The sequence below is a fragment of the Cellulomonas sp. P5_E12 genome (genome assembly GCF_054049315.1).
Genome location: NZ_JBFUMP010000007.1, coordinates 113591 through 167500, shown reverse-complemented (window position 1 = coordinate 167500; position 53910 = coordinate 113591). Strand labels below are relative to the sequence as shown.

Below are 53910 nucleotides of genomic sequence, written 5' to 3'. Positions count from 1 at the left end.
CAGAAGGCCATCCGCGCGAGGTCGCACTCCGCGGAACCAGCCCACGCCTTGTCCCAGTCGAGCACCGCGACCAGGTGCCAGCCGTCGCCGGCTCGGCGGAACAGCAGGTTGGCGTGGTGCAGGTCGTCGTGCGTGAGCGTCGGTCGGGGGTCGGTGCGGAACAGCTCCCCGTGCTGCTGGAGGGCCTGCTGGGCGAGCTCCCTGTTGCTGCCGTCACGAATCCGGAGCGAGATCCGTGCCTGCAGCGCCTCGACGAGACCGGCATCGCCGATCAGGGCCAGCTTGGCAAGACTACCGAACCGGGGCATCGCCACGGTCTGCATCGTCACGAGCATCTGCGCGATCTCGGCCGAGGCCCTCGCCACCTCCGCGTCACGCAGCTGCGGCCGCACCTTCCTCCACTCCGTACCCTCGACCTGCTCCTGGATGACGTACTGGAGGAGGACGCCGTCGGTCGTCTCTCCCACTGCGACCACGTCGGCCACGGGAACTCCGGCTCGACGGGCGAGGTCCTGCGCTGTGGCGGTCGCCGTGTAGTCGATCCCTGGCCGCGCCTGGGTGGTCGCCAGCTTCACGACGTAGTGCGTGGCGCCCGTGGTGACGAGGAACACCGCGCGGGTCTCGCTGACGGCGATCGTCTCCACCGTGCGCACCGCGCCGAGGTGCGTCGCGACGACCTCGTGGAGGGCGCCGAGCCAGCCCGCGACGTCCATCGTCACCTGTCCCATCTGCCGCCGGGGTTCCGGTGCGCCCGCTCCTCTCACCACCCGCGACCACCGCTCCGTGCCTGCGCTCAGCCGACGACCGGCTCGGTCACCGTGTCGGCGTGACGGTGGGCCACGCGCCATTCACCGTCCTCGCGTCGGTACACCTGCGTCGCGCGCAGGGTGAACGTCCGCGGCTGACCGTCGACGGACACCGAGACATGCTCGAGCCCGGCCGTGTAGGCCATGGCGCCCACGACGTCGTGCGCCAGGACCTCGAACGCGTACGAGGTGCAGTCCGCGAAGGTGACCTCTAGTAATCGGAAGATCTCCTCCACCTCCGCCTCCCCGAAAGCGTCGCGCCACGCGCCCTGGATGCTCACCGGCTCGTTGCGGGACCAGATCGCCCGCCGCGGGTTCGCGTCGCCGCCGAGCAGGGCTCGCTCGGCGGCGAGCAGCGTCGTGGTGACCCAGGCCAAGAAGTCCTCGCGCTCGGTCATCACACCAGGATGCTCGCGATCGCCCCGGGTGGACAGGGCCTCGTCGCTACGCCGTGGCGGGTTCCGGTGACACCGGGCCGTACAGCGGCGGCTGCATCTCGGCCATCTCGAGGTCGGCCGTCGCCTGGATGAGGGCGAGCAGCTCGGTGTCGACGCCCGGCGAGAACTCCTCGTACCGCTCGACGGCGATCTCCGACGGCACGCCCTCGGGCGCCTGCTCGGTGGCGTCCAGCTCGGTGCCGTCTTTCGACGGCGACATGCCCTGGAAGATCCGTCCCGCCTCGGACGACGCCGTGAGGTCGAACGTGTACTGCTTGCTCTGCAGCCCGAGGTCGACAAGCTTCTTGACCTCGGGGAACTTCTCGGCGTTCGTCTTGGGGATCGGCAGGACCGACGCCCAGTTCACGCCGAGGGTCTCCAGGGCGCGGGCGTAGGCGTTCTCGTGCGCCTGGTCGCGCACGATGAGGTACGCGATGGTCGATCGTGCGGTCTTGTTCGCGGTCATCTCGTAGATGCGGCACTTCTGCAGCCGCCCGGTCGACTCGAGCATGAGGTTGTAGAGCAGGTCGAGCACGAGGTTGCCCGAGTTGTAGACGTAGGAGCCGCTCCACGGGTTGCCGGCGGAGTCCACGGGCAGCGCGCCCTGCGAGGCGACCAGGTAGTGGTGGATGTTGCCCTGGTCCAGCGCCGACCCCAGCGGCGTCGCCCCGCCCGCGCCGGGCTTGTCCAGCGGGTCGGACTTCTTGCCGTTGTACTGCGGCGACCCGTCGAGCAGCCTCGCGATCGTCGTCCCGATCAGCTCCACGTGGCTGATCTCCTCCGTGCCGATGCCCTGGAGCAGATCCCGGTAGGGCTTGGCCTTCGGTCCACGGAAGTTGATGCTCTGGAACAGGTACTGCATCATCGTCCGCATCTCGCCGAACTGACCCCCGAGCCCCTCCTGCAGAGCATTGGCGGCGGCCGGGTCCGGCTCGTCGGCCTCGATGTCGTTGATCAGTCGCTGCACGTGCAAGTACATGAGATCTCCTTCGTCAGCCGTCGGTGTTCGTCGTGCTGTCGGCGCCGCGCGACTCGCGCAGGGCGCGACCGAGCCGCACGTCCTCCTCCTGCTTGGCCTGCTTCTTCTCGCTCGCGCGGGTGTCGCGCGGCGGGAGCTGGATGGTCTTCTCGGCCTCGATGCCGCCCTGCAGCTGGCGCCCGCGCTCGACCTCGGCGTCGAGCTCCGCGCCGAACAGGAGCGCCAGGTTGGTGATCCAGAGCCAGAGCAGGAACACGATGACGCCGGCCAGGGAGCCGTAGGTCTTGTCGTAGCTGGAGAAGTTCGCCACGTAGAACCCGAACGCGAGCGAGGCGAGGACCCACACGACGAGCGCGACGATCGCCCCGACGCTGATCCAGCGGAACTTGGGCTGCCGCACGTTCGGGGTCGCGTAGTAGAGGACAGCGATCGCGACGACGACGAGGGCGACGATCACCGGCCACTTCACGATGTTCCACACGGTGACCGTCACGTCGCTGAGCCCGATCGAGGCGCCCACGGACCGCGCGATGCCGCCGGACAGGACCACCGCCACGACGATCGCGACCGCCAGAACCACGAGGATCACGGTGACGAGGAGCAGGACGGGGCGCAGCTTCCAGATCGGTCGGCCCTCGTCGATCTCGTAGACCCGGTTCATGCCGCGGCTGAACGCGGCGACGTAGCCGGAGGCCGACCAGAGCGCCAGCACCAGCCCGAGGATGAGCGCGAAGCCGGCGGCGGGCGCCTCCGTGAGCTGGGTCAGGATCGGCTTCACGGTGTCGTCGACGGACGAGACGCCGACGTCACCGGCGATCTTGAGGACGTCGCTGACCATCTTCTGCGGGTCGCCCACCAGGCCGAGGACCGAGATGACGGCCAGCAGGGCCGGGGCGATCGCGAGGACCGCGTAGTAGGTGAGCGCGGCGGCCAGGTCGGTGCACTGGTCGTTGCCGAACTCCCGCAGCGTCTTGCGGGCGACGTACTGCCAGGACCGCTTGGTGATGTCGTCGGGGGAGTCCGGCTTGCGCGGGTCCTCGGGCGCCGGTGCGGCGTCCTTCTCGGTGCTGCGGGTGCTGCTCGTGTCGTGGGTGGTCATCGCCTCGGCCTCCGGGGGTGTCGTCGGGGGTGCCGCGAGCGGCGGGGCACCGCGCTGTGCCCCGCCGCCGGGCTCCTAGTAGCCGGTCTGGCCGCCGTCCGCCGCGTGGGTGCCGCGGACGGTGTCGGCCGCGTCTGTCGCGTCCGAGCGCAGGTCGGCCGCGGCGGACTTGCCCTCGTCGCGCAGGGTCGCCCCGGCCTCCGTCGCCCGGTCCTTGACGGCCGTCGCGGCCTCCTGGGCCGGCTGGCGCAGGTTGTCCGCGAGCCCCTGGGCCGCGTCCTTGGCCTCCTGCACCAGGGGAGCCGCCTGCTCCTTGGCCGACTGCGCGAGTTGCTGCTCCTGGCGCGTGCTGGGGAGCAGCGACGAGAGCAGCCACCCGGCGCCGAAGGCGATCAGCCCCGCGGCAAGAGGGTTGCCGCGGGTCTTGTCCTTGGCGGCGTGCGGCAGCTGCGCGGCCGCGTCGCCGACGCTGGAGGCGGCCGACCCGGCGGTGTCGGCGCCGCCGGAGACGCCGCCCATCACACGGTCCTTGGCGTCGGAGACGGCGGTGCGCACCTTGTCCGCCTGCCGCGCCGCGACCTGGGTCGGGCTCACCTTGTCGGTCAGGGCGTCCACGTCCGAGCTGAGCTCGGCGCGGGTGCGCTCGATGTCCTCGCGGATCTGGTCGGGGTCGGTGCTCATGAGTTCTTCTCCTCGTGTCCTTGCAGAGCGTTCGGGATCTTCTTGACGGACTCGGTGGTCTGGGGCAGCCCGGCGACGCGCCGCGACTCCGCCTTGCCGCGCAGCGCCAGGACGGCGGCGACGACCGCCCAGACGGCGGCGACGATCACGGCCGACCAGGCCCACGAGTCCATGGCGTCGCCGAGCGCCCACCACAGGGCGATCGACAGGAACAGCAGGACGAAGTGCCCGGCCACCGCGGCACCCGCGAACATCGACCCGCCCTTGGCCGCCTGCTTGGCCGATTGCCGGACCTCGGCCTTGGCCAGCTCGACCTCCTGGCGCAGGAGCGTGGAGATGTCGCGCGTGACGTCGCCCAGGAGGTCTCCGACCGACTGGCGCGGGGGAGCGCCCAGCGGCTCGGTCATCGCGGGTCCCAGGCGGGAGTGCGGACCACAGGGGCTGCGTCGTCGTCCGGGAGAACGGTCTGGTCGGCGAACCGCGGCTCGTCGATCGGATCGGCGTACGCGGGCGGCGGCATCGTGGTCGACCGCGTCGGGGCGGTCGGGGTACTCGTCGGCCGGGCCGTCGGAGCGTCCTTGAGCCCGCGGGTGAGGCGTCCCAGGACGACGCCTGCGCCGGCGGCGATGACCAGGAAGGTCCCCGGCCGACGACGGGCGAAGACGCGGACCTCGTCGAGAGCCTCGTCGGGGCCGTGGTCGTCCAGCCAGCGGCCGAGCGAGGTGACCCTGTCCCCGATCTCTCGAGCGATGTCCGTGGCGAGGTTCTGCTCGACCGGTGCCGCCGCCATCTGGGTCAGCTGGCCCCCGACGGTCGTCAGGCCGCCGGCGAGCCGGCTCTGCTGGGTGCCCACCTGTCCGGAGATCTCGTCGCGCGCCTGCGACCAGAGGTCACCGAGCTGCCGGCGAGCCTCCTGCGTCACGGCGGCGGCCTCGACCTTCGCCTCGCCGAGCAGGTGCCCGCCGGCGTCGGTCGCCTTGTCCTGGAGATTGCTTGCCTGCTCCTTCGCGGTGTCCGTCGTGCTGGTCGGCTCGCTGTCGGAGCGGGGGTAGCTGCTGGTGTAGTCGTCAGTCATGATGTCGCTCGCTTCGCGTGGTCTGGCGGACGGAGACGTCGAGACCGACCTGCGACGCGCGGGCGCGACGAGGCCGAGAGGGGGTCGAAGTCGTCGCGGGCCTTCTGCCGCGCGACCGTCCGCATGGGTGATCGGGGCGCCCATGGCGCTCCCGGGGTTCCAGCTGTCCGCGGTGTGCGCGCTACGCCGCGCTGCACACCTAGTCCCATGTCCGGCGACGTGTCCTGTCCCGGGCGACGGTCTGTTGGCCGACGATCGTCGACCAGCACCACGGACGTTAAGCCCGATGTGCGGGGCCCGCCACCGGAGTCGGCTCCTACACCCGCTGCCGGAACGTGTCGTGCTCGCGCGGGGGGCTCCCGGTGACGGCCTCGACGATGACGGCAGCGACCTCGCGCAGCTTCACCTTGCGATGCCGGGACGCGCTGCGCAGGATCGTCATCGCCTCGTCGGAGGTGCAGCGGTTCTCCGCCATGACCACCCCGATGGCCTGGTCGATCACGGCCCGTGACACGAGCGCTGCGCGCAGGTCGGCGTTCATCTCGACCTGGTCCGTGCTGCGCAGGCACAGGGCGACGGTCCGCGCGATCTCGTCGGCGTACATGTCGGCGACCGCGATCGCTGCGTCGTCCCAGGCGTGCGCCTCGGTCGCGTACAGGTTGAGGGCGATGTGCACGCCTGGGCGCACGTTGCGGGGGAGCGCGGCCGCCGAGGCGTACCCGTTGGCCCGCGCCGCGGCCCGCCACTGCGGCCAGCGGGTGTCGAGCTCGATGTCCGGGACGTGCACGAGGTGACCGACGTCGATGGACGTCAGGCACGGTCCGTCGTCGGCGGCGTACTCGACCTCGTCGCACAGCGCGGCCGGCGGGTCGCTCGCCGCGACCAGCGTGGGTCGCCCGTCGCGGCGCAAGGTGATCGTGGCCGAGGTCGCCGTGCCGACGTTGCGCGCGGCGGCCCGGGCGACGCCCTCCACGAACTCCTCGACGCCGGCAGTGCCCAGCAGCAAGGTCTGGAGCTCGGTGATCGCGTGGATCCGGGCGGTCTCGTTCATGGTCGACTCCTCCTCGCGGTTGTCAGTCATGCGCCCACCACGGTCCGGGCGACGTCGGCGTCCTGGAGCCCGGCCCGCGCGGCCGCGCTGTGCAGGACCGTCCGGGCCTCGTCGATGCCGATGCGTCGTGAGTGGGCGAGGATCCCGAGCGCCTGGTCGATCACGGCGAGCTCCTCCAGGTGCGCGGGCGCGACGACGGCGTCGTCCAGCGAGCGGAAGGCGAGGTCCGCGTTCGAGATGGCCTCGTGGGCGCTGGCCCCGACGATCGTGGCGAGCTGAGCCTCGTGGCCGCGGAACGCTCGCGGGCGTGCCGCGTAGAAGTTGACGGTGCCGACGAGCGTCCCGTGGTCCAGGACGGGTAGCGACAGCGAGCTGCGGACGCCGCGGCCGGCGGCGGTGGACGCGAACTGCTGCCACCGGTCCTCGTCGAGGATGTCGTCGATCCCGACGACGACGTCCTCGCGCCCCGCCTGCAGGCACGGACCGTCGTCCAGGTACTGGGCGGAGTCCATGACGGCCGAGTCCTCGGACGTCGCCACCACCGTGAAGGTGAGGTCCTCGGCGCCCAGGCAGTAGCTGAAACCGAGACACGACGGGACCTCGGCCGCGACTCGGTCACCCGCGTCGGCCACGACGGCGACGAGGTCGGTGTCCGACGACTCGCCGAGTCGTCTCAGGACCTCGATGGTCTGCGGCAGCAGCTGCATGGCACCTCGATCGGGCTCGCCATCGGCCAGTGCGGCTGCATCACGCTGGGCGATCGACGCTACGCCGCCCGTGCCGCGGTCGCTCGCCGACTCGCGACATCGTGTGCGCCCGCCATAGTGGGGCGATGAGCAGGTCGCGGGTCGGCTGGATCGTCGTCGCAGCGTTGGTCGGCATCGCGGCCGCCCTCGTCGGCAACTGGTGGACCGTCGCTGCGATGGTCTTTCTGATTGCGGGCCAGGTCGCCAGCGAGCGACACGAACGTCGCCGTGCGTCGACGGCGGAGCCGGCCTGAGTAGCGCGGTGATCTGCGCCTGTGCAGATCACCGCGCTTCCCCGTCCTGGCCGCCGTGCGCCCCTTACACGGTCGGGCGGTGGCGCAGCCAGTGCCAGGCGAGCGCGCCGATCCACAGCTCGAACGCGATCGTGCTCAGGGCCAGCACGGGGAAGAGCCCTCCGACCGTCAGGGTCGCGCTGCCGACGAGGCTGACGGGGATCAGGGCGGCACCCGTGCGACGCAGCCAGGGCGCCGCGTTCTCGGCCCGCAGCCCGAGCACGATGGCGCCGATGAAGAACACGCGGGGCAGGACGGAGAAGGCGAGCGAGAACGGCGCGATCGCGTCCCAGCCGGCGAAGGTGCGCAGGTCCCCGCCGGCGGCGGCCGCCTCCAGCGTGACGTCGTGCAGCACGCCGGCGAGCGGCCAGATCAGGGCCAGCAGCGTGCCGGCCGCGACGGCGACGGTGGCGAGGACTCCCGTGCGGTCGGCCCGGCGCAGGCGCAGCTGCACCGCACCGAGGAAGCCGAGCAGGAGCATCCCGGAGATCATGAAGACGAAGTTGCCCACCTTGTAGGCCGTGTAGCCGTCGAGCATGTGGGCGCCGCGCTCGAGCGCCGGGCCGGTGGCTGAGCCGTTCGGGAGGACGAACAGGGCCATCGCGATCATGACGACGACCTGGCAGATGGGGAACGCGAGGCCGATCCGGGTGCTGATCCGGCCGACGTCGAGCGTGGCCCGGCGTGGCGTCACGGTGGTGGTGTCGTGGGTCAGGGTGGTCATCGGGGTGTCCTTCGGTCGGGCCCGGCTGGGCCGGTGGCGGGTCCGGCGAGTCAGCCGGCACCGCCGACGCTAGGAATCCGTGCACGGTCGCCACATCGACCCGTGGGCCGCTCCTGCGCTCAGCCCGCGACGACTCGGCGGTCAGCCCTCGGGGTGAGGCGCAGCGCCGCGGCCTGCTCGTACGCTCGCGGTTGTGGACAGCACGCTGGACCGGAGGCTCGCCAAGGCGGGCACGACGCGGTTCGACGCTGCTCTCGCGGCGGCGTTCGTCGTCACCGGGCTGGTGCAGACGATCGTCGCGCCGCTCACCGACGGTCCGCTCGGTGTCGTCTACGTCCTCGGATCGATGCTCCCGCTCGCCTGGCGGCGCACCCGGCCGGTCGAGTCGGCGCTCGTCTCGAGCGCCTTCTGGTTCATCCCGCTCGACGGCTACCCGCTGCTCGGCTTCGTCGCGGTCCTCCTGCAGTTCTTCGCGCTCGGCACGCACGGGTCGCCGCGCCGGGCGGTCGTGCTCACCACCGTGTGGGCGGTGGTCGCGTCGGTTCTCGGCACGCTGCTCGGGCCCGAACCGCCCGTGGCGGCCGTCGGCGGTGTCCTCGCCGTGGTCGCACCCGTGCTCGTCGGGCAGGTGGTCGCGCGCCTGCGGGACCAGAACGCGCGCCTCGCGCGGCTCACCGACGAGCTGCGCGACGAGCGCCGGCGGGCCGAGGAGTCGGCGGTGGGCGCGGAGCGGGCCCGGATCGCGCAGGAGCTCCACGACGTCGTCGGGCACGAGGTCACGCTCATCGCCATCCAGGCCGAGGCGGCCCACGCGGCACTGCGGCTCGACCCGTCGCGCGCCGAGGCGCCCGTCGAGGCGATCCGGACGACGGCCCACCGCACGCTCACGGAGATCCGGGGCGTGCTCGGCGTCCTGTCACCCGACGGCGACCGCCGCGACGGTGCCGAGGACGTCGCCGAGCTGTCCCGGCGGGCGGCCGACGCGGGAATCGCCCACACGCTGACCGTGCACGGGGAGCCGTGGCCCGACCAGTCACCGGCGACGGGTGCCGTGGCGCGGGTGGTCCGGGAGTGCCTGACCAACGCAGGCAGGCACGCCGCGGGGAACGCGGCCGCGATCACGGTGACGTGGACGCCCGACGAGGTCGCGGTCGAGTCCGTCAATGAGGGCGCTTCCGCGGGTGTGCCAGTCCCGGGTCGTGGGCTCACGGGGATGCGGCATCGCGCGGAGCTGCTGGGCGGCACGTTCGAGGCCGGGGTGCACGGCGGCGACTTCGTGGTGCGGATGGTCGTGCCGGCGGACGGTGCCCGGTGACCCGGGTCCTCGTCGTCGACGACCAGGACCTGGTCCGCCAGGGGCTGCGGATGATCCTCGAGCTCGCGGGAGTCGACGTCGTCGGGGAGGCGCGCGACGGCGAGGCGGCGGTGCAGGCCGCCGCGCGGCTGCGCCCGGACGTGGTGCTCATGGACCTGCGGATGCCGGGCACGGACGGCGTCGAGGCGACCCGGCGGATCATCGCCGACGGTGACGCGCGCGTCATCGCGCTGACCACGTTCGACGTCGACCAGAACGTGGTCGACGCGCTGCGCGCCGGGGCCGTCGGCTTCCTGCTCAAGGACGTGACGTCGGACGGGCTCGTCGACGCCGTGCGCCGCGCGGACGCGGGAGAGCCGGTCGTCGCGCCGGCAGTCCTGGCGCGGATGATGGACCACTTCGCGGCCCGTCCGCCCGTTCCCGCACGCCGGCCGCCGGGCCTCGCCGAGCTCAGTGACAGAGAGCGGGAGGTCCTCGCCCTCATCGGCGCGGGCCGGTCCAACACCGAGATCGCGCACGAGCTGTTCATCAGCATGCCGACCGTCAAGACGCACGTGCGCCACGTCTTTGCCAAGCTCGAGCTGCGCGACCGCGCCCAGGCGGTGGTCGTCGCCCGCGACGCGGGCCTGACCGCGCCGGAGTAGAACTCGAAACGGCCTCTGACCTGCGATTTGACACTAGGCGAGCCGGTTCGTCGCCCGCTAGCCTCAGCCATCGACCTTCACCGGCCCATGATCCTGGGCAGACGCGCAGAGCTCGACGAGCTGAGCCTCGTCCTCGGCTCTGCGCGCAATGGGCGCGGTGGCGCGCTGCACGTCCGCGGAGAAGCGGGCATCGGCAAGACGACCCTCCTCGATGCGGCCACCGACGGGCCGACGGGCATCCGGGTCGTGCGGGTCGACGGCTACGAGGCCGAGGTCGCGATGCCGTACGCGGCGCTGCAGCGGATCGGGTCCAGCGTCCGGGAGCACCTGCCGCAGATCCCGGAACGGCAGGCCGCCGCGCTGCGGATCKCGGCCGGTCTCGACGTGGGACCGCCGCCCGACCGCTTCCTCGTCGGACTCGGGATGCTCTCGTTGCTCGCGGCGGCGGGGGAGACCGAGCCGCTGGTTGTCGCGGTCGACGACGCGCACCTGCTCGACGCCGAGTCGCTCGAGGTGCTCGCGTTCGTCGGTCGACGCCTCACCGCGGAGTCGGTGGCGGTGCTGCTGGCGGCGCGTCCGGACGAGCGCACCGAGACGGTGCTGGCCGGCGTTCGACGGCTCGAGCTCGGCGGGCTGGACGCTCCCTCGTCGGTGCACCTGCTCACCATCTCGGCGGTCGAGCCGATCGATCCGCTCCTCGCGCGGCAGATCGCCGACGAGTCCGTCGGCAACCCGCTCGCACTCATCGACCTGGGCCGCGAGTTCACCGCCCAGGAGCTGACCCGCTCGGCGGTCGCACCAGAGCCGGTGCCGGTCGGGAGGCGCCTGGAGGCGCACTACCTGCGTGAGGTCGACGCGCTCCCGGAGATGACGCGACGCTGGTTGCGGGTCGCGGCGGCGGAGTCCAGCGGCGACGCGCTCCTCATCGACAAGGCGGCCGCCCGTCTTGGCCTGGAAGGGGACGCCGCCGACGACGCCCAGGGGCTCGCCTCCGTCCGGGACACCGTCGTGTTCCGCCATCCGCTGGTCCGGTCGGCGGTCTACGCCGGCATGTCCGCGACCGAGCGCCGACGCGTGCACGCGGCTCTGCGCGACGTTTCCGACGAGCAGGGGCGACCCGACCTCGCGGTGTGGCACGCCGCGGCGGCGACCGTCGGGCCCGACGAGTCGGTCGCCACGCGGATGGAGCGTGTCGCCGACACCGCCGGTGGGCGCGGGGGGCTCGCGTCCCGGGCACGGTTGCTGGCTCGTGCCGCCGAGCTGACGACCGTGGGTCCGACGCGGGACGGGCGTCTGCTCGCGGCGGCCGAGGCGGCAGCGGGTGCCGGAGCCGCCCGGCTGGCGATCGATATGCTCGACCGGATCGACTCGGCGCAACTCGACCCAGTCGGTCGGGGCCGCGCGATCTCCTTGCGGGCGCTCCTGGCGACGTTCGTCGCGGATCCCGCCGGGCTCACGGCGGGAGCGGCGTCGCTGCTCCGTGCGGCCGACCTGTTCCGGGGCGTCGTGCCCGAGCTCGAGCAGAAGACGCTGGTGCGGGCGTTCGAGCTGACGCTCGCGGCCGAGTGGGCGATGGAGGGCGTCACGCTGCCGGAGCTCGGGCGGCGGCTGCAGCAGGGTGCCGACGACAGTCCGCTCGGTGTCGTGCTGCGGGCGCTCGGCGCGCACATCCTGCGTCCCTACGACGGGGCAGTTCCGGCGATGCGGGAGGCTGTCGCCGTCATCCGTGCGGCACCCGACAGTGAGCTGGTCGACCTGGGCGTCGTCGCGATCGCCCTCACGATGGCCCTCTGGGACGAGGCAGCCTGCGTCGAGGTGCTCGAGCGGACGGTCCGGGTGGCGCGCGACGCCGGCTCGCTCCGCGTGCTCGACACCAGCCTCTGGCTGTTGAGCATCGCCGAGCTGGTGCGGGGGGAAGCCATCGCGTCGGGCCGCTACGTCGACCAGGTGCGGGACCTGCGCAGGGCGATCGGGTACGACGCCGAGCAGGTGGTCAACGCGTCGTACCTCGCGTGGAGCGGCGCTCCGAAGTCGCAGATCGAGGCGATCGCCGGCGCGATCCGCACGAGCGGGTTCGGCGGCGCGTGGACCGTCGCCATGACCGGTCTGAGCATCCGCGAGATCGCCGAGGGCCACTACCGCGACGCGTTCGAGCGGCTGAAGCCGATGGTGGGTGCGCCGTTCCTGCAGGTCACCTACCAGCAGCTGCCGGAGTACGTCGAAGCGGGGGTTCGCAGTGGCCACCCCGACGCCGTGCGGTCCGCGGTCGATCGGCTCGCCGAGTTCGCCGAGGTCAGCGACACCCCGTGGGTGCGCGGGGTCTTCGAGCGCAGCGCGGCGCTGCTCGCACCCGACGACGAGGCCGAGGAGCGCTACGCGCGCGCGATCGAGCACCTCCAGCGGTCCACCGCCCGCGGCGACCTGGGGCGGGCGCACCTCGTCTACGGCGAGTGGCTGCGGCGCATGAAGCGTCGGCGGGACGCGCGCGAGCAGCTGCGGCTCGCCCTCGACGTGTTCGAGGGCGTCGGGGCGCCCGCCTTCGCCGACCGGGCTCGTCGCGAGCTCGAGGCCACGGGGGAGCACGTCGTTCGACAGTCGCCCGGCGACGTCGAGGTGCTCACGCCGCAGGAGGCGGCGATCGCACGTCTCGCTGCCGCGGGCCAGACCAACGCCGAGATCGGCGCGGCCCTGTTCATCAGCGTCAACACGGTCGACTACCACCTGCGCAAGGTGTTCCGGAAGCTGGAGATCGGCTCGCGCCGGCAGCTGGCAGAGCGGTTCGCCACGAACTGAACCGGTCACGACCACGTGCACCACGTGGTTCGAGAACAGTGCATTCCGGACAGCATCGAGACACCCGAGCGGGAGGTGCCCGATGCCCTACGTCATCGCCGAGGACGGCGCGCAGATCTTCTACAAGGACTGGGGAACCGACGGGTCGCCGGTCATCCTCAGCCACGGCTGGCCGCTCAACGCGGACGCCTGGGACGCCGCGGCCCTCTTCCTCGCGGAGCACGGCCACCGCGTCATCGCCCACGACCGGCGCGGGCACGGCCGGTCCAGCCAGACCTGGCACGGCAACGAGATGGACACCTACGCCGACGACCTGGCGTGCCTCATCACCCACCTGGACCTCACCGACGTGACGCTCGTCGGTCACTCGACGGGCGGCGGCGAGGCCGTGCACTACATCGGCCGGCACGGCACCGCCCGCGTGGCGGGGCTGGTGCTGGTCTCCGCGGTACCCCCGCTCATGCTGGGTGGCGACGACAACCCTGGGGGACTGCCGATCCAGGTCTTCGACGGGATCCGCGCAGGTGAGGCCGCGGATCGCTCGCAGCTCTACCGCGACCTGGCCGACGGGCCGTTCTTCGGCAACAACCGCAACAACGACATCTCGCAGGGCGTCCGCGACGCCTTCTGGCTGCAGAGCATGGCGAGCGGCCATCGCGCCGCGTATGAGTGCATCGCCGCGTTCTCGGCCACTGACTTCCGGCCCGACCTGGCCAAGGTCGACGTGCCGACCCTCGTGATCCACGGCTCCGACGACCAGATCGTGCCGTTCGAGGTGGGCGGCAAGCGATCCGCCGACGCCATCGCCGGCGCGACCCTGACGGTCTACGAGGACGGGGCGCACGGCCTGCCGGACACCGAGCGCGAGCGGCTGCACGCCGATCTCCTCGCGTTCATCGACTCCCTGACCGCCTGACTGCCACCCACGGAAAGGACCCCGACCATGACCGCCCCCGACACCGTCGTGCTCGTGCACGGACTCTGGATGACCCCGCGCAGCTGGCGCGGCTGGAAGGAACGCTTCGAGGCCAAGGGCTTCACGGTCCTCGTGCCGGGATACCCCGGCTTCGAGATCGAGGTCGAGGCCCTCCGCGAGAACCCCGACCTCATCGCGAAGCTCACGGTTCCCGAGACCGTCGGGCACCTCGCCGCACAGATCGAGGCGCTGCCCGAGCCGCCGATCATCATGGGCCACTCCTTCGGCGGCACGCTGACGCAGCTCCTGCTCGCGCGCGGGCTCGGTGCGGCCGGAGTCGTCGTCGACTCCGCGCCCACCGAGGGCGTCCACGTCAGCCCGGTGTCCCAGGTCAGGTCGTTGTTCCCGGCCCTGAAGAACCCCGCGAACTTCCACCGGGCCGTCGGGTTCACGCCCGAGGAGTTCCACTACGCGTTCGCCAACACGATCTCGCGCGAGGACTCCGACGCCGCGTGGCAGGAGTTCGCGATCCCCGCACCGGGCAACTGGGTGTGGGCTTACGGCCTCATCGCGAACTTCAAACCCGGCAGGCAGGAGACCTGGGTGGACTATGACGCCGACCGCGCGCCGCTGCTGTTCATCGGCGGCGAGAAGGACCACATCATGCCGCCGTCCGTGAACAGGTCGAACGCCAAGCACTACGCCAAGTCGCCTGCCCTCACCGAGTACCACGAGTTCCCGGGTCGGTCCCACTGGATCTGCGCCGAACCGGGGTGGGAAGAGGTCGCCGACTACGCCCTCGAGTGGGCCCTCGTGCATGCCCGATCCGTCTCCGTCCCGTCGGCCTGAAAGGAACGATCGTGACCACCATGAAGCGCAAGGGCCTGGCCGCACTCGCCGTCGCCGCGGCATTCTCGCTCGTCGCACTGGGAGGCGCGGCCATTCCGGCGGCGGCGACGACCACGACGCAGGCCCACCACGCTGCGTCGACGACCGCGAAGCCGACCGTCGTCCTGGTGCACGGAGCATTCGCCGACTCCAGCGGATGGAACCTCGTCGCCACCGGCCTTCAGGCGCAGGGCTACCCGGTCCTCGCCTTCTCCAACCCGCTGCGCGGCGTCCAGTACGACGCCGAGTACCTCCGACAGTTCCTCGCCACCGTCCCGGGCCCGATCGTGCTCGTCGGCCACTCGTACGGCGGCGCGGTCATCACCAATGCCGCGACCGGCAACCCGAACGTGAAGTCCCTCGTCTACGTCGCCGCCTACGCGCTGGACGACGGCGAGTCCGTCCAGGCCGCGAACGCGCTCGGGGGAGGCCACACCGAGGTGACCGACCACCTCGTCGTCCGTCCGTTCCCGGGAGCCTCCCCGGGTGACGCCGATGCGTACATCGACCCGGCTTTCTTTCCGCAGCTGTTCGCCGGCGACCTGCCCAAGGTCGTCGCACGGAACATGGCGGGGTCTCAGCGGCCGGGGTCGTTCGCCTCGCTCGTCACACCGTCGGGACCGCCCGCGTGGCGGACGATCCCGAGCCGGTACCTCGTCGCCACGCAGGACCGGATCATCCCGCCCGAGGCCGAGCGGATGATGGCGGCGCGCGCGGGTGCGAAGACCGTGGAGATCAACAGCTCGCACGTGCCGATGATCAGCCATCCCCTCGCGGTGCTCGCGCTCATCAAGGAGGCCGCGAAGTAGGACGCGGTGAAAGTGCAGGTCAGGGGCGCCCTGGGAACACCCCGGGGGGCCCCTCCCGCGCGACGCGGAGGCGGAACTCGGTGCCGTCGGGATCGGCCAGCTCGACCGCGCCCTCCTCGAGAGTGCCTAGTCGGGCGGCGCCGAGCGACGTGAGCCGGTCGACCTCCCCACCGAGGTCGCCGCCGACGAGGGCGAGATCGAACCGCTGGCGGCTCCTGACGTGCGCCGGCGGCACGGGTTCACCGCCCCACGAGACCTTCGTGCCGCCGCGCGGCGACTGGACCGCGGTCTCCTCGTGCTCGTCCCACACCAGGGGCCAGCCCAGGGCGTCGGCCCAGAAGAGGCCGACGTCCCGGGTGCCGTCGCAGGTGAGCTCGCCGAGGAAGCCGCAGCCGGCGAGGAAGGAGTTCCCGGGCTCGATCACGCAGAGCTCGTTGCGCTCGGGATCGGCCAGCACCACGTGACCCTCGTTCGGGCGTTGTCCCACGTCGAGGTGGCTGGCACCGAGCCGGAGCAGGGCGTCGACCGTCTCCCGCTGGTCGTCGGGGCTGGCGCTGGTGAGGTGCAGGTGCATCCGGTTCCGACCGACCTTCGCCTCCCGGCTCGGGACGAACCGCAGGCCGAGCTGCGTCGCGGAGCCGGGCACCAGGGCTTCCCGGACGTCGCCGACCGCGTCGCGTCCGAGCGCTGCGGCCCAGAAGTCGGCCAGGCGCGCGGGATCGAGGGCGTCGACGGTGAGGGCGGTCAGTCGGCAAGGCACCCTCGAACGCTAGGCGCGCTCGCGCACCCCGGGCACGTCCATTTCCCATGACGGTGTCGGATCGGTGTGGTGCCGTTCGTTGTGCTGGTGAAAGGTGGTCGTCGGGACCACCCGGGAGCTGAGGAGCATCCGATGACGAAGGTCGTCGCCATCATGTCCATGTCGCTTGACGGCTTCGTCGCCGACCCCGACGACGGGGTAGCCGAGGTGTTCGACTGGTACACCTCGGGGGACGTCGAGATCCGCACCGGTGGGTCGGAGCCCATGAGGTTCACGGTGTCCGAGCCGAGCGCCGCACACATCCGCGGTCTCACCTCGGGACTGGGCGCCGTGCTCACCGGTCGACGCACGTTCGAGGTCGCCCAGGGCTGGGGCGGGAACCACGCGTGGGGGCCGGCGTTCGTCCTCACCCACGACGTCCCCGCCGGGTGGCCGCGGCCCGACTCGACCGTCCACTTCGTCACCGACGGGCTCGAGAGCGCCGTGCGCCAGGCGAAGGACGCCGCCGCCGGGAAGAACGTCGGGGTCCACGGCGCCGACACCATCCAGCAGCTGCTGAACGCCGGTCTGATCGACGAGATCTCCGTCGACATCGCCGCGCTGCTCCTCGGTTCCGGGGTTCGGCTCTTCGACCACCTGGCGGGCACGCCGGCCACGCTGGGCAGCCCGACGGTGATCCAGGGAGTGGGCGTGACGCACCTGCGTTATCCCGTCCGTGCGGCCGACGCGCGTCGAGGGCGCACCGCGCCCTACTCGGGGGTGGGCTCGAGCGCCTTCTGACCGCTGGAGGTCCACTGGATCAGCAGGATGGTCGCGTCGTCCTGGAGGACGCCGTTCTGGTGCTCCAGGATCCGACGCCCCACCCGGCGGACGATCTCGGGGAGGGGGACGCCGTCGGCGGCCTCACGCTCGACGAAGTCCACGAGCCGGTCGAGCCCGAAGAACCGGCGGTCCGCGTCACGAGCCTCCGTGATCCCGTCGGTGTACAGGACGAGGACGTCATCGGGTTCGAGCCATTCCTCGGCGACGTCGGCGGCCACCCTGTCGAGACCCAGCAGGGCGCGGCGCCCGGAGTCCAGGGTCTTGACCACGTGACCTCGCCGCAGCAGCAGGGGCGGTGGGTGGCCGGCTGCGACGTAGCGCAGCTCGCCCGTGTCGAGCTCGAGCGTGCCCAGGACGCCGGTCGCATACGTCTGACCGGCGAACTCGTCGCCGATCGCCCGGTGGACGGCCTCGGTCTGCTCGAACAGCCCGTGACCCTGGCGACGCGAGTTGCGGTAGGCGGCGAGCGCCGTCGCGGCGGCGAGGCCCGAGTGCAGGTCGTGACCGGTGGCGTCGAAGATCGCGAACTGCGCCCGGGTGTCGGACAGTGCGTAGTCGAACACGTCACCGCCGACCTCGGACGCGGGCTCCAGGCGACCGCTGACCACGACCTTGTCGGTTCCCGACGTCAGCGGCGGGAGCAGCTGCCAGATGAGCTCGGCGGAGACCGTCCTCGGTGTCTGACGACGCACCGCGTCGATGGCGTCTCCGTAGTCGTCGAGGATCGAGACGAGGTGCCCGAGGAGGTGCGCGAACGACCACAGGTCGTGCAGGAGCTCGTCGTCGGCGAGCAGGTCCGGGTCCGTCACCGTGACTCGCAGGACCCCGAGGCGCTCGACCCCGTCGACGATCGGCATCCAGATCAGCGGCACGCCGTCGACCACGGCGGTCTGCACGGTGAGCAGGCGGTGCGCGCGCCCCGCGAGGGTGGAGTCGACGGCCAGCAGGGCGGGCCGAGCCCGAGCGGCGCCCACCATCGGGACGAGCACCGTGTCGCTGTAGTCCGCGAGGAAGATCACGGCGTTCGCGTCGAGGTGGGAGATCGCCGCGTCGACCGCGTCGGGAAGCTGGTCGGGCGGCACGAGGTGCGTGCGCTGCAGCAAGGACACCAGAGCGTCGACGATCGAGCCCCCTCGTGGATCGTCCGGCCCCGCGGTCATCTCGCTTCCACCCAGATCGTCGACGACGTCCCGCCTGTCCTCACCCTAGCCAGCGGCAGCCGGCGACGAATCTCGGCGACTTCCCGTCGTGGTCGAGCGCGGGAGCAGCCACGAACGGCAGGCTGGAGCCATGGATACGGAAGCACTCGCCGCCGAGACGTTGCCCAAGGATGTCGAGCGGGCCCTCGCGGGCCGGTGACGTCGAGCTGACGATGGAGGCCTCCCAGGTTCCCCGTGCCGTGGCAGCGGCCACGTCAGTCGCCGCATCGTTCGGTCTGACGGTCGACGACGCGATCGTGCTCCACGACTCGAACAAGCTCACCCTGCGACTGGTGCCGTGCGACGTGCTGGCCCGGGTGGCGCCGGCCGCGCACCAGGTCGCTCAGCTCGAGATCGACCTCGCTCTCCGGCTCGCCGAGGCCGGCAGCCCCGTGGCTGCTCTCGAGCCGCGGGCCGAGCCGCTCGTCTACGCGCGCGACGGCTTCGTAGTCACGCTGTGGACGTACTACGAGCCCCCTCCGGCCCGGGAGGTCGCACCGGTGGACTACGCCCACGCCCTCGCGCGGCTCCATGCCGGGATGCGCACGGTCGACGTCCACACGCCGCACTTCACGGACCGGGTCCAGACGGCCCAGCGGCTCGTGGCGAGCCGCGACCGCACCCCGGCGCTCGGCGACGCGGACCGGGACCTGCTCGCCGGGACGCTGCGAACCCTGCGGCGGAGCATCGCCGAGCGCGGCCCCGCCGAGCAGCTGCTGCACGGCGAACCGCACCCGGGCAACCTGCTGACCACGAAGGACGGCGTGCTGTTCATCGATCTCGAGACGTGCTGCCGCGGCCCGGTCGAGTTCGATCTCGCCCATGCGCCCGCCCAGGTGGCCGACCACTACCCGGGCGTCGATCACGGGCTGCTGCGGGTGTGCCGCTCCCTGGTGCTGGCGATGATCACCGCGTGGCGCTGGGATCGAGACGACCAGCTCCCGGACGGGCGCGCGCTGGGGACGGAGTGGCTCGGTCAGCTCCGGGAGAACCTGGATCGCGACGGACTGATGTCGGGGGATCACGGACCCCAGCAGAGGCAGAACGGGTGGCCGGCCGGGTCGGCGTAGACCTGGAACCCGTCGGGGGTGGCGAAGTCGTCGGCGGCCTTCAGCAGCACCGCGCCGACCGCGAGGGCGTGCTCGTGGGCGGCGTGGATGTCGTCGACGTACAGGTCGAGGTGGACCTGCTGCTGCTCGCCGTCCGGCCACTCCGGCCGCACGTGGTTCGGGGCGAGCTGGACGTCGATCCGTGGCTCTCCGTCGACGATCACCGAGTGCCAGTCGTCCTCCACGGTCACGGTGCCGCCGAGCAGCGCGGCCCAGAATGCGCTCTCGACGCCGATATCCGCCGCATCGAACACCACTACCTGCCGCCTGACCTTCATGCGGACATCGTGGCACCGGCGGACGCGTGGCACGCCCCGCCTGGCGACTACGCCGTCGCCTGGCGGCGGACGATCTCGGAGATCCAGATCGGCGCGAAGGGCGAGGTGCAGCCGGGCGGGGTCGGGTAGTCCTTGAGGACCTCGAGGCTCTCGCCGATGGCGAGCGCGCGGGCGCGGTGCTCGGGGTGATGGATGCCGATGGTGGCCAGGCACTCGTTCATGGCCCACTGCAGGCGGTCCGGCGCGTCCTTCATCTGCGCCTCGACGAGGTCCAGGAGTCCGGGGAGGTCGAGCCCGTGCGGGGACCTCGCCACGCGGTCGCTGGTCAGCGCCCAGCCGGCGCTGGCGACCACCGGGTCGGCGTCGGCGAACCACGCCGTGCGCAGCTCCTCGACGTGCGGGCTCTTCTTGACGACGTAGCTGACCAGCCAGTCGTGCACCTTGGGCACGCGCGCGTCACGCAGCATCGCGTCCAGCTCAGCGGCCGTGTACTGCTTGGGCCGGCAGATCAGGATCGCGACCAGACGGGCCGCGGTGTCGCCGGTGGCCCACAGCTGCCCGGCCAGCTCGTGGTCGGACTTCACGCCCTTGGCGACGGCGCGCAGCTTGGTGAGGTTGACCCCGTGGTCGTCGCCGTGCCGTGCGTTCACCGCGCGGACCTTCGGGTCCTCCAGCGCGGCCAGGTCGGCGAGCACGTCGCCGACGGAGGCCTGGGTCACCGAACCGGTCGGCATGCGATCTCCCTTCGTCGTCGTCGGGGCCAGCGTAGATCCGGCCGAACGGAGCCGCCGCCGCCCTCACCTGGTTCTCCGACACCGCTCGGGTCTCCGACGCTCTCGAGGACCGGGGCCATCGGATACCTGCTCAAGGACCGCGAACGGCGTGATCTCGTCGCTGCCGCGCGGTCCGCCGCCCTCGGCATGGCCAACAAGCAGATCGGCAGCGCTCGGGATCAGCTAGTGCAGGTCAAGGTGCACGTCGGGCACTGGTTCCGTCAGATCGGCGTGGCCGAGCGGACCTGCGCGGCCCTGGGGGCAAGGAGCACCTCGGGTACGAATGACCGCTCGGCGTGCGCGAGCGCCTGCCGGGGTCCAGCATGCGAGTGTCCCAGTCGAGCCAAGGCCCGGCGCAGCTTCTGTACAACTCCTCGAGGAGAACGCTCATGACCCCCGCAGGCATCATCTCCGCCATCATCATCGGCGCGATCATCGGCGTCCTGGGCCGGCTCGTGGTTCGCGGGCGCCAGAACATCTCGATCCTGGTGACGATCATCGTCGGCATCGTGGCCGCGCTCATCGGCACGTGGCTCGCCGGGCTGGTCGGCGTGCAGACCACGGACGGCATCGACTGGATCGAGCTCCTGTTCCAGGTCGTCCTCGCCGCCATCGGCGTCGCGATCGTGGCGGGAAGCGGGCGCCGGCGGAGCTGACCGGCCGCTACCGCGTGCGTGCGTGCTCGACCTCGAGCCAGTCGCCTGAGCGGGCGCCCGGGCGATAGGGCGAGGCCCGACGCTTGACCAGGACGCCGGACAGCCGGCCCTCGCGGCTCGCGGCCAGCACGTCGGCCCCGGGACCGTCGAAGGACGGGGGAGTCTGCCACGACGCTCCAGCCAGGCCGAGGCCCTCCAGCAGTCGACGACGTTCGTCGTACGGCAGCGCGAGGGTGGAGCGCCCGTCGAGGTGGAGCACGTCCGACAGCAGGTAGACGACGGGGACGGTCCGGGCCAGGCGCCGCGCGGGGGCTGAGTCACTGACGGCTGCGCGCTGGTGCAGGCGAGCGGCGTCGGGTGCGCCGCCGGCGTCGAAGGCGACGAGCTCGCCGTCGAGCACGACGGGCGTCGACCCGAGCTGCTCGCCCAGCCCGGCGATCTCCGGGTACGAGCGCGTGACGTCGAGGTCGTTTCCGGACACCAGCCGCACGCGGCCGCCGTCGACGTACGCCACGGCGCGGACCCCGTCCCACCTCATCTCGTACGCCCAGCCGTCGTCGTCGTCCGGCAGCTCACCCGGCACCGCGAGCATGGGCCGCACGAGACCGGGCAGCGGCTCCCAGTCGGGCCGGGTGGGCGGGTCCATGCGGTGCACCATCCAGCTCTTGCCGTCGTCGGGTGAGCCGGCGCCCTTGCCCCTCGGTCGCGTGGCGAACAGGACGTACCGCCCCTGCACGCGCTCGCCGTGCAGCACCACCTGGACCTCGCGGTCCGACCACTTCACCAGGTCGTACGTGCCGCGGTCCCAGACGGTGACCTGCCCGCCGCCGTACTCGCCGGAGCCGATCTCACCCTCGAACGTCGCGTACTCGAGCGGGTGGTCCTCGGTGTGGACCGCGAGGTGGTTCGTCTTCTGGTCCTGCGGGAGCCCCTTGGGCACGGCCCACGAGACGAGGACGCCGTCGCGCTCGAGGCGGAAGTCCCAGTGCAGCGCGCGGGCGTGGTGCTCCTGGATGACGAAGCTCCGGCCCTCGCCAGACGGCGCGCTCGTCCCGGGCTCGGGGACGGGCTCGGGCGTGCGCGACGGGTCCCGCTTGGCGCGGTACTCCGCGAGGGGCTCGTGCGTCGGGTCGGGCACGTCCCGAGTCTCCCGCCGTTCGCCCGATCGGGCGAGGGAGTCAGCCGTCGAGGCGAGCCGCGACGTCGGCGGGGAACCCGCCGGTGGCGACGGGTCCCCAGCGCGTCGGCGTGATGCGGATCAGCGACTTGTCCTGGACGCGCATCGCGGCGCGGTACTCCGGCCAGTCGGGGTGCTCGCCGGCGATGCACCGGTAGTAGTCCACGAGCGCGTCCTCGGCCTCCGGCATGTGCAGCACCTCGGCCTCGCCGTCGACCTGGACCCACGCGTCGCCGAAGTCGTCGGACAGCACGCAGACGCTCACCCGCGCGTCGCGCTCGGCATTGACCGCCTTGGCCCGGCCCGGATAGGTCGAGACGACCAGACGACCCTGGTCGTCCACGCCGCCGCTCACGGGCGAGACCTGCGGTCGCCCGTCGGCACGGGTGGTGACCAGGACGAAGTGGTGCCGGTCGCGGACGAAGTCGAGCAGTCCGGCCAGGTCGACGGTGCGGGTGGTGGCGACGGTGCGGGGCATGACCCCACGCTAGGAGGTCGCCCGGTGCGGAGCACACCCGAGGCTGACAGGATCCTCGCGTGAACCACCTCACCGACGACCTGCGGGACGCCATCGCCGCCGGGTACGCCGCCCGCGACCGGAGCGACATGGCGCCGACCATCGCGTACTTCGAGCGGCTGCTGGCCGAGCACCCCGACCACCCGGTCCTCGTGCTCGAGGTCGCCGGCGCGTACGACACGGCAGGGCGCGAGGACGAGGCGGCCGTCCAGTACGAGCGGGCGATGGTGCTCGGGCTGGAGGGGGACGACCTGCGGCGGTGCCTGTGCCAGTACGGCAGCACGCTGCGCTGGCTGGKGCGGCTCGACGAGTCGGTCGCGGTCCTTGAGGGTGCCCGGGCGCGATTCCCGCAGTCCGACTCGGTGCGCGTGTTCCTCGCGCTGACGCTCGCCGAGGCCGGTCGGACCGATGCCGCGGTGGCCCAGCTCCTGACGGTGATCACCGACCACCCGGAGGTGACGGACCTCGGCCGCTACGCCGTCGGGCTCGGTGGGCTGGCGCGGTGGCTGCAGGACGGACGTCCGGACGAGTAGGAGCTCAGACGACCGCGTCGACCACGGGTCGGGGCGCCGGGACGGCGGCCGCGGGCTCCGGCACGTCCGTGCCACGGCGGACCAGCGCGATCCCGGCGACGACGAGCACCATCCCGGCACCCTGCAGCGGGAGTGGCGCCTCCCCGACGAGGGCCCACGCGAGCAGGACGGCGACGAGCACCTCGGAGAGGGCCAGGAACGACGCGAGGCGTTCGCCGAGCAGCCGCACAGACACCGCGCTGACGCCGTACGCGAAGGCGGTCGGCACCGTGGCGACGATCAGGAGCGGCACGATCCAGTGGACCTGCGCGCCGAGCAGGTCGACGCGGACGTCCGGCGCGGTGACCGGCAGGACGCCGACGGCGGCGACGACCGCGACCGTGAGCGCGCCGACGGCCATGCCGGCGCCGGCGAGGCTGATCGAGGGCAGCTCGGTGGGCCGGCCCGTGAGCGCGAAGTAGGCCGCGTTGCCGACCGCGGAGACCAGGGCGAACGCGAGCCCGATCGGGTCGAGCTCCAGGGACCCCGTCAGGTCGAGGACGAGGACGAGACCGCCGGTGGCGAGCGCGGCGCCTACGAGGGTCGCGCGCGTCGGCGCCTGGCGCTCCCGCGCCCAGCGCCAGCCGACCAGCAACAGCGGCCCCGTGTACTCGATGAGCAGCGCGACTGCGACGGGCAGCCGGTCGACCGCGAGGTAGTACATGGTCGACGCGGTGGCCACCCCGAGCACCCCGAAGCCGAGCACCGTGCGCCACTCGTCGCGCAGCACGTGCCAGCGCCCGCGCAGCGCCCACGCCGCGGGACCGGCCAGGAGCAGGGCAGCGACCGAGAGGCGCACCAGGATGGCCGCACCGGGCGACCACCCGGCGACGAGCAGCGGCTTGACGACCGGACCGCTGGTGGCGAAGGCGACGGCCGCGACGAGCCCCGCGGCGATGCCTGCGGTGCGGTGCGACGCGGTCGTCGTGGGCATCGCCGCGCTCCTGTCCAGGGTTGTCATGGGTCAAGCCCGACTACACTCGTGACAGTAGCCTCGGCCATCGACAGGAGTCAAAGTGGTATTCGCACCTGACACCGAGATGAACATCGCCGCGGCCGTCGAGCTGGTCAACACCGCCCGGCGTCGGGACGGGCACGACGCCATGGCGACGGTCGACGACGTGTCCGCCTACTACGCGCGGTGGGGCTACACGGCCCGGCACGACGGCGACGCCGCCGAGCTGGCCGGGGTCCGCGACGCGCGCGAGCAGATCTCGGTGCTCTGGGACGTGGACCGCGACGCGGCGGCCGGGCTGCTGAACGAGATGCTCGCGCGCGGGGGAGCGGTGCCGTCCCTCGCCCGGCACGACCAGTTCGACTGGCACCTGCACGGGACCGCGCCGCACGCCCCGCTCGCCACCGTGATGCTCGTGGAGACCGCGATGGCGATGGCGGACGTCGTGCGCAGCGACGAGTACGAACGCCTGCAGCACTGCGAGGCGGAGGACTGCGACGCTGTCCTGGTGGATCTCTCCCGCAACCGCTCGCGCAGGTTCTGCGACGTCAACGGCTGTGCGAACCGGGCGCACGTCGCCGCCTACCGGGCGCGCAGAGCGGAGTCGGCCTCGTGACCCACGAGCCGGGCACGACGCGTCCCGTCGTCGCGATGGATGTCGCTCGGGCCGCCGGGGTCTCGCAGAAGACCGTGTCGAGGGTCATCAACGGCGACGCGCACGTCAGGGCGGAGGTGCGCGACCGGGTGCAACTGGCGATCGCCGAGCTCGGGTACCGGCCCAACCGCGCGGCCCGCAACCTGGTGCTCGGCCGCAGCCGGACCATCGGCGTGCTGTCCGTCGGGTCCACGGACTTCGGCCCGTCGGCGCTCATGGTGGGCGCCGAGCACGCGATCCGCAGCGCCCGGTACGCGATGTCGGTCGTCAACACGTTCCAGGACGAGCCGGACGCGATCACGGGCGCGCTCCGCGAGCTGGTCGACCAGGGCGTCGACGGGATCGTGGTCAACGAGCCCGTCGGGCTGTTCACGCTCGCGCCGGGGGCCATCGGGAACCTGCCGGTGCTGAGCCTGTCCGGGGCGTACGGGATCTCGTCGGCGGAGATCGTGGTCGACCCCGACCAGCGGGCCGGCGGCCGAGCACCTGCTCCGTCTCGGTCACGGCACGGTGCACCACCTGTCCGGCCCGCTCGGGTGGCGTTCGGCGCGCCTCCGGCTCGACGGCTGGCGCGACGCGCTGGTCGCGGCCGGCGCCGACGTCCCCGGGTGGCCCACGGTGACTGGAGCGCCCGGTCCGGGTACGAGCTCGCCACGACCCTGGCCGCGGACCGGGACGTCACCGCGATCTTCTGCGCCAACGACCAGATGGCCATCGGTGCGCTGCGGGCGCTGGCGGACGCCGGACGGGACGTGCCCGGCGACGTGAGCGTGGTCGGCTTCGACGACCTCCCGGAGTCGTCCTACCTGACGAGGTCCCTCACGACCGTGCGTCAGGACCTCGCGCACGTGGCGACGTTCGGCATCCACCTGCTGATCGACGCCATCGAGAACCCGCGAYCCCAGAACCGCCGGGAGCACGTCGCGGTCGAGCTCATGGTCAGAGAGACGACCGCGTCACCGCCCCGCCGCTGACACACCGATTGCGGGCCAGGTCTGTCCCGGCGCACAGTGAGCGCATGCCCGCGTCCGTCGACAGCGCCCTGCACCGCAGCCAGATCATCGACCTGACGACCACGGGCCGTCACTCCGGTGAACCGCGGCGGATCGAGATCTTCCTGCACGAGCTGGACGGGCAGCTGTTCGTCTCCGGCCAGCCGTTCCCGCGCAAGCGCGCGTGGCTGCTCAACATCGAGGCCGACTCGCACGTCGTCGTGCATCTCAAGCGCGGCGTGACCGCCGACCTCCCGGCCACGGCTCGGGTGGTCGACGACCCGGGGGAGCGGCGTCCGCTCATCGAGGCGGCCGCGCGGCGGTGGGGCCGGCACGACGTGGAGCTGATGATGGCGCAGAGCCCGCTCATCGTCCTGACCGTGGGCACTGCTGCGCCGGGCTGACTGCCCCGGGCCCGACACGCGGGCCCGGGGCAGTCTGCCGTCAGCTGGTGAGGATGCGGTTCTTCTGCACCTCGAACTCGATGTCGCTGAGGACGCCCGCGTCCCGGAGCGCGCCGAGCTGGGCGAGCTGCGCGAGCTTGGCGTCCATGTCGGCGGGCGCCGCAGCGGGTGCCGGGGCCGGAGGCGCCGCGACGTAGACGGGCTGGGGCTCGGCGTACTGCTGCTGGGGGGCCGCGGCCTCCTGCTGCGACTGCCAGCGGCCTGCCTGGCGGCGCGACACGCGGTTGGAGACGGCGGTGGCGGTTCCGGCGACGACCGCCGTGCGTGCGACGCCGCGGATCAGTCCTGGCATGTGATGCTCCTTGGTCGTGGTGGGTGGGGTCGGCTCAGCCGAGGGAGTCGGTGGCGTCCAGCGCGGCGATGACCGCCTGCACGGGGATGCGCCCGCCGGCCACCAGCTGCCCGCCTGTGCGGCGCAGCGCGACGGCGAACGGGGCGGCCCAGACGTTCTCGTAGACGAGCACGCCCGCGGCGTCACCGGGCTCGAGCGCGTTCGCGGCCTCGGCCAGGTCGTCCTCACCGAGCAGGCCGGACGAGACGCCCTCGAACACGGTCAGGTCGGCGCCGCCGTCCTCCAGCTGCTTGAGCTCGAGCGCGGAGACCGAGCCGTCGTCGTCCTTCTGGATGAACACGAGATCGAGGATGCGGATGATCCCGCGGTCCACCAGGTCGACCAGGAGAGGGAACGCCTCACCGGTGAGCTTCGCGTGGGGGAATGCCACCACCAGGTAGTCGATCGGGCCCGTCTCCTCGAGTCCGGTCAGGTCATCGGTCATCGGCTGGTCCTCTCCCGTGCGGCACTGCTGCCGCTTCTGACGTGCGCTTCGAGGTGAACGTATCAGGGGGTTTGGGTGCCCGACAGTGGTGGTCCATCCGAATTGCGTGTCGGTCCTGAGCGGCGCTCTCGGGGTCCCGACGATGGCCCCGTGGCGCCTGGGTGCGCACGTCCGACAGGGCTCAGCCGCGTAACGCCGCGAGGAGCGCACCCGCGGTCGCCGCGGCGCCGGCGATCCACACGAGCGTCGGCAGCCGCTGCCAGAACGTCCTCATGCGCGCACCACCTCACCGTCGGCGGTGACCTCGACGTCGACGGTCTCGAGCGGCTCGGTCGCCGGGCCCTGCACCACGGCGCCGGTCGTGGCGTCGAACCCGCTCCCGTGGCACGGGCAGCGGATCACGCCGCCGCTCACGCTGCCGACCAAGCAGCCCTGGTGCGTGCACACCGCGTCGAAGCAGTGCACCGTCGCGCCGCTGCGGGTGAGCACCAGCTTCTCGTCGCGGAGCACCAGACCGCCCCCGTCGGGCACGTCCGCGAGGGCGACGAGAGGACCCGACCCCGTGCCCGAGCTGTCGTCGTCACCGCCGTGGTCGTCGTCGGGGTCCGGCGGCGGGCCGAGGGCGACGAAGCCCACGTACCCCGCCGCCCCGGCCACGAGCGCGACGCCGGCGCCCTCGAGCAGCTCGCGGCGGCCGACCTCGGGAGCGGCCACGTCAGTAGCCCACGTACCCGGACTGGCCGAAGAACCAGTACGCGGAGCTGAACCACAGGACCACGAGCACGCCCGCGAGCAGCCCGCCCAGCACCGGCACGGTCGCGGACGGCAGCCCGCGCAGGCGCAGGGCCAGCATCTTCGCCGCGAACACGCCGTAGAACACGCAGCCCGCGACCGAGTGCAGAAGCACCCGGGTCGACCCGTCCTCGAACCCGAGCGACCAGACGCAGTGGAACACCACCGGGAGGGTGATCAGGAACGCGACGACGCCGGACCAGCGGTGCATCCCGCTCACCCACCCGGGCGCGTCCGCGACGCCCGGGAGCCGGCCCCACATGGCCAGCGCGGACAGCACCTGGACGACCACGAGCGCGGCGGCGGCGGTGGTGAGCCACGCCTTCATCTGCAGCATCCCGCTGAAGCCGAACGTCGTCAGCGCGGCGCCGTCGCCGGGGTGCACCTTCGCGTAGGCCGCTAGCGCCGCGGCCACGGCCAGACCGACCGCCCCGAGCGCGGCCAGCCCCCACTGCGGCGGCCGGTCGGCCGGGTGCGCGTCGGTACCCACCCGTCGATGGTGCTCCCTGACGGCCGTCCGGTCACCACCCCAACGCGACGGGGTCGAGCTCCTGCAGGACGACGGGGTCCATGATCAGCCGGATCTCCACGATCAGGTCGTCGACGATGGTGAACGCGAACGCCGAGCGCGGGACGCCGCCGGGTGCCCACATGGCGCCGACCGCGCCGCCCAGCAGCGCGAGCTCCGCGGTGTGCGCGCGGCCGGTGAAGTACCGGGCGACGGCGTCCGCGCCCTGGGCGTCGGCGGCGTCGAACCGGGCGATGACCGCGTCGGCACGGAGCTCGACGTCGGGGTCGAGCATCGCGAGCAGCGCGTCGAAGTCGCCACCACGGGAGGCGGCGAGGAAGGCGTCCACGACGTCCCGCTGCCGGGACAGGTCGGTCTCGGGCGTCACGGGCGCGCCCTGCACCCGGCGACGCGCCCGGCTGGCCAGCTGGCGAGTGGCCTCGGGGGTGCGCCCGACGATCGGCGCGATCTCGTCGAACGGCAGCGCGAACATGTCGTGCAGCACGAAGGCCAGCCGCTCCGCGGGCGTCAGGGTCTCCAGGACGACGAGCATGGCGAGGCCCACCGACTCGGCGAGCACGACCTCGTGCTCGGGATCGACCACGGCCGACTCCGCGGCCGTCCGCGGGTGCGGCAGCTCGACGTCGAGCGCGTCCTCGCGGCGCGACGTGCGGCTGCGCAACCGGTCGAGGCACAGCCGCGCGACGACGGTGGTCAGCCAGCCCGCCAGGTTGTCCACCCCGTCGGCGTCGGCACGATCGAGCCGGAGCCAGGCGTCCTGCACCGCGTCCTCGGCCTCGCTGGTCGAGCCCAGCATGCGGTACGCGACCGCCCGCAGCCGGCCCCGGTTCGCCTCGAACCGCTGGGCCAGGTACTCGTCGTCGGTCATCGGGAGGTCCTCTCGCGGGGTCGTCATCATCGTGACGGATCCCGGCGGCGGGACGTGACGGGTGAGGTGGTGCACGGATGTGCAGGGGCCCTGGACGCCCGTCCGGCGGCGGCATAGCGTCGGTGTGCCGGCCCGCCGACGGACGGCTGGCCCGCACGGGAGGCCTTCATGCTCTCCGACCACGCCGCGATGCCGGTCCTCGCCGTCGCGGACATGGACAAGGCACGCGCGTTCTACGAGGGGACGCTCGGGTTCACGAGCGTCGGTAACGCCCCCGAGGGCGTCGTCTACAGCACCTCGAACGGCGGGATGCTCGTCTACCCGTCGACGTACGCCGGCACCAACCAGGCGACCGGGGTCTCGTTCCAGGTCTCCGAGGCGAGGTTCGCCGACGAGGTCGCGGCGCTGCGCAGCGCCGGCATCGTGTTCCAGACGTTCGAGCTTCCTCCCGAGGCCGGCACGTGGACCGACGGGGTCCTCTCCGGCGGCGGGATGAGCGCGGTCTGGTTCGCGGACCCCGACGGCAACATCCTCAACGTCGAGGCGCACGCCGACTGACCGTGCACGGGCGGCGGCCCCCTCGGTCGCCGCCCGGCCGGTGGTCAGTCGTCGTCGATCTCCGTGCCGTCAGGAGCGATGACGTACCAGACGCTGTTGAGCCCTTGCCCGTTGACGTCGCCCGGGGCCTTGTCCTGGGCGAACGTGTAGATCGGCCGCCCGTCGATCGTGACCTGGAGCTTGCCGTCCGTGCCGGTGATCGTGCCCACCTCGCCGGTCACGCCGGTGACGCTCGGGGTCGCGTTCTCCGTCGTGATGGCCGGCCACGCCGCCGCGCAGTCGCCCGAGCACGCGCTCGCGCCCGAGTCCTTGGTGTCCTTGAGGAAGTAGTACGCCGTCATGCCCTTGCCGTCCACGACGACGGTGCCCAGGCTCGTCTCGGCGGTGGCGAGGTCGGTCGAGGCGGCGGCCGCGGCCGGCGTCTTGGCGGCGCTGGACGCCTCGCTCGACGGGGTCGAGTCGCCGTAGCCCCCGCTCGTGTCGTTCCCGGAGCTACCGCAGGCCGTCAGCGTGGCCGCAGCCACCAGCGCGGTGACCGAGAGCAGGATGGTCCGTCTCATGATGATCTCCTCTGGTCGGTAGCGGGTTGGTGCGTGCCCCCGCTACCTGGACCACGGGGCCGGGGGCGTCGAGGTTCACCCATCGGTGAACCTGCGCGGTGGTTGTGCCGTTGAGGGAGTAGGACCGACGAGGACGACGGAGGGAGGCGGCGTGGGCGAGGAACCCGACGCGCTCCTGCGTGCCCTCCACCAGGCCTATGCGCGCCCGCTGCAGCACTACGTCGTGCGACTCACGGGCGACCACGGGCTCGCGCAGGACGTCGTCCAGGAGGCCATGGTCCGCGCCTGGAAGCACCCTGACGTGCTGGCACGCGACGAGGGCGCCACCCGGGCGTGGCTCTACACGGTGGTCCGCAACCTCGTCATCGACGACCGCCGCAGCGCCCGGCACGTGCGGGAGCGCACCACGGACCAGGCGCCCGACTCGCCGCAGCCGGACGCGTCCCAGGCCGTCCTCGACAGCTGGCTGGTGGCCGACGCGCTCGAGCAGCTCACACCCGAGCACCGCGCCGTCGTGGTCGGCGCCTACTACGGGGGCCGGTCCGTGGCGGAGCTGGCGCGCGAGCACCAGATCCCCGAGGGCACCGTGAAGTCACGCATGCACTACGCGCTGCGCGCGCTGCGCCTCGCACTGCAGGAGAGGGGAGTCTCGTCATGACCGGGCGGGAGGCCGACGAGCGGCGCGGCGACGACGCGTTCCGCGACTGGGACGCCGCGTACGTGCTCGGCGCGCTCGACCCCGAGGACCGGCGTGCCTACGAGGAGCACCTGCGCGACTGCGCGTCGTGCCGCGCGGCCGTGGCCGAGCTGGCGGGGATGCCGGGCCTGCTGCGCATGGTCTCGCCGGACGACGCCGCGGCGCTCGGAACCGCCGCGAGCACCTCGGCGGGCGCCGAGGCGGAGGTCGTGGAGCTGGCGTCGGTGGCCCGGGCGGCCCATCGGTCCCGGCGGCGTCRGATGGTCGGGCTCGTGGCAGCGGCCGCCGCTCTGCTGGTGGTCGGCGGCGCAGCGGGGGCGCTGGTCGACCGGCCCGCCGGCACGCCGCAGGCGACGGCGTCGTCCACCGCGCAGGTCACCGCGCTGCAGCTGGAGCCCGTCGGCGACGTCGCGGTGAGCGCCGACCTCACGCTGGAGAAGAAGGGCTGGGGCACCCGGATCGACTGGGAGTGCCGCTACCCGGTCGCGGCGTGGCCCGACGGCGACGGCCCGACGTACGAGCTGGTGCTGGTCGACGCCGACGGGGACAGCACCGTCGTCGCGACGTGGCTGGCCCGCAACGTCGGCGCCCGGGGGCTCGGGGCGTCGTCGAGCATCGACACCGACACCATCCGTCGGGTGGAGATCCGGGTGGAGGGCTCGGACGCGCCCCTCGCCGCCGCCCGGACCTGAGCTCAAGCGGGCACGCGGCCGTTCACCGAGATGGTGATCGCGGCCTGCTGCCCCAGCAGCTCTCGCGCCGCGACCGGCAGCTGGATCCGGGCCAGCCAGCTCCCGGTGGCCGAGTCGAGGTCCTGCAGCTGCTGGTCGCTGGCCTGGTCGGGCACCCAGTCCCGGATCGCCGTGTGCAGCGACGAGTTCCAGACGGCCCACGAGCGCGGCGCGCCGCCGTCCGTCGGGAACGCGATGTCGACCACGAGCACGTCGGCCCAGTCCGCCGTCTGCTCGAGGTGGTCGAGGAACGAGAGCAGGTGGTCCTTCTTGCGCAGCGAGAGGAGCCGGAGCTGCAGGACGTGGCGCATCGTCGGGACGTCGGGGCGGGCGGCCTTCGTCGACAGGAACGTGCGCACCAGCGGGACCGGCGTGCTCGTGGTGTCCGGGATCTTCGGCCGTTCGAGCTGGATGGGGCACAGGTGGGCGGTGCTCTGCTCGTGCAGCACCACGGGCAGTCCGCGGATCGACAGGGACGCCTCCAGCTGCCACACGGTGTCGTCGTCGGGTGTGCCCGGCACCACGACGTCCGTGAGGTGGGCCTGCACCTCGACGTCCCCGAACAGGAAGCGCTGCAGGTTCTGGTAGCCCTCCTCGGAGTTGACGATGCCGAACCGCCCGGAGTGGCTGCGGTGCACCAGCGCCCGAGGAGTGCCCCGCACGTACGCGTTCTCGATCTGGACCAGGCCGTCGCTGCGCGCACCGACCGCCTTCGCGGACAGGCCGAGCGCCGAGGTGTAGTCGGTCGGGTTGGTCCCGACCAGGCAGAAGAACCGGTCCTTCGGGAACCCGTCGTCCGGCATCTGGGTGGCGTCCCAGCCGTCCGGCACGCGCCTCTTCGTCGAGGCCGTCGGCGTCAGGTACTGGTACATGCGGGCGGGGCCGAAGATGTCGGCCCCGGCCAGGCCGGTGAGGTCCCGCAGCTTCTCGAGGGCGCCGAAGCCGATGGCGAACTCGATCCCGCCGTGCGGCGTGGCGTAGGTGAAGACCCGGTCGACGAACGCCTTGGCGGCGTCCGGCGACCCGTCGGTCTGCTCGGGTGCGACCTTCTGGATCATCGACCGCACGATCAGGCCGCCCATCGAGTGGGCGATAAGAAAGACCCGTGGCGCACCGGTCTTGCGCCGCACGAGGGTGACCAGGGCGAAGAGGCTCTCCGCGGCCCGTTCGATGCTGAAGGCGTTGGGGTCCTTGGTGAGGTTCGGCGCGAACTCGTCGTAGAACCGGTGGACCCAGATCGTCGCGGGGTCGATGGAGCGGTCCGGCCGCTGCTCGAGGTACGCACCCTGGTTGCCCTGCACGAGCAGCTGGTACCCGTGGTCGATCATCAGCCGCAGGAGCGGGCTCTCGAACTGGTGGAACGCGGGCCGGTCCGTGTCGTCGACGCGCACCTGCACCGATCCCTCGTTGAACCCGTAGAACGGGTCGTCCACGGCGGTGTTGATGCCGGAGGGGCCTCCGGCGAACCCGCGCACGTAGATCACCGGGAGCTTGCCGTCGGTCTGGTCACCCATCAGAGCACCTCCGCCCCGAGCGTCCGACGGCCCTCGCCCTCGCGACACTGCGTAGGAGGCGGGTGGACGCTCGTCGATACCCGATCCTTGCAGCGGATCAGAGCTGTGACGAGAGGTACGGCGTGCCGGCCACCTCCAAGGTCTGCGCGGCGGGGGTCCCCGGCGGTGCGACGACCTGCAGCTGGTCGATGGTCCGCAGGAGCGACTCCAGGACGCGCACCCCGGCGCTGCCGAGGTGGATCACGTCGCGCAGGTCGACCGTCACCGGGACCAGGCCGTTGCGGGACAGCCGCAGGATCTCGGCCTCGACCTGGGCCGCGGCGGCCCGGTGGTCGACCGCGCCGCCCACCCGGACCACGTGGCCCGCGYCGGCGTCGGAGCGCAGCTCGAGCGGCGCGGCGGCCCGGGTCGCGGACTCGGAGACGGCGTCGGCCTGGTCGACGGGCGCCGGCCGACGAGCCGGGCACTCCAGCGTCACGGAGGTGCCGTCCGGCCCGGTCTCCACGGCGACCTGAAGGCCGGCGGAGGCCATCATGCTGAAGCCGCGCCCTCGCTCACCGGGATCGCGGTCGGGCTCGCGCCAGCGACCGTGGTCGCGGACGACGACCTCGATCATGGCGTCGTCGCGGATCGTGGCGTGCACCTCGACCGCGTGGACCGGGCTGCCGTCGTTCTCGCGGTACGCGTGCTCCACGGCGTTCGCCATCACCTCGGACACGCCGAGGACGAGCGCGGAGCGGTCGCGCGAGCCCAGCCCGACGCCGAGCCCCCACGCGTCCACCGCGGCACGCACCCGCGCCAGCTGGCCGGGGTCCGCCGACACGCGCAGGTCGAGGGGTGCGGGTGCCTGCCGGCGGTGCGCCGCGAGCACGGTCACGTCGTCGGTGAAGCCGTCGTCGATGAGCACGGCCGGCAGCTGCTGACAGATCCGTCCCGCCACGGACGCGCCGGCCGACTCGTCGCGGTACGCGTCGAACGCGATCCGCTCCAGGGCGTCGATCCCGTCGCGCAGCGGCCGGTGGATGTTCTCGACGAGCCCGTCGGTGAACAGCACGATCGCGTCCCCGTCGCGCAGGTTCGCGGTGGCGACCCGCCCCTCCGTGCGCGAGCCCAGCGGCCCGTCGCCCGTGGTCGGGAGCACCCGGGCGCCGTCCGGGCCGACGACGAGCGGTGCGGGATGCCCGCGGGTCGCGTACTCGAGGTCGCCGGTGTGCTGGTCGAGCAGCGCCACGCAGAGGGTGGCCGCGAAGGCGCCCGAGACCCGCCCCGCGAAGGCCTCGACGGCCTCGAGCGCCTGCAGGATCCCGGCGCCCTCGAGGAGGCGGGCTGCGAGCACGGCCCGCAGCTGGCTCATGATCGCCGACGCCTCGACGCCGTGCCCCACCACATCGCCGACGGTCAGCGACACGCGTCCGTCGGGGAGCGTGGCCGAGTCGAACCAGTCGCCGCCCGCGGCCTGCTCCAGGCCGGCCACGAGGTACGACGCCGCGACGTCCACGCGGGGCAGGAGAGGAACCGTCGAGGGGAGGAGCGCGCCCTGCAGGCGCAGGACGACCTCACGGGCTCGAGCCAGTCGCTGGTCGGCCGTCGCGGCGCCGGCGCGCTCGAGCTGGGCGGCGCGCAGGCGGGTGGTGATGTCGGTCCCCGCGGCGACGGCGCCGACCAGGGTCCCGTCCGCGTCCCGCCAGGGGGTGACGGTCAGGTCGAGCCAGATCCCCGACGCCGGGTCGGACCAGTCGGCCGTGAGCGACAGCTGGTCGTCGTGGAACACCCCGCCGGTGCGCACGGTCTCCGTCAGCGCCGTCACGACGCCCTGGAAGCCGGGATCGCGCAGGTCGCGCAGGCTGACGTCGAGCAGCGTGCCGCGCTGGAAGGCGTCACGCGCGCCGCGGTTGGCCGCGACGATGCGCAGGTCGGGGGCACGCACGACGATCTGGATCCCCGGGGAGTCGTCGAAGGCTCGAAGCACGGCGTCGAGGTCGACGTACCCGTCGGACGCCATCGCGCCTCCTCCTTCAGTTCGCCGAGCTCACGTGCCCGCGCGTGTCCCACACACCGGCTGCTTCCGTGTCCGAGGCCGGAGCGCTGATCACGTCCAGCCCGTGCGCTCCCGCGAGCCCGAGGCTGGTACCGGGAGAGAGCACTATGCGCATCCTCACACCTGCCGACGCACTTCGCCGGTGGGCGGCGGTCAGGGCCGATACTCCGACCGATCCCAGGTGGGACACGTCGCGCAGATCCACCACCATGGAGCCCACCGCGCGCGCCGCGATCATCAGCTGCATCACCGCCGCGGTGAGGTCGTGGGCGGTCGCGAGGTCGACCGGTCCCCGCACGCGCACCACGGGCACGTCGTCGACGGTGTCGAAGGTGATCTCGAGTCCGGGACCTGTCCGCGTGGGCGCGGTCTCGGGCGCAGACGCGAGGCTCGCGAAGAAGAAGTCGTCGAGCCGCTGCCGCGTGTCCGAGCCGAGGCCGCCGCCCCCTTCGACGGCCGCGACGAGCCGCTCCGCCAGCGTCAGGAGCCGGACGTTGCGCTGCTGGGACCCCCACCGCAACAGCTCGAACGCCGCGTCACCGTCGATGCCGTAGCCGAGCATGAAGGCGCCCTTGGCCTGGTCGATCACGGCGTGCGACTTCAGCGCCTGGGTGAGCTCCTCGTTGACGCGGTGCGCCACCGCGTCGCGCTGGGACGCCGTGACGTCGACCAAGAACCCGGTGACCGTGCGCACGCCCTCGTCGCCCGTCTCTCCCGCGCCGGCGAGCGTGACGGACCGCTCGGCGCCGCCGAGGTCGAGGAGCCTGTACTGGCACCCGAAGGGTTCGCCGTCGACGCCGCACTGGCCGAGGGCGTCCAGCACGCGCCCGCGGTCGGCGGGGTGCACGTGCCGCGACATGAGCGCGAGGGTGGGTACGACCTCGCCGGGCGCCATGCCGTGGATCCGGAACGTGCCGTCGGACCACCACCAGCGCCCGGTGGGGGCGGTGTACCGGAACTGACCGACCTGTGCCGGGATGGGTGTGGGAGTGTGCACGACGTCCTCCGCGATGCCCCCGTCGGGGGAGCCAGCTCGTGGGCTCGTGGCTGAACCCGGTGTGCATCGAGCGGTCATCGAGGCCGCCCTCGTGCGACCCGCAGGATATGTCGGAAACGGGGGCGCAGCCCGTCGGGACGTGTCAGTGCAGAAGGCGGCGCCAGTTGTCGGGCACGCGCCCGGCGGGGCCGGGGACGGTCTGCTCGACGGGCCGGTGCTCCGGGGCGGCGAGCGGGGGACCGTCTACGTAGTCGTCGGCCGGGTAGTCCCAGAACCAGTCCTCGCCCGGCTCGAACGTCCGCACGACCGGGTGCCCCGTCTCCTGGAAGTGCGCGGTCGCGTGCTGGGAGGGCGAGGTGTCGCAGCACCCGACGTGCCCGCAGGTGGCACAGCGGCGCAGGTGGAACCACCAGCCCTGGGTCGCGTCGCACTCGACGCACCCGGTGCCGCTGGGCGGAACCGTCGGATCGATGGTGGTCTCGGTCACGGCGTGGGTCCTTCCGTCGGGGAGTAGGGCAGGCGGACACGGAACTGCGTGTCGCCGGGCGAGGAGGTGACGGACAGGTCGCCGTGGTGCTTGCCGACGACGATCCGCCACGAGATGTCGAGACCCAGACCGGTGCCGGAGCCGACGGGCTTGGTGGTGAAGAACGGCTCGAAGATGCGCCCGACCACGGCGTCGGGGATGCCCGGGCCGGTGTCGGCGACCACCACCTCGAGCCAGTCGTCGACCCGGTGGGTGATCACCGTGAGGGTGCCGTGGCCCTCCATCGCCTGCGCCGCGTTGTCGATGAGGTTGGTCCACACCTGGTTGAGCTCGGCGGCGAACACGTGGATCGGGGGCAGCGTGCGGTCGTAGTCGCGGACCACGGTGATCCCGTCGCCGAGCTGCCTCTCGAGCATGGTGAGCGTGCTGTCCAGCAGCTCGTGCACGTCGACCGTCTGGTCCGGCGCCCGGCCGATCTGCGAGTACTGCTTCGCGGCGCCGACCAGGCTGGAGATCCGGCCGGTGGCGTCCTCGACCTCGTTCATCAGCGACTCGGTCTCCAGCGTGTACGCCAGCCAGCGGACGGCGCCCTCGAGCACCTCCTCGCCGACGCAGGACGCCACCATGTCGAGCCAGGCGGGGCCCAGGTCCGCCGCGACGAAGCTGGGCGCCAGCTCCCAGCCGCCCGCGATGCCGTGGTCCTCCATCCAGTCGCCCAGCTCGTCCTCGCGGTCGGACACCTCCATCGGCGACGGCACGGCCTCGGACGCACGGGCCTTCGCCAGCGAGACGACGGCCTTCTCCTGCAGGTGGATGATCTGCGCCAGCTGCTCGCGGTCGTACGGGCCGGAGGCGATGATCGCGAGCTTGTGCCGCATTCCCGCCACCCGCTCGCGCAGCGTGGCGGTCGCCCGCGTGGCCGCCGCGGCGGGGTTGTTCAGCTCGTGCGTCAGCCCGGCCGACAGGGAGCCCAGGGCCAGCAGCCGCTCGCGCTGACCGATCGCCGCCTGCGAGTTCTGCTGGCCGAAGAAGAGCCCCTCGAGCAGGTGGACCGCCATGGGGAACCAGTCGTTCATGAAGGCGGCGAAGTCGTCGGCGGACAGCACGTAGTAGCGGGACGGCTCGAGGACGCGCAGGGTCTGCGAGTACGTCTGCGGCACCCGGTCCGCGAGGTAGGCGGCCCACGCCCCGGCGTAGACGCCCACCTGCGAGGTCCGGACGATCTCGACGTCGTCCACGCCCACCCGGCGGTACAACGCGAGCGAGCCCTCGAGCATGACGTAGAAGTCCGTCGCCGGGTCGCCCTCCCGGTAGAGCACCCCAGGCTCGATGTGCTCGACGTGGCCGTGCCCGCAGAGCCAGAGAAGCTGCTCGTCGTTCAGGCGCTCGAACAGGAACATGGTCCGCAGCTCGTCGATGTCGCACGCCAGGTGGGTGCGGGTGGTGGTCGCAAGCGGAGCGGGGACGGGTTCGGTGGTGGTCACAGCTGCTCCAGGTAGCGGTGGACGAGCATCACGGCCATGGCACCCTCGCCGACGGCGGAGGCCACGCGCTTGGCGGACTCGGCGCGCACGTCGCCGGCCGCGAAGACCCCGGGGACGCTCGTCTCCAGGTGGTACGGAGGCCGGTCGAGGGGCCAGGCGTCCGGCACCTTGCCCTCGACCAGCAGGTCGTGACCGGCACAGACGAACCCGTGCTGGTCACGTGTCACGGTGCCGTCCAGCCAGGTGGTCAGCGGGGCGGCTCCGATGAACACGAACAACCAACCGGTGTCGACGGATTCCTTCGCACCGGTGTCGGCGTCGCGCAGCACGATCCGCTCGAGGTGGTCGTCACCGACGGCCTCGACCACCTCGGACCGCGTGCGTACCCGGATCTTCGCGTTCTGCTCGACCTGCTCGATGAGGTAGCGCGACATCGACTGATCCAGGGACACGGCGCGCACGACGAGCGTCACCGACCGCGCGTGCCGCGACAGGTACATCGCGGCCTGGCCTGCGGAGTTCGCGCCGCCGACGACGTAGATGTCCTGGTCCAGGCACGCGGTCGCCTCGGTGAGCGCGGACCCGTAGTAGACGCCGCGACCCGTGAGTGCGCCGATCCCGGGACCGTCGAGCTCGCGGTAGGCGACGCCGCTGGCCACGATCACGGTGTGCGCGTCGACCGTGCTGCCGTCGTCGAACCGCACGGACCGGGCCGCGCCGTGCACCTCGAGCCCCACGGCGTCGCGGGTCATCACGATCTCGGCGCCGAACTTCAGCGCCTGCCGTCGGGCGCGGTCGGTGAGCTGCGCGCCCGAGACGCCGTCGGGGAAGCCGAGATAGTTCTCGATGCGGGAGCTCTGCCCGGCCTGCCCGCCGGTCGCCGTCCGCTCCACGAGCGCCGTGCGCAGGCCCTCCGACGCGCCGTACAGCGCGGCGCTGAGGCCTGCGGGTCCGCCGCCGATGACCACGAGGTCGTAGAACCGTTCCGACGGGCTCACGGAGAGGCCGACCTGCGCCGCCAGGTCCCCGTCGGTGGGTGCGACGAGGACGGTGCCGTCGGAGGTGACGACGACCGGCAGCGCGGCGTCGTCCGCGCCGGCGACGTCGAGCAGCACGCGGCCCTCGGGGCTGTCGCTGGCGTACCAGCGGTACGGCACCTGGTTGCGGGCGAGGAACTCGCGGACCTCGGACGAGCGCGCCGACCAGCGGTGGCCGACCACCTTCGTCTCGGCGACCGCCCTGGGCGGGTTCGCGGCCCACGCCTCGAGCTGCGCGTCGATCACCGGGTAGAACTTCTCCTCCGGCGGGTCCCACGGCTTGAGCAGGTAGTGGTCGAGGTCGACCACGTTCACGGCGTCGATCGCGACGTCCGTGTCGGCGTACGCGGTCAGCAGCACGCGCCGCGCCTGGGGGTAGATGTCCATGGCCTGCTCGAGGAACTCGATGCCCGTCATCGCCGGCATGCGGTGGTCCGCCAGCAGGACGGCGACCTGGTCGCCGCGCAGCTTGAGCTCACGCAGGGCATCGAGGGCTTCGGGACCGGAGTCGGCGCGGACCACCCGGTACGCGTCGCCGTAGCGTCGACGCAGGTCACGGGCCACGGACCGCGAGACCGCCGGATCGTCGTCGACCGTCAGGAGCGCCGGCTTGCGCTCCGTCTCACCGTTCATCGGCAGCTCTCCTGCGCCACGGGGTCCCCTCTCGTCGTGCCCAGTGTGTGCACTGTCCGGTCTTGGCGCATCCGTCTCTTCGATGCGCGTCAGTCGCCGACCACCAGGGCGGCGCCGCCGGTGATCCGGACCAGCTCGTCGAAGGTCGTGGGGAACACGGTGTGCGGCGTTCCCCCGGCGGCCCAGACCTGCGGGTAGTCGCCCAGCGCGACGTCGACGACGGTCTCCAGCGGCTGCGGGTGACCCAGCGGGGCGACGCCGCCGATCGCCTGCCCCGTGGCCGCCCGCACCTGGTCCGGTGTGGCCCGGCCGATGTGCGACTTGCCCAGCAGCCGCGCGAGGGCGCCGGTGTCCACCCGGTGCCGGCCGCTGGTCAGCACCAGGAGCGGCCGGTCGTCGGCCCAGAAGACGAGGCTGTTGGCGATCGCGCCCACCTCGACGCCCACGGCCGCGGCGGCCTCGGCGGCGGTCCGCGCGGAGTCGGGCAGCTCCACGACCTCTCCGAGCACCCCGGCGTCGGTGAGGGCGGAGGCGACGACCCGGGACCGGGTGGGCAGGTGGGAGAGGTCGGTCACGGGTTCTCCTTCGCCGGCAACCGGCGGCGCGGCTGGAGGCGGATGTTCGGCAGCTCGGGGGCGGGGATGCGGGCACCGTCGTGCCCGGCGACCAGCCCGAAGCGCTCGGCTCGGTCGTCGGACTCCCAGTCGGCACGGGCCTGGGCGATGTCCGCGTGGTTGCGGCCGACGAAGTTCCACCACATGACGAGGTCGTGCGCGAACGGCGCACCGCCGAGCAGCATGAGCCGGGCGCCGTCGCGAGAGGCGAGTCGCACGGAGTCCCGGCCGTCGCCCAGGTAGAGCAGCCCGCTCGTCGTGTGCGGCGTTCCCGCCACCTGCGCGGAGCCGCCCAGCAGCAGCACCGCGTGCTCGAAGCCGCGGACCAGCGGGATCTCGAGGTCGGCGTGCGCGTCGAGCACGATCTCGGCCCCCAGCAGCGGGGTGTGCACGCGGGCGGGGGACCAGGTGCCGTCCAGGTCGCCGACGAACACGGTGGCGCGCGCCCTCGGCCCCTCCCACACGGGCAGGTCGCTCACCTGGACGAACCCCGCCGCGCCGTCGGCCACCCCGTCGGGCAGCGCGACCCACAGCTGGACCGCGTGCAGCAGCGGCTCGACGCCGAGCGAGAACTCCGAGTGCGCGACCCCGTGGCCCGCCGTCATGAGGTTGAGCTGCCCGGGCCGGACCACGGCCTCGGACCCGACGCTGTCGCGGTGCAGGATCTGTCCGGAGATGGGCCAGGTGACCGTCTGCAGGCCGGTGTGCGGGTGGGGGAGCACCTTCATGTCCACGTGCTGGGGACCGAACTCGTCGAGGAAGCACCACGCGCCGACCGTCGGCAGCGCGCGCTGCGGGAGCGTCCGCCGCACGCGCATCGCGCGCACCCCGCCCAGGGGCACGTCGCGTGCCTCGTGCAGCTCCACGACGGGTCCGTGCGAGGGCACCAGGTCGCACACCTCCGGCACCGGCCGCACCTCGAGGTTCGTCATGAGGACACATTAGAAGCCGCACCTCACACGCGGGGGGCCTTGCGCGTCTGCACACTGTGAGCGTGAAGGAACCGTTCGAGCGCGTGGTCGTGGTGCACGGACCCACGGTGCTGCGCGTGTGCCGTGCGGTGCTCGGCCCGGTCGACGCCGACGACGCGTGGTCGGAGACGTTCCTCGCCGCGCTCCGCGCCTACCCGGCGCTGCCCGCCGACGCCAACGTCGAGGCCTGGCTGGTGACGATCGCTCACCGCAAGGCGATCGACGTGGTGCGCCGGGCCGCCAGGCACGCCGTGCCCGTGGCGGACGTCCCGGACCGACCGCTGCGGCCCGAGGGCCGCGACCTCGACCTCTGGGCAGCGCTGGCCGCGCTGCCCTCCAAGCAGCGCCAGGTGGTCGCGTATCACCACCTCGGCGGGCTGCCCTACGACGACGTCGCCGCGCTCGTCGGCGGCACGGCCGCAGCCGCGCGGCGGGCGGCGTCCGACGGTGTGGCGACCCTGCGCCGCACCGTGACCGACCAGGAGGAGTCATGATCGAGCTTCCGGACGTGAGCGCCGACGACCTCGCTCGCCTGCACCGCGACCTGGCAGCCCGAGCCGCCGCCGACGGGCTGCTCGACGTCGCGTACCGCACCGTCGACAGCCCCGTGGGCCGGCTGCTGCTGGCGCGCACGCCCGCGGGCCTGATCCGGGTCGCGTTCGAGGTCCAGGACCACGACGCCGTGCTGTCGGCGCTCGCCTCCTCGGTGAGCCCGCGCGTCCTGGAGGCCCCGCGGCAGCTCGACGACGTCGCCCGGGAGCTCGACGAGTACTTCGCGGGCCGGCGGACCGCGTTCGACGTGCCGCTCGACCTGCAGCTGCTGCGCGGTTTCCGCCGGGACGTCGTCCTGCACCTGCCGGACATCGCGTACGGCCGCACCGCGAGCTACGCGGCGATGGCGACCCTCGCCGGCAGCCCGCGGGCGGTGCGGGCGGTCGGCACGGCCTGCGCGCTCAACCCCCTGCCGGTGGTGCTGCCGTGCCATCGCGTGGTGCGCTCCGACGGCTCTCCCGGGCAGTACGCCGGGGGAGCGGAGGCCAAGCTGACCCTCCTCGAGCTCGAGACGCGTGTCGGTGTGGCGGCGTAGCGTCGTCGCCATGTGCCGGAACATCACCACGCTCCGAGGGCTCGAGCCACCCGCCACCTCGGAGGAGATCGAGGCCGCCGCGCGGCAGTACGTCCGCAAGGTGACGGGGGTCCAGTCGCTCAGCGACGCCACCCGCGAGCCGTTCGAGGACGCCGTCCGGCAGGTCGCCGCCATCACGGCCCGCCTGCTCGACGAGCTGCCCGCCCGCCGGCAGCCGCCGACCACGGTCCCGCCGCTGCGCCGCGTGGACGTGCAGGCGAGGATCGCCGCGCGGGAGGCGCACGAGCGGGCGCACGAGCTGGGCCTGCCCCACGAGCACGAGGACGCCCTCGACCACGAGCACGAGCACGCCGGCGTCTAGAGCGGCCAGCGCACCAGGCGGGGGATGCCGTCGGGCGCGACAGCGGCGAGCGCCAGGAAGCGCGCCTCGGCACGGTGCAGGCGGATGTGCTCGTCCAGCGACCACGTGGGTCCGTTGGTGAGCTCCATGCCGCACGCGCAGGCGATCGTCACCCGACCGTCGTCGGTCTGCGTCACCTGGCCCACGGTCGTGTGCTCGGTGGCGGCGCGAACCTTGGCGTGGCGCATCTCGGCGCTCACGGGCTGGACGGGGTTCTCCACGGGTTCAGCCATGAGCACATCCTGGCCCAGCAGGCTCAGTTCTCGGCCCGGATCTGCTCGTCGTCCACCAGCTGGTCGAGCTCGAACTCCTCGTCCCACTCGCCGCCACCGAGGCTCGGCATCATCTCGCGCAGGCGCGGCCGCCAGGCGTCGGCGTGCTGGGGGAAGCAGCGCTCGAGCAGGTCGAGCATCGTGGCGACTGCCGTCGACGCGCCCGGCGAGGCGCCCAGCAGGCCCGCGATGGAGCCGTCGGCGGACGTGATCAGCTCCGTGCCGAACTCCAGCACGCCGCCCTTGGCCTTGTCCTTCTTGATGACCTGGACGCGCTGACCGGCCGTGATGAGCTCCCAGTCGCGCGGGTGGGCCGTCGGCATGAAGGCGCGGAGCGTGCGGAGGCGGTCGGTGTCCGTGGCGGTGACCTCGCCTACCAGGTACTTGACGAGGTCGAGGTTCCGGATGCCCACGGCGAGCATCGGGATCAGGTTGCCGGGCCGGATCGAGCGCAGCAGGTCCGTCCAGGAGCCGTTCTTGAGGAACTTCATGCTCCAGCCCGCGTACGGGCCGAAGAGCAGCGCCGTGCCGCCGTCCACGACGCGGGTATCCAGGTGCGGCACCGACATCGGGGGAGCGCCGATGTCCGCCTTGCCGTAGACCTTCGCCCGGTGCCGGGCGACGATCTCGGGGTTCGTGGTCTTGAGGAACTGGCCGCTGATCGGGAAGCCGCCGAAGCCCTTGGCCTCGGGGATGCCGGAGCTCTGCAGCAGGCTCAGCGCGCCGCCGCCGGCGCCGATGAACACGAAGCGGGCGGCGACCTTGCGGCTGCGCAGGTGCCCGTTCCAGCGGCGGTCGGCCACGCGGAGCGACCAGGTGCCGTCCTTCTTCTGGCGGAGCTTGGTGATCTCGGACTCGAGGTGCACGCGCGCGCCGCGCTCGACGGCGTCGGCGACCATCGCGCGGGTGAGGCGCCCGAAGTCGACATCGGTCCCGGCCGCGGCGCGCGTCGCCGCGACGGGCTCCGACGGGTCGCGGTCGTCGACGAGCAGCGGGGCCCACCGCGCGATCTGCGCGGGGTCGGTGCTGAACTCGAGGTCGGAGAACAGGGGGTGCTTGCGCAGCGTCTCGAACCGGCGGCGCAGGTAGTCGGCGTTGTCCGCGCCGCGCACGAACGTCATGTGCGGGGTGGTCGACAGGAAGCCGTCGCCGCCGGGCAGGCGGTCGTGCGTCGACAGGTGGTTCCACAGCTCGCGGGACAGCTCGAACTGCTCGTTGATCGTGACGGCCTTCGAGATGTCGATCGTGCCGTCCGGGCGCTCGGGCGTGTAGTTGAGCTCGCAGAGGGCCGCGTGGCCCGTACCCGCGTTGTTCCACGCGTTCGAGCTCTCCTCGGCGAGGGCCGGGCGCCGCTCGTGGATCTCGACGGTCCACGTGGGCTCGAGGGTGGTGAGGAGCGCGGCGAGGGTGGCGCTCATGATCCCGCCCCCGACGAGGACGACGTCGACGATCTCTTCGCGTTCTGGCACGTTTTCGATCGTATGTTGACGTCGAGATACCCCCGGTCCCGACAGCCTGTGATCTTGCACACGCGAGCCCGGAGCACGGCAGGTGATGCGGGCGCCCGCCGTGCCCGGGCCTGGCGTGAGCGGGGTGGGTGGCGGCTCCGTCTCACGCGCCACCCACCCCCACCGGCTCAGCCGTTGCCGCAGCGGGTCCCGTTGACCGCGAACGCGCTCGGCCTGGCGTTGGTCCCGGTGTGGGACCCGTTGAAGCCGATGTCGACGCTGCCGCCGGCCGGGATCGAGCCGTTCCAGGCGGCGTTGGCCACCGTCACGGCCGCACCCGTCTGGCTGTACACGCCGGACCAGCCGTTGGTCACCTGCTGGCCGTTGGCGAAGGTGAAGGCCAGCGTCCAGCCGTTGATCGCCGACGAGGAGCCGTTGGTGATCTTGACCGAGGCAGTGAAGCCCGTGCTCCAGTCCGACGTCGTGTACCTCACGGTGCAGGCGGCGGCCGGCGTCGTGGGGGTCACCGTCGGCGTGGGGGTCGGGGTGACCGTCGGCGTCGGCGTGACGGTCGGCGTCGGGGTGGTCGGCGTGGGTGTCGGCGTCGGGTCCGTGCCCGTCAGGTTCCCGACGACGATGCCGCGGCCGTTCGTCGCGACGTAGACCCGGCCGTACACGTCGGGGTCGCCGATGACGTTCTCGCCGGTCCAGCCCCACTGGTGGGCGTCGTCGTTGATCCGCACCCACGTGGCACCGCCGTCGATCGAGCGGAAGATCCCCCGGACCCCGCCGATCTTCGACGACGTGTAGATGGCCGGGTAGGACGCGCCGGGCGCAGCCTTGCCGAACCCGACGGTGTCGCCCTGCTCGACCGCCGCGATCTTGCTGAACGTCGCGCCCGAGTCGGTCGAGTGCCAGAGGCCGTAGGCCCCGCCCTTGTCGTCACCGCCCGCCAACCACACGTCGCCCTCGCGGCCGAAGACCGCGGAGAAGCGGGCCGGACCCGCCGCGGGCAGACCCGTGGCCTTCGACGCCGTGAACGTCACGCCGCCATCCACCGAGGTCCAGAACGTGCCGGCCGAGAACGCGTAGAACTTCAGCGGGTTGACGCGGTCCGACTCGACGCGCGCGCCCGTCGGCGCCCCGGTCGACTTCGTCCAGCTCGAGCCGAGCGTCGAGGACGTGTACACGCCGCCGCCGTCGGTGCTCCAGACGATGCGGCTGCCGTCGGCGCTCATCGCGACCGTGCCCGGACCGGTCACGCCGGCCGGCTCCTGGCCCGCCCACCACGAGCTGCCGCCCGAGGTCGAGATGCCGATGCGCGGCACGCCGGCGTCGCCCTTGCCCACCCGGACCATCGTCGCGGGCGCCTTCTCCGCGAAGTCCACGCCGGTGATCGAACCCAGGGCGGGCGCGCTCGACGAGTACGCCGGGGGGACCTTGGTGATGTCGCTGTGCACGAAGCCGCCGATGTCACCGAGCCCGGAGATCAGCTGCGTCGCGCCCGGGGGAGAGGCCAGGTCGAGCACGGCCGTCTCCTCGAGCCCCTGCGCCTTGACGCCGATGGCGACCTTGCCGCCGGTGTCCCACGCGGTGAGGTTGGAGCCGCCGTAGATCGTCGCGCCCGTGCCGTAGAGGAACGAGTTCGAGTCGAACGGGTCGATCTCGAACGACTCGGTCATCCAGCCGAGCTTCGGGCTGGGCTCCGGGGGAGCGGCCTGCTTGCCGAAGTCGAGCCACGGCGCCCCCGAGATGTCGAGGGAGTAGCGCAGGGTCCGGTCGGGGTAGCCGTTCCAGTCCCAGATCCGGGACCACGTGGCGCCGCGGTCGGTGGACCGGAACACCTGGATGTCCGGGAACCACGAGATCTGCGTGACGGCCATGATCGTGTTCGGGTGCTGGCGGTCGATCGTCAGACCGCTGTAGCCGAAGTAGTTGTCCGTGCTGCTGGACGGCACCGGGCTGATCTGCGTCCACACGCCGGTCGCCGAGTCCAGCCGCCACAGGTCGCCGTGCCCTCCGTCGTACGGGCCGCCGGTGTCGCTGGTCGCGATGTAGAGCTGTTTGCCGACGGAGTCGAAGACGCCCTTGTGCGCGATGAACCCGGTCGGCTGGCCGGCGACTCGCGACCACGTGGCGCCCGCGTCGGTCGAGCGGTAGACGGTGTTGTCCTTGTCGGCCACGCCGGCGTAGATCGTCTTCGTCGGCGACCCCGTGGTCCCGCTGGTGGGGTCGAACGTCACCCACACGACGCCCTGGTTGGTGGCCAGGTACCCGTTCGGGTCTGTCGGGTCCTGCGCGTAGCTGCCGACGTTGGTGAAGCTCGAGACCTTGGCCCACGTCACGCCCGAGTCCGTGCTGCGCCACAGGCCGTTGCCGCCCTCGGTGCCGAAGTACACGACGCGGTCGTCGTTGGGGTCCACCTGGAGCCGCTCGCCCATGCCGCGGCCGGGCATGTTGCCGCCGACCTTGAACGGCAGGGCGGTCTTCGCCCACGTGGCGCCGCGGTCGGACGAGCGCAGGATCGCGCCGTTGTTCGGGTCCCAGCTGTTCGTGTACATGCCGGCCGCGACGAACACCTTGTTCGGGTTCACCGGGTCGGTCGCCAGCGACAGGACGCCGTTGTGACCCCAGTCGCTCCAGCCGATGCTGTCGAGCAGCGGGATCCAGCGCTCGGTCGTCTGGTCCAGGCGGTACGCGCCGCCGATGTCGGTCCGGGCGTACACGAGCCCTTTCTCCGACTGGTTGTAGACGATCCCGGGGACGAACCCGCCGCCGACCACCTCGACGTTCCCCCACGTGTACGGGGTCGTCGCGGCGTGCGCGGGTTCCTGGGTGGCCACGGCGACGAACGCGCTGGCGACCAGGGCGCCCGAGGCGGCGGCCGCCGCGAGCCTGGCCGGGGTGCGGGGTACGAGCGAGGGGGCGGGCATCCGCGGCACTCCTTCGTGAAGGCGGGAGGGCTCCGGGCGGCGTTGCCGGGGACCCTGAGGGCCGCCGTTGGGCGACGACCGCCGCGACCGTATCGACGCGCTTCGAACCTCCAGCAGGGAGTGAATCGTTTAGCCCGGCACGGGACGTCGGCGACCACGGGCTGGTCCGCACGTGCGGCGGGGGAGCGCGGACGGTAGAACCGGAGGATGAGCCGCAACCGCGACCTGACGTCCGACCCCTCCGCCGAGCACCTCGCCGATCGTGAGCACGCCCAGGCCGAGCTCGATGCCGCCGACGCACGTTCCGGTGGCAACCCCGACCGTGGTCCGCGGTCGCTGACCGCCGTCGAGCTCGAGGCCGACGACGAGCCCATCGCCAGCAACGACGAGTGGGACGACCCCGAGCGTCTCTAGCCCAGGTCCAGCCCGTACTCGCGGGCTCGCTGCAGCAGCGTCTGGCCGTCGGGTCCCTGCAGCACGGTGATCCCGTCGGGTCGCCGCGCTGCCTGCTGCTCGGCGCGCAACGCCTCGGTCGTGGGGGCCGGGACGCCGTGCGCGAGCACGTGCTCGGTGAACGTCAGCTGCCGGATGAGGATCGCCCGCACGTGGTCGCCGAAGTGCTGCGCCGCGCCCGCGTAGATCTGCGGGTCGCGCTGGCCATCGTCGCCCACCAGCACCCACTGCACGTCGGGCAGCTCGGTGAAGAGCCGGCGCAGCTGGGCCACCTTGTGCGCGGGCCCGCTGCGGAACCACCCGCTGTTGGTCGGTCCCCAGTCGGTGAGCAGCAGGGGTCCTGCCGGGTAGCGCCACCGGCGCAGGCACCGGGCGATCGTCGGCGCGGCGTTCCAGGCGCCGGTCGAGAGGTAGACCACCGGGACGTCCGTCCCAGCGGACCGCAGCTCCGCGTACAGCCGCGCCATCCCGGGCACCGGCTCGCGCGCGTTCTCGTGACGCACGAGCACGTTCCACGCGGCGACGAAGGGGCGAGGCAGGCGCGTGACCATGACGGTGTCGTCGATGTCGCTGACGATGCCGAAACGCGTCGCCGGGCCGATGACCTGGACGGGAGCCGTCGCGCTGCGGCCGTCGGCCGTGGTCAGACGCACGTCGTGCCAGCCCGGCGGCAGGTCGGACTCGAGGATCGTGTCGACGTAGCCGCCCCGGTCGGTCACCACGTCGTGGGTCCGGTCGCCGACCTGGACCGAGAGCTCGGCACCCGAGATCTGCGCGGTGGCGAAGCTGCGCCAGCCGCGCACGGTGCTGGCCGACCGGGCGCCTGCCTGCGCGTCCGAGCCCGCGCCGGGCAGGTCGTCGTCGCCGACGTGCGGCGCCGCGAGCACCGTCCGGGCCAGCACCCGCACCCACCCGGGTGCGCCGTACCCCGCGTACGGCTCGATCCGCACGGTCCAGCCGCGAGCCCGGAGCCGGTGCGCGACGGCCCGGTCGAACTGGTCCTCGAGCCGGGCGGCCAGGTGCGTGCGCGGGACCGCCGACGCCGGCCCGGGGCGAGCCGGACGGAGCACCGGCCCGCCGCGGGACGAGCCGACGACGGGCCGGGCGCTTGGGGATGCGCTCACGCGGTGTCCTTGACCGACGCCTTCCGCGCGGCGGTCTTCTCGCTCTGCGCGTTACCGGTGGTCAGCACTCCGCCGGCCGACTCCAGGTGGGCACGCACGAACCAGTGGAACAGCTCGAGCTCGTGCAGGTGTCCGATCAGCAGGTCGTTGGTGACGTCGTCGATCTCCTCGACGTCCTTGGCAGCCTGGCGGTGGTTCTCGATCACGCCGATGTAGACGACGTCGAGCGCGCCGAGGTGGGCGATCGCGCTGTCCCGACCGAGGGAGTAGTCCTCCCAGGTGCGGTTGGCCACCAGTGCACCGGGCGTCCCGACGGGGGCGACGCCGAGGGTGGCGATGCGCTCGGCGATCGCGTCGACCATGTGCCGCACGGCGTCGACCTGCGGGTCGAGCATCTCGTGCACCGCGATGAAGTGCGGACCGACCACGTTCCAGTGGACGTGCTTGAGCGTCAGGGCGAGGTCGTTCAGCGCGTCGAGACGTTGCTGCAGGATCGCGGCGACCTCAGCGCCTTCCTTCGGGGTGAGGGACGGGACGGTGTACTTCGGCAGCGCCATGACGGCTCCTTCTGTGCAGGTCCGCGGGGTGTTCTTCCCGGCTGTGACCACGCTGCCAAAGGTGGGGGCACCTCGCCATCCGAGATGCCTCAGGCGAACGGGTCTCCTCGCTCGGCGTAACGCGCGGCCACCTCGTCGGGCCCCAGCTGCGCCAGACCCGGGCCGATCTCGTCCCACCAGCGCGGCGCCGCGACGTGCGGGGCGTCCCGGCCGCGCAGCGAGTACGGCGTGATCGTCGTCTTCGCGGGGTGGTTCTGCGACCAGTCGATGAGCACCTTGCCACCGCGGAGGTCCTTCTTCATGACGGCGACGACCAGCCGGGAGTTCGCGGCGGCGATCTCGTAAGCGACGTCGCGCGCGTACTGCCGGATCTCCATCACGGTCTGCGTCCCGGGCAGGGGTGCGTACAGCTGCATCCCCTTGCTCCCCGACGTCACGGGCACCGTCGTCTCGATGCCGTCCGCTCGCAGCCGGTCCGCGACGAGGTGCGCCACCTCTGCGCACTCGGCCAGCCCCGCCGGCGCCCCCGGGTCGAGGTCGACCACCAAGCGGTCGGGCCGGTGGATCTTTCCGCGCGGCCCCACCCGCCACTGTGGCGTGTGCAGCTCGAGCGCGCCCTGGTTCGCCGCCCACACGAGCCCCGCCAGGTCGTCGAGGAACGGCAGCTCCAGCTCGGCACCCTCGTCCTCCGCACCGGGCGCGGCCCGCAGCGTCTGTCGGCGCACCCAGTCGGGCGCGCCCCGGGGGGTGTTCTTCTCGAAGAACTTCTCGCCGGCAACCCCGTCGGGCCACCGGATCCGGGTGACCGGCCGGTCCTTGAGCTGGGCCAGGAGCCCGGGCGCCACCTGCACGAGGTAGTTCATGACCTCGGCCTTGGTCGTGCCGGTCGAGGGGTACATGACCTTCTCCAGGTGGCTGACCCGCACCTGCCGGCCCTCGACGTCGACCATCTGGCGCTCGGGTGTCATGGCTGCTCCCAGGGGTCGGCGTCGGTGTCGGTGCGCACGCCCCGCACGACCGGCTGGCGCAGCCGGCCCGTGGGCGTCCGGGTCAGGTAGAGGGTGTCGACGACCACGGTGGGCTCCACCCACCGGGTCCCGCGCGCGTCGATCGCCGGCACCTCGTCGTCGAACGGGGAGTCCGCCCGCGGCGTGAGCAACCGTTGCAGCTCGGTGGCCCGCTTGCCCGTCAGCCCGCTGCCGGCCCGGCCGAGGTAGCGCAGCGCGCCGTCGGCGTCGCGGGCGCCGAAGAGGACCGCGCCGAGCCGGCCGGACCCGTTGGTCTCCTCGCGCCAGCCGCCGACGAGCGCCGCGCGCGTGGTGCGGTGCGGCGCCTTGACCCAGTCCGGCGACCGCCGGCCCGGCTGGTAGGCCGACGACCGCCGCTTGGCGACGACGCCCTCGAGGCCGAGCTGCTTGGTGATCTCCCACAGGTCCGCGCCGTCCGGGTACACCGGGGAGAGCTCGACGCGGTCGGGCAGGTCGAGCCGGGACAGCGTGTCCCGGCGCTCGTCGTAGGTGCTCCGCGTGAGGTCCACGCCGTACAGCCGCAGCACGTCGAACACCAGGAACGTCACCGGGCGCTGGGCTGCGAGGGCCTCGGCACGCCGCGGGTCGCGCACGTGCATCCGCTCCGCGAGGGCGCTGAACGACGGGATKCCGTCGGCCATGAGGACGATCTCGCCGTCGAGGATCGCGCCCTGGAGGTCGGCCAGCCCGGCCAGCTCCGGGTACGCCGGGGTGATCTCGCGCTCGTTGCGGCTCCACAGCCGCAGCCGGCCCGAGGTCGTGTCCGCGAGCGCCCGGACGCCGTCCCACTTCACCTCGAAGGCCCACTCGGACCCGCGCGGGAGCTCAGCCGGACCGGTTGCAGGGGTGGCGAGCATGGGCTCCACGGGTCCATCCTGCCCATAGGAGGCCGCGCGAGGCGCGGTCGAGCCCAACACGCCCAGCAGCCACCGACGGAGGTCACGACCATGCGAGCGATCTGGAAGGGTGCGGTCGCCTTCGGGCTGGTCAACGTGCCGGTGCGGTTGTACTCGGCCACCGGCGAGCACGAGGTCACGCTGCACCAGGTGCACAAGGAGGACGGCGGCCGGATCCGGTACCGCAAGTTCTGCAGCATCGACAACGAGCCGGTCGAGATGTCCGACATCGCCAAGGGCTACGAGACCGACGACGGTGAGCTCGTGGTGCTCACGGACGAGGACTTCGCGTCGCTCCCGCTGTCCACCGAGCGCGAGATCGAGGTGCTCGAGTTCGTGCCGGTGGACCAGGTGGACCCGATCCTCCTGCAGAAGACGTACTACCTGGAGCCCGAGAAGACCGCCGCCAAGCCGTACGCGCTCCTGCGCGGGGCGCTCGAGCAGGCGGACCGGGTGGCCGTGGTGAAGGTCGCGCTGCGCCAACGCGAGTCGATGGCGATCCTGCGCGTGCGCGACAACGTCATCGTCATGCAGACGCTGCTGTGGCCAGACGAGATCCGCGCGGCCGACTTCCCGGTGCTCGACGACGACGTCTCGGTGCGCCCCCAGGAGCTCGCGATGGCTGCCTCGCTCGTCGACTCGCTGGCCGCCGACTTCGACCCGTCGCAGTACGAGGACCGGTACGCGGGCGCCCTCGAGCAGCTGATCGAGGCGAAGGTCTCCACCGGGAACACGCGTTCCGTGCCGGTGCCTCCAGGCGCGGAGGCCGGCGCGGACGGCGGCGGCGACGTCGTCGACCTGCTCGCGGCGCTCCAGCGCAGTGTGGAGAAGGCGCGCGGTGCCCGCGGAGACGGCCCGGCCGCCGACGAGGAGCCGGCGAAGCCCAAGGCCAAGGCGAAGAAGCCGAAGTCCGACGAGGACGAGCCGACCCCGCGCAAGACGCGTCGCAAGGCGTCGTGAGCGAGGCAGCCGACAGGCAGGCGGAGTCGGTCGCATCGCTGCGCCGCATCGCGTTCCTGCTCGAGCGCGCCCAGGCCAGCCCGTACCGGTCCGAGGCCTTCCGCAAGGCGGCCGTCAGCGTCGAGCGGCAGGATCCCGACCGCCTCGTGGCGCTCGCCGCGTCGGGATCGCTGGCCGACCTGCCCGCGGTCGGTGCCCGGACGGCCGACGTCGTCGCGCACGTGCTGCGGGGCAAGCCGGTCGAGTACCTCGACACGCTCGAGGCCGAGTACGCGTCGGCGGCGCGCGCCGACGTCGATCCCCGCGCGGCGGCGCTGCGCGCGGCGCTCCGGGGCGACCTCCACTCCCACACCGAGGCGTCGGACGGTGCGACGCCCATCCAGGAGATGGTGCTGGCCGCCCTCGAGCTGGGCCACGAGTACCTGGCGATCACCGACCACTCGCCGCGCCTCACGGTGGCCAACGGCCTGTCGGCGCCCCGGCTGCGCGCCCAGCTGGATCAGGTCAGCGCGTTGAACCGCGCGGTCGGGCCGTTCCGGGTCCTCACCGGGATCGAGTGCGACATCCTCGACGACGGCGACCTCGACCAGGACCCGGACCTGTTGGACCAGCTCGACGTCGTGGTGGCGTCGGTGCACTCCAAGCTCCGCATGGAGTCCGGGCCGATGACGCGCCGGATGATCGCCGCGGTGAGCAACCCGCGCACCGACGTCCTCGGCCACTGCACGGGTCGTCAGATCAAGGGCAAGAGCCGCCCGCAGAGCGAGTTCGACGCGCGTGCGGTCTTCGACGCGTGCGCCGAGCACGGCGTCGCCGTCGAGATCAACTGCAGGCCCGACCGCCTCGACCCCCCGCACGAGCTCCTGGCGCTCGCGATCGACGCGGGCTGCGACTTCTCGATCGACTCGGACTCGCACGCACCCGGCCAGCTGGACTGGCTCATGGCCGGCTGCGCGAGGGCCGCGCAGCACGACCTGGAACCCGCCCGCGTGATCACCACGCTGCCCGTCGAGGAGCTCCTGGCGCGCACGCACCGCTGACGCGACACGCCCGGTGCGCGGATCCCGGGGTTTCTCGGGTTAGTGTCAGCCGATCGTCCCCGGTTGCCGCGGTCCTGCCGCGCGCCTGGGAACACGGCCCGGAAGTGGGCCCGCACGTCCGAGTGAACACAGAGGAGCACAACCAGTGAGCGTGAACCGCACCGAGCTCGTCCAGGCCGTCGCGGCCAAGACCGGCCTCACCAACACCGACGCGGACAAGGCCCTCAAGGCCTTCCAGGAG

Annotated in this window: 62 protein-coding genes (2 of these 62 only partly in view); 24 read left to right on the top strand and 38 right to left on the bottom strand. The window is 72.6% G+C overall.

What is annotated here, in order from left to right; translation table 11 throughout:
- The 9 genes from ACXJKA_RS08655 to ACXJKA_RS08615 form a co-directional block, all read right to left on the bottom strand.
- Positions 1–713, bottom strand: the 5' portion of a protein-coding gene (locus ACXJKA_RS08655; protein ID WP_456824797.1) for a phosphotransferase family protein. 172 nt of this gene lie to the left of the window's left edge; the window shows 713 of its 885 coding nt (coding positions 1–713); it begins with the start codon at positions 711–713; its stop codon lies off the left edge, out of view.
- A gap of 80 nt (positions 714–793) precedes the next feature.
- Positions 794–1204: a nuclear transport factor 2 family protein gene (locus ACXJKA_RS08650; RefSeq protein WP_456824781.1), complete on the bottom strand. Its 411-nt coding sequence runs from the start codon at positions 1202–1204 to the stop codon at positions 794–796.
- Positions 1205–1250: 46 nt separating this feature from the next.
- On the bottom strand, positions 1251–2222 hold the full coding sequence (locus ACXJKA_RS08645; RefSeq protein WP_456824780.1) for a manganese catalase family protein: 972 nt from the start codon (positions 2220–2222) through the stop codon (positions 1251–1253).
- 13 nt (positions 2223–2235) lie between these two features.
- Positions 2236–3321, bottom strand: coding sequence for a YihY/virulence factor BrkB family protein (locus tag ACXJKA_RS08640; RefSeq protein WP_456824779.1), 1086 nt, complete (start codon positions 3319–3321; stop codon positions 2236–2238).
- A 75-nt stretch (positions 3322–3396) separates the two neighbouring features.
- Complete coding sequence (locus ACXJKA_RS08635) at positions 3397–4002, bottom strand: DUF3618 domain-containing protein (protein ID WP_456824778.1); 606 nt, start codon at positions 4000–4002, stop codon at positions 3397–3399.
- Positions 3999–4409, bottom strand: a complete 411-nt coding sequence (locus tag ACXJKA_RS08630) for a phage holin family protein (RefSeq protein ID WP_456824777.1) — start codon at positions 4407–4409, stop codon at positions 3999–4001. The genes ACXJKA_RS08635 and ACXJKA_RS08630 overlap by 4 nt, the downstream gene beginning before the upstream one ends.
- On the bottom strand, positions 4406–5077 hold the full coding sequence (locus ACXJKA_RS08625) for a hypothetical protein (RefSeq protein WP_456824776.1): 672 nt from the start codon (positions 5075–5077) through the stop codon (positions 4406–4408). Before ACXJKA_RS08625 ends, ACXJKA_RS08630 begins: the two co-directional genes overlap by 4 nt.
- A gap of 316 nt (positions 5078–5393) precedes the next feature.
- The gene (locus ACXJKA_RS08620) at positions 5394–6158 is read right to left on the bottom strand and encodes a GAF and ANTAR domain-containing protein (protein ID WP_456824775.1); all 765 of its coding nucleotides are present in this window, start codon (positions 6156–6158) and stop codon (positions 5394–5396) included.
- Complete coding sequence (locus ACXJKA_RS08615) at positions 6155–6835, bottom strand: GAF and ANTAR domain-containing protein (RefSeq protein WP_456824774.1); 681 nt, start codon at positions 6833–6835, stop codon at positions 6155–6157. The genes ACXJKA_RS08620 and ACXJKA_RS08615 overlap by 4 nt, the downstream gene beginning before the upstream one ends.
- 125 nt (positions 6836–6960) lie before the next feature.
- Here ACXJKA_RS08615 and ACXJKA_RS08610 point away from each other — a divergent pair, with 125 nt between their 5' ends.
- Complete coding sequence (locus ACXJKA_RS08610; RefSeq protein ID WP_456824773.1) at positions 6961–7128, top strand: hypothetical protein; 168 nt, start codon at positions 6961–6963, stop codon at positions 7126–7128.
- Between the two features lie 64 nt (positions 7129–7192).
- On the opposite strand, the gene ACXJKA_RS08605 is transcribed toward ACXJKA_RS08610, so the two are convergent.
- Positions 7193–7891, bottom strand: a complete 699-nt coding sequence (locus tag ACXJKA_RS08605) for a hypothetical protein (protein ID WP_456824772.1) — start codon at positions 7889–7891, stop codon at positions 7193–7195.
- 193 nt (positions 7892–8084) lie between these two features.
- Here ACXJKA_RS08605 and ACXJKA_RS08600 point away from each other — a divergent pair, with 193 nt between their 5' ends.
- The 6 genes from ACXJKA_RS08600 (at position 8085) to ACXJKA_RS08575 (ending at position 15256) form a co-directional block, all read left to right on the top strand.
- Positions 8085–9206, top strand: coding sequence for a sensor histidine kinase (locus ACXJKA_RS08600; protein ID WP_456824771.1), 1122 nt, complete (start codon positions 8085–8087; stop codon positions 9204–9206).
- Entirely contained in the window at positions 9203–9850 is a 648-nt protein-coding gene (locus ACXJKA_RS08595; RefSeq protein WP_456824770.1) for a response regulator, read from the top strand. Before ACXJKA_RS08600 ends, ACXJKA_RS08595 begins: the two co-directional genes overlap by 4 nt.
- 87 nt (positions 9851–9937) lie before the next feature.
- Positions 9938–12643, top strand: a complete 2706-nt coding sequence (locus tag ACXJKA_RS08590) for an AAA family ATPase (protein ID WP_456824769.1) — start codon at positions 9938–9940, stop codon at positions 12641–12643.
- 82 nt (positions 12644–12725) lie between these two features.
- Positions 12726–13559 carry an alpha/beta fold hydrolase gene (locus ACXJKA_RS08585; RefSeq protein ID WP_456824768.1) on the top strand — a complete coding sequence of 278 codons (834 nt, stop codon included), beginning with the start codon at positions 12726–12728 and terminating at the stop codon, positions 13557–13559.
- A 27-nt stretch (positions 13560–13586) separates the two neighbouring features.
- Entirely contained in the window at positions 13587–14408 is an 822-nt protein-coding gene (locus ACXJKA_RS08580) for an alpha/beta hydrolase (protein WP_456824767.1), read from the top strand.
- 20 nt (positions 14409–14428) lie between these two features.
- Complete coding sequence (locus tag ACXJKA_RS08575) at positions 14429–15256, top strand: alpha/beta fold hydrolase (RefSeq protein WP_456824796.1); 828 nt, start codon at positions 14429–14431, stop codon at positions 15254–15256.
- Positions 15257–15275: 19 nt separating this feature from the next.
- Here ACXJKA_RS08575 and ACXJKA_RS08570 read toward each other — a convergent pair whose 3' ends face one another.
- Entirely contained in the window at positions 15276–16016 is a 741-nt protein-coding gene (locus ACXJKA_RS08570; protein WP_456824766.1) for a VOC family protein, read from the bottom strand.
- A 132-nt stretch (positions 16017–16148) separates the two neighbouring features.
- Here ACXJKA_RS08570 and ACXJKA_RS08565 point away from each other — a divergent pair, with 132 nt between their 5' ends.
- The gene (locus ACXJKA_RS08565) at positions 16149–16796 is read left to right on the top strand and encodes a dihydrofolate reductase family protein (RefSeq protein ID WP_456824765.1); all 648 of its coding nucleotides are present in this window, start codon (positions 16149–16151) and stop codon (positions 16794–16796) included.
- Here ACXJKA_RS08565 and ACXJKA_RS08560 read toward each other — a convergent pair.
- Positions 16766–17998, bottom strand: coding sequence for a PP2C family protein-serine/threonine phosphatase (locus ACXJKA_RS08560; protein ID WP_456824764.1), 1233 nt, complete (start codon positions 17996–17998; stop codon positions 16766–16768). The two genes, ACXJKA_RS08565 and ACXJKA_RS08560, sit on opposite strands and share 31 nt — an antisense overlap.
- Positions 17999–18168: 170 nt before the next feature.
- On the opposite strand from ACXJKA_RS08560, the gene ACXJKA_RS08555 reads away from it, so the two are divergent.
- Positions 18169–19107 (top strand): phosphotransferase, encoded by a 939-nt coding sequence (locus ACXJKA_RS08555; protein WP_456824763.1) that lies wholly within the window; start codon positions 18169–18171, stop codon positions 19105–19107.
- Here the strand turns inward: ACXJKA_RS08555 and ACXJKA_RS08550 are convergent.
- Positions 19059–19424: a VOC family protein gene (locus ACXJKA_RS08550; RefSeq protein WP_456824762.1), complete on the bottom strand. Its 366-nt coding sequence runs from the start codon at positions 19422–19424 to the stop codon at positions 19059–19061. The two genes, ACXJKA_RS08555 and ACXJKA_RS08550, sit on opposite strands and share 49 nt — an antisense overlap.
- Positions 19425–19471: 47 nt before the next feature.
- On the bottom strand, positions 19472–20158 hold the full coding sequence (locus tag ACXJKA_RS08545; protein WP_456824761.1) for a DNA alkylation repair protein: 687 nt from the start codon (positions 20156–20158) through the stop codon (positions 19472–19474).
- A gap of 428 nt (positions 20159–20586) precedes the next feature.
- Here ACXJKA_RS08545 and ACXJKA_RS08540 point away from each other — a divergent pair, with 428 nt between their 5' ends.
- Entirely contained in the window at positions 20587–20853 is a 267-nt protein-coding gene (locus ACXJKA_RS08540; protein ID WP_456824760.1) for a GlsB/YeaQ/YmgE family stress response membrane protein, read from the top strand.
- Positions 20854–20860: 7 nt separating this feature from the next.
- Here the strand turns inward: ACXJKA_RS08540 and ACXJKA_RS08535 are convergent, their stop codons facing one another.
- Together ACXJKA_RS08535 and ACXJKA_RS08530 are read right to left on the bottom strand one after the other, a co-directional pair.
- Positions 20861–21991: a DNA polymerase ligase N-terminal domain-containing protein gene (locus ACXJKA_RS08535; RefSeq protein ID WP_456824759.1), complete on the bottom strand. Its 1131-nt coding sequence runs from the start codon at positions 21989–21991 to the stop codon at positions 20861–20863.
- A gap of 40 nt (positions 21992–22031) precedes the next feature.
- On the bottom strand, positions 22032–22508 hold the full coding sequence (locus tag ACXJKA_RS08530; RefSeq protein ID WP_456824758.1) for a PPOX class F420-dependent oxidoreductase: 477 nt from the start codon (positions 22506–22508) through the stop codon (positions 22032–22034).
- A 59-nt stretch (positions 22509–22567) separates the two neighbouring features.
- On the opposite strand from ACXJKA_RS08530, the gene ACXJKA_RS08525 reads away from it, so the two are divergent.
- On the top strand, positions 22568–23080 hold the full coding sequence (locus tag ACXJKA_RS08525; protein WP_456824757.1) for a tetratricopeptide repeat protein: 513 nt from the start codon (positions 22568–22570) through the stop codon (positions 23078–23080).
- A 4-nt stretch (positions 23081–23084) separates the two neighbouring features.
- Here the strand turns inward: ACXJKA_RS08525 and ACXJKA_RS08520 are convergent, their stop codons facing one another.
- Complete coding sequence (locus ACXJKA_RS08520; RefSeq protein WP_456824756.1) at positions 23085–24053, bottom strand: EamA family transporter; 969 nt, start codon at positions 24051–24053, stop codon at positions 23085–23087.
- Between the two features lie 82 nt (positions 24054–24135).
- On the opposite strand from ACXJKA_RS08520, the gene ACXJKA_RS08515 reads away from it, so the two are divergent.
- The 3 genes from ACXJKA_RS08515 to ACXJKA_RS08505 are packed head-to-tail and all read left to right on the top strand — an operon-like array spanning position 24136 to position 26125.
- Positions 24136–24690, top strand: a complete 555-nt coding sequence (locus ACXJKA_RS08515; protein ID WP_456824755.1) for a CGNR zinc finger domain-containing protein — start codon at positions 24136–24138, stop codon at positions 24688–24690.
- Positions 24687–25703 (top strand): LacI family DNA-binding transcriptional regulator, encoded by a 1017-nt coding sequence (locus ACXJKA_RS08510; RefSeq protein ID WP_456824754.1) that lies wholly within the window; start codon positions 24687–24689, stop codon positions 25701–25703. Before ACXJKA_RS08515 ends, ACXJKA_RS08510 begins: the two co-directional genes overlap by 4 nt.
- A gap of 44 nt (positions 25704–25747) precedes the next feature.
- Positions 25748–26125: a nitroreductase family deazaflavin-dependent oxidoreductase gene (locus ACXJKA_RS08505; RefSeq protein ID WP_456824753.1), complete on the top strand. Its 378-nt coding sequence runs from the start codon at positions 25748–25750 to the stop codon at positions 26123–26125.
- A 40-nt stretch (positions 26126–26165) separates the two neighbouring features.
- On the opposite strand, the gene ACXJKA_RS08500 is transcribed toward ACXJKA_RS08505, so the two are convergent.
- From ACXJKA_RS08500 to ACXJKA_RS08480, 5 genes are all read right to left on the bottom strand, one after another.
- Positions 26166–26477 carry an SHOCT domain-containing protein gene (locus ACXJKA_RS08500; protein WP_456824752.1) on the bottom strand — a complete coding sequence of 104 codons (312 nt, stop codon included), beginning with the start codon at positions 26475–26477 and terminating at the stop codon, positions 26166–26168.
- Positions 26478–26511: 34 nt separating this feature from the next.
- On the bottom strand, positions 26512–26961 hold the full coding sequence (locus tag ACXJKA_RS08495) for a DUF6325 family protein (RefSeq protein ID WP_456824751.1): 450 nt from the start codon (positions 26959–26961) through the stop codon (positions 26512–26514).
- Positions 26962–27231: 270 nt separating this feature from the next.
- Positions 27232–27675 carry a Rieske (2Fe-2S) protein gene (locus tag ACXJKA_RS08490; protein ID WP_456824750.1) on the bottom strand — a complete coding sequence of 148 codons (444 nt, stop codon included), beginning with the start codon at positions 27673–27675 and terminating at the stop codon, positions 27232–27234.
- Position 27676: 1 nt separating this feature from the next.
- Entirely contained in the window at positions 27677–28243 is a 567-nt protein-coding gene (locus ACXJKA_RS08485) for a DUF6529 family protein (protein ID WP_456824749.1), read from the bottom strand.
- Between the two features lie 31 nt (positions 28244–28274).
- Entirely contained in the window at positions 28275–29150 is an 876-nt protein-coding gene (locus tag ACXJKA_RS08480; protein WP_456824748.1) for a sigma-70 family RNA polymerase sigma factor, read from the bottom strand.
- A gap of 168 nt (positions 29151–29318) precedes the next feature.
- On the opposite strand from ACXJKA_RS08480, the gene ACXJKA_RS08475 reads away from it, so the two are divergent.
- A complete protein-coding gene (locus tag ACXJKA_RS08475; protein ID WP_456824747.1) occupies positions 29319–29708 on the top strand; it encodes a VOC family protein in 390 nt (129 codons plus the stop codon).
- A 44-nt stretch (positions 29709–29752) separates the two neighbouring features.
- Here the strand turns inward: ACXJKA_RS08475 and ACXJKA_RS08470 are convergent, their stop codons facing one another.
- Complete coding sequence (locus tag ACXJKA_RS08470) at positions 29753–30268, bottom strand: COG4315 family predicted lipoprotein (RefSeq protein ID WP_456824746.1); 516 nt, start codon at positions 30266–30268, stop codon at positions 29753–29755.
- 151 nt (positions 30269–30419) lie between these two features.
- Here ACXJKA_RS08470 and ACXJKA_RS08465 point away from each other — a divergent pair, with 151 nt between their 5' ends.
- Both ACXJKA_RS08465 and ACXJKA_RS08460 read left to right on the top strand, forming a co-directional pair.
- A complete protein-coding gene (locus tag ACXJKA_RS08465; RefSeq protein WP_456824745.1) occupies positions 30420–30926 on the top strand; it encodes a sigma-70 family RNA polymerase sigma factor in 507 nt (168 codons plus the stop codon).
- On the top strand, positions 30923–31657 hold the full coding sequence (locus ACXJKA_RS08460; protein ID WP_456824744.1) for an anti-sigma factor family protein: 735 nt from the start codon (positions 30923–30925) through the stop codon (positions 31655–31657). Before ACXJKA_RS08465 ends, ACXJKA_RS08460 begins: the two co-directional genes overlap by 4 nt.
- 2 nt (positions 31658–31659) lie before the next feature.
- Here ACXJKA_RS08460 and ACXJKA_RS08455 read toward each other — a convergent pair whose 3' ends face one another.
- The 8 genes from ACXJKA_RS08455 to ACXJKA_RS08420 all read right to left on the bottom strand — a co-directional run bounded on the left by ACXJKA_RS08455 (position 31660) and on the right by ACXJKA_RS08420 (position 41432).
- Positions 31660–33210 (bottom strand): esterase/lipase family protein, encoded by a 1551-nt coding sequence (locus ACXJKA_RS08455; protein WP_456824743.1) that lies wholly within the window; start codon positions 33208–33210, stop codon positions 31660–31662.
- 97 nt (positions 33211–33307) lie between these two features.
- Positions 33308–35212, bottom strand: coding sequence for a SpoIIE family protein phosphatase (locus ACXJKA_RS08450; RefSeq protein WP_456824742.1), 1905 nt, complete (start codon positions 35210–35212; stop codon positions 33308–33310).
- A gap of 13 nt (positions 35213–35225) precedes the next feature.
- Entirely contained in the window at positions 35226–36245 is a 1020-nt protein-coding gene (locus tag ACXJKA_RS08445; RefSeq protein ID WP_456824741.1) for an ANTAR domain-containing protein, read from the bottom strand.
- Between the two features lie 142 nt (positions 36246–36387).
- Entirely contained in the window at positions 36388–36732 is a 345-nt protein-coding gene (locus ACXJKA_RS08440; RefSeq protein WP_456824740.1) for a UBP-type zinc finger domain-containing protein, read from the bottom strand.
- A complete protein-coding gene (locus tag ACXJKA_RS08435) occupies positions 36729–38216 on the bottom strand; it encodes an ATP-binding protein (RefSeq protein ID WP_456824739.1) in 1488 nt (495 codons plus the stop codon). The genes ACXJKA_RS08440 and ACXJKA_RS08435 overlap by 4 nt, the downstream gene beginning before the upstream one ends.
- On the bottom strand, positions 38213–39886 hold the full coding sequence (locus tag ACXJKA_RS08430) for an FAD-dependent oxidoreductase (protein WP_456824738.1): 1674 nt from the start codon (positions 39884–39886) through the stop codon (positions 38213–38215). Before ACXJKA_RS08430 ends, ACXJKA_RS08435 begins: the two co-directional genes overlap by 4 nt.
- An 89-nt stretch (positions 39887–39975) precedes the next feature.
- The gene (locus ACXJKA_RS08425; protein ID WP_456824737.1) at positions 39976–40461 is read right to left on the bottom strand and encodes a YbaK/EbsC family protein; all 486 of its coding nucleotides are present in this window, start codon (positions 40459–40461) and stop codon (positions 39976–39978) included.
- Positions 40458–41432, bottom strand: a complete 975-nt coding sequence (locus tag ACXJKA_RS08420; RefSeq protein WP_456824736.1) for a pirin family protein — start codon at positions 41430–41432, stop codon at positions 40458–40460. Before ACXJKA_RS08420 ends, ACXJKA_RS08425 begins: the two co-directional genes overlap by 4 nt.
- 62 nt (positions 41433–41494) lie before the next feature.
- Between ACXJKA_RS08420 and ACXJKA_RS08415 the strand changes: the two genes are divergently transcribed.
- The 3 genes from ACXJKA_RS08415 to ACXJKA_RS08405 are packed head-to-tail and all read left to right on the top strand — an operon-like array spanning position 41495 to position 42919.
- Positions 41495–41965 carry an RNA polymerase sigma factor gene (locus ACXJKA_RS08415; protein WP_456824735.1) on the top strand — a complete coding sequence of 157 codons (471 nt, stop codon included), beginning with the start codon at positions 41495–41497 and terminating at the stop codon, positions 41963–41965.
- The gene (locus ACXJKA_RS08410) at positions 41962–42558 is read left to right on the top strand and encodes a methylated-DNA--[protein]-cysteine S-methyltransferase (protein WP_456824734.1); all 597 of its coding nucleotides are present in this window, start codon (positions 41962–41964) and stop codon (positions 42556–42558) included. Before ACXJKA_RS08415 ends, ACXJKA_RS08410 begins: the two co-directional genes overlap by 4 nt.
- Before the next feature lie 10 nt (positions 42559–42568).
- On the top strand, positions 42569–42919 hold the full coding sequence (locus ACXJKA_RS08405) for a DUF2277 domain-containing protein (RefSeq protein ID WP_456824733.1): 351 nt from the start codon (positions 42569–42571) through the stop codon (positions 42917–42919).
- Here ACXJKA_RS08405 and ACXJKA_RS08400 read toward each other — a convergent pair.
- The 3 genes from ACXJKA_RS08400 to ACXJKA_RS08390 form a co-directional block, all read right to left on the bottom strand.
- Positions 42916–43191 (bottom strand): hypothetical protein, encoded by a 276-nt coding sequence (locus ACXJKA_RS08400; protein WP_456824732.1) that lies wholly within the window; start codon positions 43189–43191, stop codon positions 42916–42918. The genes ACXJKA_RS08405 and ACXJKA_RS08400 overlap by 4 nt on opposite strands.
- 23 nt (positions 43192–43214) lie before the next feature.
- Positions 43215–44699, bottom strand: coding sequence for a malate dehydrogenase (quinone) (gene mqo / locus ACXJKA_RS08395; RefSeq protein ID WP_456824731.1), 1485 nt, complete (start codon positions 44697–44699; stop codon positions 43215–43217).
- Between the two features lie 167 nt (positions 44700–44866).
- Positions 44867–47611: a cellulose binding domain-containing protein gene (locus ACXJKA_RS08390; protein ID WP_456824730.1), complete on the bottom strand. Its 2745-nt coding sequence runs from the start codon at positions 47609–47611 to the stop codon at positions 44867–44869.
- A 207-nt stretch (positions 47612–47818) separates the two neighbouring features.
- Here ACXJKA_RS08390 and ACXJKA_RS08385 point away from each other — a divergent pair, with 207 nt between their 5' ends.
- Entirely contained in the window at positions 47819–48025 is a 207-nt protein-coding gene (locus ACXJKA_RS08385; protein WP_456824729.1) for a hypothetical protein, read from the top strand.
- Here the strand turns inward: ACXJKA_RS08385 and ACXJKA_RS08380 are convergent.
- From ACXJKA_RS08380 to ligD (ACXJKA_RS08365), 4 genes are all read right to left on the bottom strand, one after another.
- Positions 48022–49188, bottom strand: coding sequence for an App1 family protein (locus tag ACXJKA_RS08380; RefSeq protein WP_456824728.1), 1167 nt, complete (start codon positions 49186–49188; stop codon positions 48022–48024). The two genes, ACXJKA_RS08385 and ACXJKA_RS08380, sit on opposite strands and share 4 nt — an antisense overlap.
- A complete protein-coding gene (locus ACXJKA_RS08375) occupies positions 49185–49745 on the bottom strand; it encodes a Dps family protein (RefSeq protein ID WP_456824727.1) in 561 nt (186 codons plus the stop codon). Before ACXJKA_RS08375 ends, ACXJKA_RS08380 begins: the two co-directional genes overlap by 4 nt.
- Before the next feature lie 89 nt (positions 49746–49834).
- Entirely contained in the window at positions 49835–50713 is an 879-nt protein-coding gene (gene ligD, locus ACXJKA_RS08370; RefSeq protein WP_456824726.1) for a non-homologous end-joining DNA ligase, read from the bottom strand.
- Positions 50710–51630 carry a non-homologous end-joining DNA ligase gene (ligD, locus tag ACXJKA_RS08365; protein ID WP_456824795.1) on the bottom strand — a complete coding sequence of 307 codons (921 nt, stop codon included), beginning with the start codon at positions 51628–51630 and terminating at the stop codon, positions 50710–50712. The genes ligD (ACXJKA_RS08370) and ligD (ACXJKA_RS08365) overlap by 4 nt, the downstream gene beginning before the upstream one ends.
- A 90-nt stretch (positions 51631–51720) precedes the next feature.
- Between ligD (ACXJKA_RS08365) and ku the strand changes: the two genes are divergently transcribed.
- The 3 genes from ku to ACXJKA_RS08350 form a co-directional block, all read left to right on the top strand.
- Positions 51721–52629 (top strand): non-homologous end joining protein Ku, encoded by a 909-nt coding sequence (gene ku, locus ACXJKA_RS08360; protein WP_456824725.1) that lies wholly within the window; start codon positions 51721–51723, stop codon positions 52627–52629.
- Positions 52626–53669 (top strand): PHP domain-containing protein, encoded by a 1044-nt coding sequence (locus tag ACXJKA_RS08355; RefSeq protein ID WP_456824724.1) that lies wholly within the window; start codon positions 52626–52628, stop codon positions 53667–53669. The genes ku and ACXJKA_RS08355 overlap by 4 nt, the downstream gene beginning before the upstream one ends.
- A 145-nt stretch (positions 53670–53814) precedes the next feature.
- A protein-coding gene (locus ACXJKA_RS08350) for an HU family DNA-binding protein (RefSeq protein WP_456824723.1) crosses the window boundary here: on the top strand, positions 53815–53910 show its 5' portion. Its footprint extends 186 nt past the window's final position; the window shows 96 of its 282 coding nt (coding positions 1–96); the start codon lies at positions 53815–53817; the stop codon falls past the right edge of the window.

What these genes read in the sequence shown, in the direction of transcription:
- ACXJKA_RS08650 (WP_456824781.1), bottom strand. Translation starts at nt 1,204, where the DNA reads ATGACCGAGCGCGAGGACTTCTTGGCCTGGGTCACCACGACGCTGCTC.
- ACXJKA_RS08645 (WP_456824780.1), bottom strand. Translation starts at nt 2,222, where the DNA reads ATGTACTTGCACGTGCAGCGACTGATCAACGACATCGAGGCCGACGAG.
- ACXJKA_RS08640 (WP_456824779.1), bottom strand. Translation starts at nt 3,321, where the DNA reads ATGACCACCCACGACACGAGCAGCACCCGCAGCACCGAGAAGGACGCC.
- ACXJKA_RS08635 (WP_456824778.1), bottom strand. Translation starts at nt 4,002, where the DNA reads ATGAGCACCGACCCCGACCAGATCCGCGAGGACATCGAGCGCACCCGC.
- ACXJKA_RS08630 (WP_456824777.1), bottom strand. Translation starts at nt 4,409, where the DNA reads ATGACCGAGCCGCTGGGCGCTCCCCCGCGCCAGTCGGTCGGAGACCTC.
- ACXJKA_RS08625 (WP_456824776.1), bottom strand. Translation starts at nt 5,077, where the DNA reads ATGACTGACGACTACACCAGCAGCTACCCCCGCTCCGACAGCGAGCCG.
- ACXJKA_RS08620 (WP_456824775.1), bottom strand. Translation starts at nt 6,158, where the DNA reads ATGACTGACAACCGCGAGGAGGAGTCGACCATGAACGAGACCGCCCGG.
- ACXJKA_RS08615 (WP_456824774.1), bottom strand. Translation starts at nt 6,835, where the DNA reads ATGCAGCTGCTGCCGCAGACCATCGAGGTCCTGAGACGACTCGGCGAG.
- ACXJKA_RS08610 (WP_456824773.1), top strand. Translation starts at nt 6,961, where the DNA reads ATGAGCAGGTCGCGGGTCGGCTGGATCGTCGTCGCAGCGTTGGTCGGC.
- ACXJKA_RS08605 (WP_456824772.1), bottom strand. Translation starts at nt 7,891, where the DNA reads ATGACCACCCTGACCCACGACACCACCACCGTGACGCCACGCCGGGCC.
- ACXJKA_RS08585 (WP_456824768.1), top strand. Translation starts at nt 12,726, where the DNA reads ATGCCCTACGTCATCGCCGAGGACGGCGCGCAGATCTTCTACAAGGAC.
- ACXJKA_RS08580 (WP_456824767.1), top strand. Translation starts at nt 13,587, where the DNA reads ATGACCGCCCCCGACACCGTCGTGCTCGTGCACGGACTCTGGATGACC.
- ACXJKA_RS08575 (WP_456824796.1), top strand. Translation starts at nt 14,429, where the DNA reads ATGAAGCGCAAGGGCCTGGCCGCACTCGCCGTCGCCGCGGCATTCTCG.
- ACXJKA_RS08565 (WP_456824765.1), top strand. Translation starts at nt 16,149, where the DNA reads ATGACGAAGGTCGTCGCCATCATGTCCATGTCGCTTGACGGCTTCGTC.
- ACXJKA_RS08560 (WP_456824764.1), bottom strand. Translation starts at nt 17,998, where the DNA reads ATGACCGCGGGGCCGGACGATCCACGAGGGGGCTCGATCGTCGACGCT.
- ACXJKA_RS08555 (WP_456824763.1), top strand. Translation starts at nt 18,169, where the DNA reads ATGTCGAGCGGGCCCTCGCGGGCCGGTGACGTCGAGCTGACGATGGAG.
- ACXJKA_RS08550 (WP_456824762.1), bottom strand. Translation starts at nt 19,424, where the DNA reads ATGAAGGTCAGGCGGCAGGTAGTGGTGTTCGATGCGGCGGATATCGGC.
- ACXJKA_RS08545 (WP_456824761.1), bottom strand. Translation starts at nt 20,158, where the DNA reads ATGCCGACCGGTTCGGTGACCCAGGCCTCCGTCGGCGACGTGCTCGCC.
- ACXJKA_RS08540 (WP_456824760.1), top strand. Translation starts at nt 20,587, where the DNA reads ATGACCCCCGCAGGCATCATCTCCGCCATCATCATCGGCGCGATCATC.
- ACXJKA_RS08530 (WP_456824758.1), bottom strand. Translation starts at nt 22,508, where the DNA reads ATGCCCCGCACCGTCGCCACCACCCGCACCGTCGACCTGGCCGGACTG.
- ACXJKA_RS08520 (WP_456824756.1), bottom strand. Translation starts at nt 24,053, where the DNA reads ATGCCCACGACGACCGCGTCGCACCGCACCGCAGGCATCGCCGCGGGG.
- ACXJKA_RS08505 (WP_456824753.1), top strand. Translation starts at nt 25,748, where the DNA reads ATGCCCGCGTCCGTCGACAGCGCCCTGCACCGCAGCCAGATCATCGAC.
- ACXJKA_RS08500 (WP_456824752.1), bottom strand. Translation starts at nt 26,477, where the DNA reads ATGCCAGGACTGATCCGCGGCGTCGCACGCACGGCGGTCGTCGCCGGA.
- ACXJKA_RS08495 (WP_456824751.1), bottom strand. Translation starts at nt 26,961, where the DNA reads ATGACCGATGACCTGACCGGACTCGAGGAGACGGGCCCGATCGACTAC.
- ACXJKA_RS08480 (WP_456824748.1), bottom strand. Translation starts at nt 29,150, where the DNA reads ATGACCGACGACGAGTACCTGGCCCAGCGGTTCGAGGCGAACCGGGGC.
- ACXJKA_RS08475 (WP_456824747.1), top strand. Translation starts at nt 29,319, where the DNA reads ATGCTCTCCGACCACGCCGCGATGCCGGTCCTCGCCGTCGCGGACATG.
- ACXJKA_RS08470 (WP_456824746.1), bottom strand. Translation starts at nt 30,268, where the DNA reads ATGAGACGGACCATCCTGCTCTCGGTCACCGCGCTGGTGGCTGCGGCC.
- ACXJKA_RS08455 (WP_456824743.1), bottom strand. Translation starts at nt 33,210, where the DNA reads ATGGGTGACCAGACCGACGGCAAGCTCCCGGTGATCTACGTGCGCGGG.
- ACXJKA_RS08430 (WP_456824738.1), bottom strand. Translation starts at nt 39,886, where the DNA reads ATGAACGGTGAGACGGAGCGCAAGCCGGCGCTCCTGACGGTCGACGAC.
- ACXJKA_RS08420 (WP_456824736.1), bottom strand. Translation starts at nt 41,432, where the DNA reads ATGACGAACCTCGAGGTGCGGCCGGTGCCGGAGGTGTGCGACCTGGTG.
- ACXJKA_RS08410 (WP_456824734.1), top strand. Translation starts at nt 41,962, where the DNA reads ATGATCGAGCTTCCGGACGTGAGCGCCGACGACCTCGCTCGCCTGCAC.
- ACXJKA_RS08405 (WP_456824733.1), top strand. Translation starts at nt 42,569, where the DNA reads ATGTGCCGGAACATCACCACGCTCCGAGGGCTCGAGCCACCCGCCACC.
- ACXJKA_RS08400 (WP_456824732.1), bottom strand. Translation starts at nt 43,191, where the DNA reads ATGGCTGAACCCGTGGAGAACCCCGTCCAGCCCGTGAGCGCCGAGATG.
- ACXJKA_RS08390 (WP_456824730.1), bottom strand. Translation starts at nt 47,611, where the DNA reads ATGCCCGCCCCCTCGCTCGTACCCCGCACCCCGGCCAGGCTCGCGGCG.
- ACXJKA_RS08385 (WP_456824729.1), top strand. Translation starts at nt 47,819, where the DNA reads ATGAGCCGCAACCGCGACCTGACGTCCGACCCCTCCGCCGAGCACCTC.
- ACXJKA_RS08375 (WP_456824727.1), bottom strand. Translation starts at nt 49,745, where the DNA reads ATGGCGCTGCCGAAGTACACCGTCCCGTCCCTCACCCCGAAGGAAGGC.
- ligD (WP_456824726.1), bottom strand. Translation starts at nt 50,713, where the DNA reads ATGACACCCGAGCGCCAGATGGTCGACGTCGAGGGCCGGCAGGTGCGG.
- ku (WP_456824725.1), top strand. Translation starts at nt 51,721, where the DNA reads ATGCGAGCGATCTGGAAGGGTGCGGTCGCCTTCGGGCTGGTCAACGTG.